The organism is Streptomyces sp. NPDC047043, from assembly GCF_040644055.1.
Classification (GTDB): Bacteria; Actinomycetota; Actinomycetes; order Streptomycetales; family Streptomycetaceae; genus Streptomyces.
Genome location: NZ_JBEYVO010000009.1, coordinates 1 through 55,455, shown reverse-complemented (window position 1 = coordinate 55,455; position 55,455 = coordinate 1). Strand labels below are relative to the sequence as shown.

The 55,455-nt window shown below is 70.5% G+C and carries 53 protein-coding genes, 3 pseudogenes and 2 riboswitches (1 of these 58 only partly in view); of the genes and pseudogenes, 27 read left to right on the top strand and 29 right to left on the bottom strand.

Annotated features, from left to right (window positions below; translation table 11 throughout):
• Positions 1-1,552: the 5' portion of a glycoside hydrolase family 15 protein gene (locus ABZ880_RS15630; RefSeq protein ID WP_361262008.1), read on the bottom strand. Its footprint begins 275 nt before the window's first position; the window shows 1,552 of its 1,827 coding nt (coding positions 1-1,552); its start codon is at positions 1,550-1,552; the stop codon falls past the left edge of the window.
• 239 nt (positions 1,553-1,791) lie between these two features.
• On the opposite strand from ABZ880_RS15630, the gene ABZ880_RS15625 reads away from it, so the two are divergent.
• Positions 1,792-2,745 (top strand): DUF389 domain-containing protein, encoded by a 954-nt coding sequence (locus ABZ880_RS15625; RefSeq protein WP_361262005.1) that lies wholly within the window; start codon positions 1,792-1,794, stop codon positions 2,743-2,745.
• Positions 2,746-3,066: 321 nt separating this feature from the next.
• Here the strand turns inward: ABZ880_RS15625 and ABZ880_RS15620 are convergent, their stop codons facing one another.
• The gene (locus tag ABZ880_RS15620; protein WP_361262002.1) at positions 3,067-3,585 is read right to left on the bottom strand and encodes a nitroreductase family deazaflavin-dependent oxidoreductase; all 519 of its coding nucleotides are present in this window, start codon (positions 3,583-3,585) and stop codon (positions 3,067-3,069) included.
• Positions 3,586-3,738: 153 nt separating this feature from the next.
• Here ABZ880_RS15620 and ABZ880_RS15615 point away from each other — a divergent pair, with 153 nt between their 5' ends.
• Positions 3,739-4,572, top strand: a complete 834-nt coding sequence (locus ABZ880_RS15615; protein WP_361262000.1) for a hypothetical protein — start codon at positions 3,739-3,741, stop codon at positions 4,570-4,572.
• Between the two features lie 80 nt (positions 4,573-4,652).
• Positions 4,653-5,189 carry a DinB family protein gene (locus tag ABZ880_RS15610; protein WP_361261997.1) on the top strand — a complete coding sequence of 179 codons (537 nt, stop codon included), beginning with the start codon at positions 4,653-4,655 and terminating at the stop codon, positions 5,187-5,189.
• A 72-nt stretch (positions 5,190-5,261) separates the two neighbouring features.
• On the opposite strand, the gene ABZ880_RS15605 is transcribed toward ABZ880_RS15610, so the two are convergent.
• The gene (locus tag ABZ880_RS15605; RefSeq protein ID WP_361261994.1) at positions 5,262-5,492 is read right to left on the bottom strand and encodes a hypothetical protein; all 231 of its coding nucleotides are present in this window, start codon (positions 5,490-5,492) and stop codon (positions 5,262-5,264) included.
• Between the two features lie 92 nt (positions 5,493-5,584).
• Between ABZ880_RS15605 and ABZ880_RS15600 the strand changes: the two genes are divergently transcribed.
• From ABZ880_RS15600 to ABZ880_RS15580, 5 genes are all read left to right on the top strand, one after another.
• Positions 5,585-6,706 (top strand): PP2C family protein-serine/threonine phosphatase, encoded by a 1,122-nt coding sequence (locus ABZ880_RS15600; protein ID WP_361261991.1) that lies wholly within the window; start codon positions 5,585-5,587, stop codon positions 6,704-6,706.
• A gap of 342 nt (positions 6,707-7,048) precedes the next feature.
• A complete protein-coding gene (locus ABZ880_RS15595) occupies positions 7,049-7,306 on the top strand; it encodes a hypothetical protein (RefSeq protein WP_361261988.1) in 258 nt (85 codons plus the stop codon).
• Between the two features lie 51 nt (positions 7,307-7,357).
• Complete coding sequence (locus tag ABZ880_RS15590; RefSeq protein WP_361261985.1) at positions 7,358-7,876, top strand: GNAT family N-acetyltransferase; 519 nt, start codon at positions 7,358-7,360, stop codon at positions 7,874-7,876.
• 48 nt (positions 7,877-7,924) lie between these two features.
• Positions 7,925-8,398: a hypothetical protein gene (locus ABZ880_RS15585; protein WP_361261983.1), complete on the top strand. Its 474-nt coding sequence runs from the start codon at positions 7,925-7,927 to the stop codon at positions 8,396-8,398.
• Positions 8,385-8,843 (top strand): pyridoxamine 5'-phosphate oxidase family protein, encoded by a 459-nt coding sequence (locus ABZ880_RS15580; RefSeq protein ID WP_361261980.1) that lies wholly within the window; start codon positions 8,385-8,387, stop codon positions 8,841-8,843. The genes ABZ880_RS15585 and ABZ880_RS15580 overlap by 14 nt, the downstream gene beginning before the upstream one ends.
• On the opposite strand, the gene ABZ880_RS15575 is transcribed toward ABZ880_RS15580, so the two are convergent.
• Positions 8,816-11,095, bottom strand: a complete 2,280-nt coding sequence (locus ABZ880_RS15575; protein ID WP_361261977.1) for a helix-turn-helix domain-containing protein — start codon at positions 11,093-11,095, stop codon at positions 8,816-8,818. The two genes, ABZ880_RS15580 and ABZ880_RS15575, sit on opposite strands and share 28 nt — an antisense overlap.
• A gap of 162 nt (positions 11,096-11,257) precedes the next feature.
• Here ABZ880_RS15575 and ABZ880_RS15570 point away from each other — a divergent pair, with 162 nt between their 5' ends.
• Positions 11,258-12,091 carry an alpha/beta hydrolase gene (locus ABZ880_RS15570; protein ID WP_361261974.1) on the top strand — a complete coding sequence of 278 codons (834 nt, stop codon included), beginning with the start codon at positions 11,258-11,260 and terminating at the stop codon, positions 12,089-12,091.
• Between the two features lie 36 nt (positions 12,092-12,127).
• Here the strand turns inward: ABZ880_RS15570 and ABZ880_RS15565 are convergent, their stop codons facing one another.
• Complete coding sequence (locus tag ABZ880_RS15565; protein ID WP_361261971.1) at positions 12,128-12,796, bottom strand: YoaK family protein; 669 nt, start codon at positions 12,794-12,796, stop codon at positions 12,128-12,130.
• A 111-nt stretch (positions 12,797-12,907) separates the two neighbouring features.
• On the opposite strand from ABZ880_RS15565, the gene ABZ880_RS15560 reads away from it, so the two are divergent.
• A complete protein-coding gene (locus ABZ880_RS15560; protein ID WP_361261968.1) occupies positions 12,908-14,155 on the top strand; it encodes an alpha/beta hydrolase in 1,248 nt (415 codons plus the stop codon).
• 7 nt (positions 14,156-14,162) lie between these two features.
• Here ABZ880_RS15560 and ABZ880_RS15555 read toward each other — a convergent pair whose 3' ends face one another.
• From ABZ880_RS15555 to ABZ880_RS15530, 6 genes are all read right to left on the bottom strand, one after another.
• Complete coding sequence (locus ABZ880_RS15555; protein WP_361261965.1) at positions 14,163-14,582, bottom strand: transglycosylase SLT domain-containing protein; 420 nt, start codon at positions 14,580-14,582, stop codon at positions 14,163-14,165.
• A 278-nt stretch (positions 14,583-14,860) separates the two neighbouring features.
• A complete protein-coding gene (locus tag ABZ880_RS15550) occupies positions 14,861-15,700 on the bottom strand; it encodes an ECF transporter S component (RefSeq protein WP_361261962.1) in 840 nt (279 codons plus the stop codon).
• Positions 15,697-17,589, bottom strand: a complete 1,893-nt coding sequence (locus tag ABZ880_RS15545) for an ATP-binding cassette domain-containing protein (RefSeq protein ID WP_361261959.1) — start codon at positions 17,587-17,589, stop codon at positions 15,697-15,699. The genes ABZ880_RS15550 and ABZ880_RS15545 overlap by 4 nt, the downstream gene beginning before the upstream one ends.
• The gene (locus tag ABZ880_RS15540; RefSeq protein ID WP_361261955.1) at positions 17,586-18,656 is read right to left on the bottom strand and encodes an energy-coupling factor transporter transmembrane component T; all 1,071 of its coding nucleotides are present in this window, start codon (positions 18,654-18,656) and stop codon (positions 17,586-17,588) included. Before ABZ880_RS15540 ends, ABZ880_RS15545 begins: the two co-directional genes overlap by 4 nt.
• Entirely contained in the window at positions 18,649-19,284 is a 636-nt protein-coding gene (locus ABZ880_RS15535) for an SCO2322 family protein (protein ID WP_361261952.1), read from the bottom strand. Before ABZ880_RS15535 ends, ABZ880_RS15540 begins: the two co-directional genes overlap by 8 nt.
• The gene (locus ABZ880_RS15530; RefSeq protein ID WP_361261949.1) at positions 19,281-20,498 is read right to left on the bottom strand and encodes a prenyltransferase/squalene oxidase repeat-containing protein; all 1,218 of its coding nucleotides are present in this window, start codon (positions 20,496-20,498) and stop codon (positions 19,281-19,283) included. Before ABZ880_RS15530 ends, ABZ880_RS15535 begins: the two co-directional genes overlap by 4 nt.
• Before the next feature lie 151 nt (positions 20,499-20,649).
• Positions 20,650-20,724: riboswitch (cobalamin riboswitch) on the bottom strand.
• Between the two features lie 92 nt (positions 20,725-20,816).
• On the opposite strand from ABZ880_RS15530, the gene ABZ880_RS15525 reads away from it, so the two are divergent.
• Positions 20,817-21,485, top strand: coding sequence for an aminoglycoside phosphotransferase family protein (locus ABZ880_RS15525; protein ID WP_361261946.1), 669 nt, complete (start codon positions 20,817-20,819; stop codon positions 21,483-21,485).
• A gap of 22 nt (positions 21,486-21,507) precedes the next feature.
• Here the strand turns inward: ABZ880_RS15525 and ABZ880_RS15520 are convergent, their stop codons facing one another.
• Positions 21,508-22,512 (bottom strand): PP2C family protein-serine/threonine phosphatase, encoded by a 1,005-nt coding sequence (locus ABZ880_RS15520; protein WP_361261943.1) that lies wholly within the window; start codon positions 22,510-22,512, stop codon positions 21,508-21,510.
• A gap of 184 nt (positions 22,513-22,696) precedes the next feature.
• On the opposite strand from ABZ880_RS15520, the gene ABZ880_RS15515 reads away from it, so the two are divergent.
• Positions 22,697-24,814, top strand: coding sequence for an NB-ARC domain-containing protein (locus tag ABZ880_RS15515; RefSeq protein ID WP_361261940.1), 2,118 nt, complete (start codon positions 22,697-22,699; stop codon positions 24,812-24,814).
• Positions 24,815-25,018: 204 nt separating this feature from the next.
• On the opposite strand, the gene ABZ880_RS15510 is transcribed toward ABZ880_RS15515, so the two are convergent.
• The 3 genes and pseudogenes from ABZ880_RS15510 to ABZ880_RS15500 all read right to left on the bottom strand — a co-directional run bounded on the left by ABZ880_RS15510 (position 25,019) and on the right by ABZ880_RS15500 (position 26,997).
• On the bottom strand, positions 25,019-25,354 hold the full coding sequence (locus ABZ880_RS15510; protein ID WP_361262704.1) for a RidA family protein: 336 nt from the start codon (positions 25,352-25,354) through the stop codon (positions 25,019-25,021).
• 81 nt (positions 25,355-25,435) lie between these two features.
• A pseudogene (locus tag ABZ880_RS15505) lies at positions 25,436-25,873 on the bottom strand (nuclear transport factor 2 family protein); the annotation flags it as partial.
• Positions 25,874-25,968: 95 nt separating this feature from the next.
• Positions 25,969-26,997, bottom strand: coding sequence for an MBL fold metallo-hydrolase (locus ABZ880_RS15500; RefSeq protein WP_361261937.1), 1,029 nt, complete (start codon positions 26,995-26,997; stop codon positions 25,969-25,971).
• A gap of 170 nt (positions 26,998-27,167) precedes the next feature.
• Here ABZ880_RS15500 and ABZ880_RS15495 point away from each other — a divergent pair, with 170 nt between their 5' ends.
• Both ABZ880_RS15495 and ABZ880_RS15490 read left to right on the top strand, forming a co-directional pair.
• The gene (locus tag ABZ880_RS15495) at positions 27,168-28,625 is read left to right on the top strand and encodes an aldehyde dehydrogenase (RefSeq protein WP_361261934.1); all 1,458 of its coding nucleotides are present in this window, start codon (positions 27,168-27,170) and stop codon (positions 28,623-28,625) included.
• 6 nt (positions 28,626-28,631) lie between these two features.
• Positions 28,632-28,865, top strand: coding sequence for a ferredoxin (locus ABZ880_RS15490; protein ID WP_361261931.1), 234 nt, complete (start codon positions 28,632-28,634; stop codon positions 28,863-28,865).
• Here the strand turns inward: ABZ880_RS15490 and ABZ880_RS15485 are convergent.
• A complete protein-coding gene (locus ABZ880_RS15485) occupies positions 28,819-32,490 on the bottom strand; it encodes a hypothetical protein (protein WP_361261928.1) in 3,672 nt (1,223 codons plus the stop codon). The two genes, ABZ880_RS15490 and ABZ880_RS15485, sit on opposite strands and share 47 nt — an antisense overlap.
• 168 nt (positions 32,491-32,658) lie before the next feature.
• Between ABZ880_RS15485 and ABZ880_RS15480 the strand changes: the two genes are divergently transcribed.
• Positions 32,659-32,835: a hypothetical protein gene (locus ABZ880_RS15480; RefSeq protein WP_361261926.1), complete on the top strand. Its 177-nt coding sequence runs from the start codon at positions 32,659-32,661 to the stop codon at positions 32,833-32,835.
• Positions 32,836-32,909: 74 nt separating this feature from the next.
• A riboswitch (TPP riboswitch) is annotated at positions 32,910-33,085 on the top strand.
• A gap of 12 nt (positions 33,086-33,097) precedes the next feature.
• Here the strand turns inward: ABZ880_RS15480 and ABZ880_RS15475 are convergent.
• Complete coding sequence (locus ABZ880_RS15475) at positions 33,098-33,724, bottom strand: TetR family transcriptional regulator (protein ID WP_361261923.1); 627 nt, start codon at positions 33,722-33,724, stop codon at positions 33,098-33,100.
• A gap of 219 nt (positions 33,725-33,943) precedes the next feature.
• Between ABZ880_RS15475 and ABZ880_RS15470 the strand changes: the two genes are divergently transcribed.
• From ABZ880_RS15470 to ABZ880_RS15460, 3 genes are read left to right on the top strand one after another with little or no spacing between them, the layout of a single operon-like run.
• A complete protein-coding gene (locus ABZ880_RS15470; protein ID WP_361261920.1) occupies positions 33,944-35,374 on the top strand; it encodes a glycosyltransferase family 4 protein in 1,431 nt (476 codons plus the stop codon).
• A complete protein-coding gene (locus ABZ880_RS15465) occupies positions 35,368-36,129 on the top strand; it encodes a class I SAM-dependent methyltransferase (protein ID WP_361261917.1) in 762 nt (253 codons plus the stop codon). The genes ABZ880_RS15470 and ABZ880_RS15465 overlap by 7 nt, the downstream gene beginning before the upstream one ends.
• A complete protein-coding gene (locus ABZ880_RS15460; RefSeq protein ID WP_361261914.1) occupies positions 36,126-37,196 on the top strand; it encodes a prenyltransferase/squalene oxidase repeat-containing protein in 1,071 nt (356 codons plus the stop codon). The genes ABZ880_RS15465 and ABZ880_RS15460 overlap by 4 nt, the downstream gene beginning before the upstream one ends.
• 4 nt (positions 37,197-37,200) lie before the next feature.
• On the opposite strand, the gene ABZ880_RS15455 is transcribed toward ABZ880_RS15460, so the two are convergent.
• The 4 genes from ABZ880_RS15455 to ABZ880_RS15440 all read right to left on the bottom strand — a co-directional run bounded on the left by ABZ880_RS15455 (position 37,201) and on the right by ABZ880_RS15440 (position 40,513).
• On the bottom strand, positions 37,201-37,494 hold the full coding sequence (locus ABZ880_RS15455) for a hypothetical protein (protein WP_361261911.1): 294 nt from the start codon (positions 37,492-37,494) through the stop codon (positions 37,201-37,203).
• A 36-nt stretch (positions 37,495-37,530) separates the two neighbouring features.
• Positions 37,531-38,541 (bottom strand): LLM class F420-dependent oxidoreductase, encoded by a 1,011-nt coding sequence (locus ABZ880_RS15450; protein ID WP_361261908.1) that lies wholly within the window; start codon positions 38,539-38,541, stop codon positions 37,531-37,533.
• Between the two features lie 107 nt (positions 38,542-38,648).
• Entirely contained in the window at positions 38,649-39,443 is a 795-nt protein-coding gene (locus ABZ880_RS15445; RefSeq protein WP_361261905.1) for a hypothetical protein, read from the bottom strand.
• Between the two features lie 83 nt (positions 39,444-39,526).
• Entirely contained in the window at positions 39,527-40,513 is a 987-nt protein-coding gene (locus ABZ880_RS15440) for an N-acetylmuramoyl-L-alanine amidase (RefSeq protein WP_361261902.1), read from the bottom strand.
• Positions 40,514-41,076: 563 nt separating this feature from the next.
• Here ABZ880_RS15440 and ABZ880_RS15435 point away from each other — a divergent pair.
• Positions 41,077-41,256, top strand: coding sequence for a hypothetical protein (locus ABZ880_RS15435; RefSeq protein ID WP_361261899.1), 180 nt, complete (start codon positions 41,077-41,079; stop codon positions 41,254-41,256).
• A gap of 6 nt (positions 41,257-41,262) precedes the next feature.
• Here ABZ880_RS15435 and ABZ880_RS15430 read toward each other — a convergent pair whose 3' ends face one another.
• Positions 41,263-42,273, bottom strand: a complete 1,011-nt coding sequence (locus ABZ880_RS15430) for an aldo/keto reductase (protein WP_361261896.1) — start codon at positions 42,271-42,273, stop codon at positions 41,263-41,265.
• A gap of 356 nt (positions 42,274-42,629) precedes the next feature.
• Between ABZ880_RS15430 and ABZ880_RS15425 the strand changes: the two genes are divergently transcribed.
• Together ABZ880_RS15425 and ABZ880_RS15420 are read left to right on the top strand one after the other, a co-directional pair.
• Entirely contained in the window at positions 42,630-43,118 is a 489-nt protein-coding gene (locus tag ABZ880_RS15425) for a hypothetical protein (protein ID WP_361261893.1), read from the top strand.
• Positions 43,115-43,468 carry a hypothetical protein gene (locus ABZ880_RS15420; RefSeq protein WP_361261891.1) on the top strand — a complete coding sequence of 118 codons (354 nt, stop codon included), beginning with the start codon at positions 43,115-43,117 and terminating at the stop codon, positions 43,466-43,468. The genes ABZ880_RS15425 and ABZ880_RS15420 overlap by 4 nt, the downstream gene beginning before the upstream one ends.
• 76 nt (positions 43,469-43,544) lie before the next feature.
• Here the strand turns inward: ABZ880_RS15420 and ABZ880_RS15415 are convergent, their stop codons facing one another.
• From ABZ880_RS15415 to ABZ880_RS15405, 3 genes are all read right to left on the bottom strand, one after another.
• The gene (locus ABZ880_RS15415; protein WP_361261888.1) at positions 43,545-43,763 is read right to left on the bottom strand and encodes an antitoxin; all 219 of its coding nucleotides are present in this window, start codon (positions 43,761-43,763) and stop codon (positions 43,545-43,547) included.
• Positions 43,764-43,865: 102 nt separating this feature from the next.
• The gene (locus tag ABZ880_RS15410; protein ID WP_361261885.1) at positions 43,866-44,516 is read right to left on the bottom strand and encodes a class I SAM-dependent methyltransferase; all 651 of its coding nucleotides are present in this window, start codon (positions 44,514-44,516) and stop codon (positions 43,866-43,868) included.
• 86 nt (positions 44,517-44,602) lie between these two features.
• Positions 44,603-45,586 carry an AraC family transcriptional regulator gene (locus ABZ880_RS15405; RefSeq protein WP_361261882.1) on the bottom strand — a complete coding sequence of 328 codons (984 nt, stop codon included), beginning with the start codon at positions 45,584-45,586 and terminating at the stop codon, positions 44,603-44,605.
• Between the two features lie 171 nt (positions 45,587-45,757).
• On the opposite strand from ABZ880_RS15405, the gene ABZ880_RS15400 reads away from it, so the two are divergent.
• Positions 45,758-46,132: a hypothetical protein gene (locus ABZ880_RS15400; RefSeq protein WP_361261879.1), complete on the top strand. Its 375-nt coding sequence runs from the start codon at positions 45,758-45,760 to the stop codon at positions 46,130-46,132.
• Between the two features lie 81 nt (positions 46,133-46,213).
• Here ABZ880_RS15400 and ABZ880_RS15395 read toward each other — a convergent pair whose 3' ends face one another.
• The 3 genes from ABZ880_RS15395 to ABZ880_RS15385 form a co-directional block, all read right to left on the bottom strand.
• A complete protein-coding gene (locus ABZ880_RS15395) occupies positions 46,214-47,374 on the bottom strand; it encodes a sialidase family protein (protein ID WP_361261876.1) in 1,161 nt (386 codons plus the stop codon).
• Positions 47,362-48,288, bottom strand: a complete 927-nt coding sequence (locus tag ABZ880_RS15390) for an RICIN domain-containing protein (RefSeq protein ID WP_361261873.1) — start codon at positions 48,286-48,288, stop codon at positions 47,362-47,364. Before ABZ880_RS15390 ends, ABZ880_RS15395 begins: the two co-directional genes overlap by 13 nt.
• A gap of 276 nt (positions 48,289-48,564) precedes the next feature.
• Complete coding sequence (locus tag ABZ880_RS15385) at positions 48,565-50,301, bottom strand: MFS transporter (protein WP_361261870.1); 1,737 nt, start codon at positions 50,299-50,301, stop codon at positions 48,565-48,567.
• 163 nt (positions 50,302-50,464) lie between these two features.
• On the opposite strand from ABZ880_RS15385, the gene ABZ880_RS15380 reads away from it, so the two are divergent.
• The 4 genes and pseudogenes from ABZ880_RS15380 to ABZ880_RS15365 all read left to right on the top strand — a co-directional run.
• Positions 50,465-51,655, top strand: coding sequence for a lipid-transfer protein (locus ABZ880_RS15380; RefSeq protein WP_361261868.1), 1,191 nt, complete (start codon positions 50,465-50,467; stop codon positions 51,653-51,655).
• A gap of 764 nt (positions 51,656-52,419) precedes the next feature.
• A pseudogene (locus ABZ880_RS15375) lies at positions 52,420-52,857 on the top strand (RICIN domain-containing protein); the annotation flags it as partial.
• A gap of 258 nt (positions 52,858-53,115) precedes the next feature.
• Positions 53,116-54,195: a hypothetical protein gene (locus tag ABZ880_RS15370; RefSeq protein ID WP_361262748.1), complete on the top strand. Its 1,080-nt coding sequence runs from the start codon at positions 53,116-53,118 to the stop codon at positions 54,193-54,195.
• Between the two features lie 242 nt (positions 54,196-54,437).
• A pseudogene (locus ABZ880_RS15365) lies at positions 54,438-54,673 on the top strand (transposase family protein); the annotation flags it as partial.
• Positions 54,674-54,771: 98 nt separating this feature from the next.
• On the opposite strand, the gene ABZ880_RS15360 reads toward ABZ880_RS15365, so the two are convergent.
• Positions 54,772-54,963: a hypothetical protein gene (locus tag ABZ880_RS15360; RefSeq protein WP_361261865.1), complete on the bottom strand. Its 192-nt coding sequence runs from the start codon at positions 54,961-54,963 to the stop codon at positions 54,772-54,774.
• A gap of 56 nt (positions 54,964-55,019) precedes the next feature.
• Here ABZ880_RS15360 and ABZ880_RS15355 point away from each other — a divergent pair, with 56 nt between their 5' ends.
• Positions 55,020-55,358, top strand: a complete 339-nt coding sequence (locus ABZ880_RS15355) for a DUF6233 domain-containing protein (RefSeq protein WP_361261862.1) — start codon at positions 55,020-55,022, stop codon at positions 55,356-55,358.
• Positions 55,359-55,455: the final 97 nt, after the last annotated feature.

Genomic DNA, 55,455 nt, shown 5'->3' with positions numbered 1-55,455 from the left:
CCGGGTCGTAGCGGTAGACGAGGCTGTCGGAGACGAGCTTGCGGTCCATGGCGGCGAGGGTGGAGAGCCAGGCCGGGTCCTTCGGGGCGATGAACGAGACCCTCGGCATGAGCAGGAGGGAGGCGTCCAGGACATCGCCGCCGTAGTGCTGGACGAAGGCGCTCTCCCGCTCGCTCCAGCCGCGTGCCATGACCTGTTCGAGGATGGCGTCCCTGGCGCTGCGCCACTTGTGCACGTCGGCGGGCCTGCGGAAGTGCTCGGCCAGGCTGAGGCCCTGGTCGAAGGCGACCCAGGACATCACCCGGCTGTAGGTGAAGTCCTGACGGCCGCCACGGGTCTCCCAGATGCCCTCGTCCGGCCGGTCCCAGTGGTCGGCGAGCCAGTCCAGCGTCCTGGCCATCGTCTTCCATGCCCGGTAGGTGGCCTGCGGCCCGATCTCGCGGCCCTGGGACAGTGCGTAGAGGGCCTCGCCGTAGATGTCCAGCTGGAGTTGGTCGGCGGCGCCGTTGCCGATGCGGACGGGGTAGGAGCCGCGGTAGCCCTCGAAGTGTTCGAGTGTCTGTTCCGGAAGGTCGGGGTTGCCGTCGATCCGGTACATCGTCTGGAGCGCCTCTTCCTCCTTGCCCTCGCGCTCGTGCAGCCTGTCCATGAGCCAGTGGACGAAGGCGGTGGCCTCCTCGACGAAGCCGAGGTCCAGCATGGCCCGCACGGACAGCGCGCCGTCGCGTACCCAGGTGAAGCGGTAGTCCCAGTTGCGCTCTCCACCGATCTGCTCGGGCAGGCCCGTGGTGGCCGCCGCGACGAGGGCGCCGGTCGGGGCGTAGGTGAGGAGCTTGAGGGTGATGACCGAACGGTGCACCAGCTCGGGCCAGCGGCCCCGGTAGCGGGACTGGCGCAACCAGGTCTGCCAGAAGAGGGCGGTGTCGTCGAGCTGTGCGGTGACCCCGTCGACGGTGAGGGGTGCGGGAGCCGCGCCGCCGGACGCGCAGACGGTGAACACGACGCCGCCCGACTCGCCGGCGCGCAACGCCACCCTGCCGCGTACGTCCTGGCCGTCCCGCTCGAGCGGGAAGGAGCTCTGCAGATGCGCGTCCATCCCCGGCGACCGGAACAGGCCGCTGTTCTCGCCCTCGCCGAGCTCCAGTTGGTGCTCGGCCCGGCCGTAGTCGAAGCGCGGCCGGCACTCGAGAGTGAAGTCGACGCTCCCGCGCACGGCGCGCACGACGCGGATCAGGGTGTGTCGGTCGGTGGCGGTGCCGGTCCGGTCCGGAGGCATGAAGTCGACCACCTCGCCCACCCCGTCCGGTGACATGAACCGGGTCACCAGAACGGCCGTGTCGGGGTAGTAGAGCTGCTTGCACGTCAGGTCGGGGTGCTCGGGGGCCAGCCGCATGAACCCGCCGCGGTCGTGGTCGAGGAGGGCGGCGAAAATGCTCGGCGAGTCGAACCGCGGAGCGGCGAACCAGTCCACGACACCCTGCGACGAGACGAGCGCGGCGCTCTGCAGGTCGCCCACCAGGCCGTGTTCGGCGATGGGAGGGTAGCGATCCATTGGTGCTCCGAAAAGTCGGAAAGAACCCCTGAGTCCACTATGGGCCACTCGGGTGGTCCTTGCGCGTCGGAAGCGACCGAAGTGACGCCGGTCGCCGGTCGCCGAGCAGCGCACCCGGCTTGCCGACGCCCACCCACCGGGCGTTACTTGCTGGAGTCAGCCGGTCACAGGCGGGGAGCTCCGGCGCTCGGGCACCGCAGCGCCGCGGTGGCGCAGTCGGCGAGCGAAGGAGGTGGTGCATGGAGATGATCCACGTCCGGCTGGTGAGCCCCGCTGATCTCACCCCCCGGGCGGTCGGGTTACTGACCGACGACCGCTACGTCTTCAACCTGGTCGTCCTTGCCGAACTGGCGCACAACCCCGACGGTGACGCGATCGAGTGCGACATCCTGGCCGGTGCGGCCAACGCCGTGCTGCGCGGCCTGCGCGAGCTGGAACTCGACCGCCGCGGATCCATCGTCATCGAACCGGTCGAGATGGCCTTCTCCGGTACCGCGGCCGAAGCCGAGCAGCAACAGCTCGGGGCGCTCGCGCACGCGCCGGTCTGGGAGGAGGTCGAGGCGCGGATTCGCGCCGACGGCACCTATCTGCCGAGTTTCTACGTCTACCTGGTCATCGCAGGCGTCATCGGGGCGGTGGGAATCATCACCAACTCCCAGATCCTGATCGTCGCGGCGATGGTCGTAGGACCGGAGTACGGCGCCATCACCAGCGTCGCGCTGGGCATCGACCGCGGCAACGCCACCAGGATCCGCCAGGGCCTGTTCGCCCTGACCGGGGGATTCCTGCTGGCCATCCTCGTGACCTTGCTGTTCTCGTGGGCGGTGCGGGCCCTCGACTTTCAACCCAGGGCATTCGAGCTGGGCTTCAGGCCCGTGTCCACGCTGATCGACGCCCCCAACGCCTTCTCCGTCGTCGTCGCGGTGCTGGCCGGCATCGTCGGGATCATGTCCCTGACCCAGGCCAGGACGAGTGCTCTGCTCGGCGTCTTCATCTCGGTCACCACCATCCCGGCCGCCGCCGACATCGGCGTCTCCTGCGCGTTCTCCAGCTGGAGCGAGGCGCGCGGATCGCTGATTCAGCTCCTGCTCAACATCGTGCTGCTGATCGTGGTGGGCGTGCTGATGATCAGATTCCAGCGGGCTGTCTGGCGGCGCATCGGCCGTCGCGACGGGCGCGCGGGCAGCGGGTGACGCCGCCATCCGCGCGTCGGCACGAGCGCCCCTGCGTCGACCGCCGCCCGCTCCTGTGGCCTCAGCGGGCGAACCTGCCCGGCGATCGCACCGACAGGAACGTGTCGTGCTTGACCGGGCCCATGAGGGGCCGCACGCTCCCGACGGGAGGGCCGGCACTGCAGGCCGCCACTGTGCCGGCGTCCGAGGACGGCCGGGCGGAGAAAGGAGGCCACGCGTGCAGGAGAGCCGCACCGGACGGCAACTGACCCTTCGTCACGGCATGCACCGAGCCGTTGTCGTCGAGCTGGGCGCGGCCCTTCGGTCGGGACTCCGGACGCATCAGCGGCAACATGCGTCGCCCTCGGCGATACGGCCGGCGCCCGATGCGGCCTTTGCCTTGAGCCAGCGGGGTCCATCCAGCGGGGTGAGCAGGACGATCGGGATCTCGCGGGCGGTCTTGTGCGCGTAGTCGTCGTAGAGCGGGAAGATGTTCACCATCTGGGCCCAGAGGGGCCCGCGTTCGGCCGAGGACGCGACGCGGGCGCGTGCGGTGAACCGGCGAGTGCCGACCTGCACCCCGACGCTGGGGTCCGCCTCGAGGTTCATGAACCACGCCGGGTTCTCCTCGGCACCGCCCTTGGAGGCGACGACGACGTACTCGCCACCCAAGGTGCCGTAGATCAGGCAGGTGCGGCGAGGCGTACCGGTACGGCGTCCGGTCGTGGCGAGCACGAGGGTGCGCACGCCATCGCGCTCATGACCTTCGGTGCCGCCGGAGGCCAGGTACGTGCGGGTGTGCTCGGCGACCCAGTCCCACTGCGAGTCGGTGGCGCGGTCGAGGTCCTCGGCGATGGCCATGGCGGCTGTCCTTCCGGAACGTGGGGCGGTGCGGCCACGTCGGCCGCCTCTGCCCCTGGGACGGAGCCGCCACGCCGGTCTCGACATCCGGGCCGCATCTTTCGTCGAGAGCCGCCGCTCCACCTCAGGCCTGGACTCGCCTAATGTGCCCGCGTGACCTCAACGGAGACGTCCTCGCCGATACTGCACGGCAGACGCGGTGCCTCCATCCGCCTGCGGGACGGCGTGGTGCTGCTGGCGGCGGACGGCGTGCAGCGCCGGATACCGGTGGCGGCAATAGAACGGATCGACGTCCACGGCCCCAAGGGCCGACGGCTGGCCGTCGTACTGACGGGCGAGGAACCGGTGGCCTACCACCTCAGATGTCGCAGCGCCCCCGCCGTGCACGAGTTCGCGCAGGCCGTCCAGCGTGCACTGCCCGTACGGGACACCGACGAGCCGCGGCCGGACGGGGCGGGGCTGGTGACCGAGGAGCCGCTGGAGCGGGCGGCACCGAACCGGGTCCGGCAGCTGTGGTGGGCCCTGGGGGGCGTCTACGTGCTGGTGCTCGTCCTGCTGGTGGTCACCGGCGCCGGAGTGGTCCCGGTGCTCCTGTGGGTGGCGGCTCCCGAGGCGATCGGCGGCGGGGGGTTCGGCGTGCACATCGGGTGGAAACTGGTCCGGGAAGCCTGGGGAATGCGTACCCGGGGCATCACGGTGGAGGGACGGCTGCAGCGGTCCCACTGGTACAACAGCGTTGAGCAGTACACGTACGCGTACGTCGACAACCAGGGCGAACAACGTGAGCTCACGACCTCGGGCGGTGGCGCCGAGCGGGCCGAGATCACGTACGACCCCGCGGACCCCGGGACCGCCCAGGTCGGCCGTGGTACGACGGGATGGCTGGTGTTCGGTCTGGTGCTCATCCTGCTGCTCGGCCCGCTTCTGTTGGCCGGTGTCTGGTGTGCGGTGGTGGGTGTGGCGGCCCTGGGCGGCATCGAGCGATGAGTTCCGATGCGCAGAGAGGTCTTCTCGGGCGGACGTGCTCGAACGCGACCAACCTTGATGACCGGTAAGGGGACTCCAGCGTGAGCGACATCGTGGTCCAGAAGATCGTCCGCCCTGAGCGCGCACTGTCGGGCCCGTGGCTGGAGGTGATCGCCTCGAATCTCGACTACCACCGAGCGACCTTCTTGTGGAAGTGCGAGGGCCTCTCGGATGCCCAACTGCGGCTGCGTCCCGTGCGGTCGTCGGCGTTGACCCTGCTGGGGCTCATGCGCCATCTGCAGGGTGTTGAACGTGCCTGGTTCCAGCGGACCTTGGCGGGCACGACGCCTCGCTTCTTCCCTTATCGGACCTACGTCACCGCCGACGGCGACGAGTGGTACGACGAGTCGGACGCCACGCCGGCCGCGGACGTCTACGCGGACTACCTGAAGGCGTGCGAGGAGTCGCGGCAGGTTTTCGCGGAGGTGACCGTCGACCTCGCGCGCCTCGTGCCGAACCCGGAATTCGGTGACACCGATGTGCGGTTCGTCCTTGAGCACGTGATCGAGGAGTACGCCCGCCACGTCGGCCATGCGGATCTCCTCCGCGAGGCCATCGATGGCACCACCGGCGAGTAGCGACGACGAGTGGTCGCCGGCGGGGACGCGGCCGTCCCCGCCGTTGCCCGGCTCCGGGGTGCTCGGGTACCGCTAGAGCACCCGGCCCACGAGGCTCGCAAGGAGCCCTTCGGCGTCGGGATCGGCTTCCGTGTCGATCGCCGTGGGGCTGCTGTTTCCGGAGTCGGTCACGGAGCTGGGTGCGCTCTTCTGGCCGGTCTGGCCGGTCTGGCGGGTCCCGGGGTCCGGGTCCGCCGAGGCTGGGAGGGCAACAGTCAGGACGAGAGTCGCGGCGGCAAGCGCGGCGGGAAGGATGATCTTCATGACCAGCCTAACGACGCCCCTGGCATGAGGGTGCGCGTCTGGCGTGCCGGTCGAGGCGGGCGCCGCGGCGCCATGCGGTATATCCAGTACGTATGGTTCCTAGACTCCCCAGAGATCATCCAGGGGTAGGGCAACCACGGCATGCGCTGCTGGTGGTACCGATCGCGCTGATCGTGATGGTCACGGTGGTCGACATCCTGGCACCGTCCAGCGTCCACCTCGGGCCGTTCCTGGTCGCCGCCCCCGCTGTCACGGCGTCGTTCGCCGGGCCTCGGGCGACCGTCTGCGTCGGTGCGCTCGCCGTCCTGGCCCAGGCCGTGGTCGGAGCGGTGCGGACCAGTCTCGTCGATCTCAACCACACCTTCCAGCTGATCGCCCTGATCCTGATGTCGGCGTTCGCGGCCTCGTTCGCCGCCCGGCGAGAACGTCGTGAGAGGGAGCTGACCCAGCTGCGCTCGGTGGCGACGGCCGCGCAGGAGGTGGTGCTCAAGCCACTTCCCCAGCGGATCGGTCCGCTGCGCATCGCCTCGGTCTACCTGGCCGCCGAATCCGAGGCGCAGATCGGCGGCGACCTGTATGCCGCCGCCCGCACGGAGCAAGGAACGCGGATCCTCATCGGCGATGTCAGAGGCAAGGGCCTGGAGGCGGTCGGGGACGCCGCCCTCCTGCTCGGCGCGTTCCGCGGCGCGGCACACCGGCAGGCCGACCTGCCCGCGCTGGTCACCTTCCTGGAGGGAACCGTCTCCTCGGACCTGGACGACCCCGCGGCCCCCGACGTGGCGACCGAGGATCGCGGCGAGGCGTTCATCACCGCCGCCGTGATGGACATCCCGGACGACGAGCCGGTCCTTCACCTGATCAACTGCGGGCACCCCCCGCCCCTCCTGCTGCGTCGCGGCCGGGTCCGTCCCCTCGAAACGCGCCACCCGGCACCGCCGCTGGGCCTCACCGAATTCGTGGAAACCGACCTCGCGGCGGAAGCATTCGCCTTTGAGCACGGCGACATCACCCTGCTCTACACGGACGGTGTCATCGAGGCCCGCGACCGGGACGGCACGTTCTACCCGCTTGCGGAACGAGTGGCCGGCAAGGCCGACAAAGGTCCCGACGCTCTCCTGGCCCACCTGCGCAAGGACCTGCTGCACCACGTGGGCGGCCGTCTCGGCGACGACGCTGCCATGGTGGCGATCGAGCGCAGGCCGTCGCCGTCGTGACGGCGTGGGTCGATGGATGACCCGATCCGTCACACAACGAGCCCGCCAGGGGATGCGGGACGAGGAGGCCGGCCGCCTGGTGTGTGCCTCCGTGGAGGACTGGACGGTGCCTTGGGTGCTCAAAGCGCGCCAGGTCTCCCACGGCGCCTCGTGGCAGGACTCCTTGTGGATCTTGCAGTCGATGGGCGGCAGACCGCTTCCCTTCGCACCGTTCAGGTGCCACATCGACGAGGATCCCGTCGACGGGCCGCAGGCGACCGTTGAAGTGCCCAGAAGCAACCCTTCCCGGGGATGCGGCGGTCTTACCGGGCGTCGTGCAAACCGACTGGAAGGGCGCGCTCAATGGTGCTGAATCCCGACTTCTGCCTGGACGTTCCGGAGGGTTTCGACGATTCGCACGCTGAGACCGGTGTGCATCCCATGGCCAGGAAGCTGTTTCCTGCCACAACTGCCGCCGAAGCCTTCAAGAAAGCCCATGAGTGGGTGCGGGAACAGGACATCCGCCTGACAGACGTGTCCTGGGATTTCTTCCACGACGAGGACGAACCCTACTGTCTGAGTATCTATTTCACGTTCGAGCTGGATCCCGAAGGCACCTGACCACGACGGTGCGGGTCCCTTACTGACTCATCGGATGAAGGGGGCGGCCCAGTGACGGTGCGTGAGATGCGTCCGGAGGACGAGCCGGCGGTGGCCGCCCTGTTCGCGGCCTGCGAGGACTACTTCGTCGCCGCGACCGGCAATCCGGCCCTTCCGGGGGATGTGCAGAGCCTGTACTACGCGCTTCCCGAGGGCGCGGACTTCGACCAGAAGCGGCTGTTGGTGATGTGCCGGGGCGCGGATGTCGTCGGGCTGGTCGATGTCGTCGATCGGCATCCCGATGTGGAGAGCTGTGCGGTGGGGGCGTTCCTCGTCGCTCCTGAGGCGCGGCGTGAGGGGATCGGTTCGGGTGTCGCCCGCCGGTTGATCGCGGAGGCCGCCGGGCGGGGGATGCGGCGCGTGACCGCCACCGTCCCGCGGGGCTGGGAGCCGGGTCTTGGCTTCCTGCGCAGCCTCGGCTTCGAGATCGGTGCGCCGGAGAGTGAGGCCGAAGGAACTGTGGGCAATCGGACGCGGCATCCCGAGGAGACCGGGCTGTGCACGGCGCGGCTGTGGCTCGTGGACCGATGAGTTCTGCCCGCAGCTGCCGTCTGCACTGATGACAAGGAGGTGCACGTCATGGGTGCAGCGGCACGGCAGGAAGCCCTGAAGCGGCTGGAGGTGCTGGTCGGGGAGTGGGTGGTGGAGGCCGAGTTCCCGGGGCTGGAGGTGCCTCCCGGGCGCAGTGTGTTCGAGTGGAGCCTGGACGGGCAGTTCCTGGTCCAGCGCTCCCAGGCCCCGAACCCGGTACCGGACAGTATGTCGATCATCGCGGTCGACCCGGAGACGGGTGCGTACACGCAGCACTACTTCGACTCGCGGGGCGTCGTACGGACGTATGCGATGACCTTCGACGGCGAGGTGTGGCAACTGCTGCGCGAGACGCCGGACTTCTCGCCGCTGGACTTCCGGCAGCGGTTCGTCGGGCTGATCGGCGACGACGGCGACACCATCCGCGGCGCCTGGGAGAAGCGGACGGACGCAAGCTGGGAGCGGGACTTCCCGCTCACGTATCGCAGGCTAATTGCGGGAGGCGTCGATGAAGCCCGGTGAGATCGTGCGCACCATCGTCGACGCCAACCAGTACATGGTGCTGGCCACCGCCGACAGTGCCGGGCGTCCCTGGAGCTCTCCCGTCTACTTCGCGCACGAGGGGTACCGCGAGTTCTTCTGGGTCTCCTCGCCGGATGCCCTGCACTCCCGCAACATCGCCGTGCGGCCCGAGGTGGGGATCGCGGTCTTCGACTCGTCGGCGGCCATCGGCACCGGTCAGGGCGCGTACATGTCCGCCGTCGCCGCGCGCGTGGCGGGGCCGGACCTCGAGCACGGGCTCGACGTCTTCTCCCGGCGGTCCGTGCAGCACGGCGGGCGGGTCTGGACCGTCGACGACGTCCAAGGGGACTCCGGCATCCGGCTGTACCGCGCCGTCGCCGGCGACCACTCGATCCTCGCCAAGGACGGCCGGCCCGATCACCGGGTGCCCGTCGACCTGGAGTGACGGCCGGCGTCGCCCGAGCGGGTCCGCTCGATCGCGGCCGCCGTCTCCGCGGCGGAGGTCGTGTCGCCGAGCGCGGTGTACAGGGCGTGGGCCCGAATGTAGTGGGTGTGGGCCTCTGCCAGGTCGCCGCAGTGTTCCAGGGCGGTGGCCAGGCCGGAGAGGGTGCGGGCCTGGAGGTGGTCGATGCCCTTGTGGGTGGCGGGGACGGTGACGGCTCGGAAGGCCTCGGCAGCTTCGGGCCAGCGGCGCAGGGCAAGCAGGTCCAGGGCCGTCTCGTGCTGGAGGATGGCCCGCATGTAGTTGTCGAGGTCGGGCACGTCACCGGTTCGGGCACCGAGCAGGGCGCGGTGGATGGCCAGGGCCTCCTCCGGGCGGCCGGCCTCGCGCAGTGCGCTGCCGCGGGCGCGCTGGGCGACCGCCTTTCCGGTGGTGTCGCCGGTGGCCTCGAAGAGCCGTATGGCGTTCTCGGCCGCCTGCTCCGCCTCCGCGGGGCGTTTCAGCTTCATGCGGGCCCCGGTGAGGTAGGCCCATGCCCAGGCCTGCTGCCCTACGTCGTTGGCCTCGGTCGCCAACGCCAGTGCGCGCGCTGCGAGTTGTTCGGCCTGCTCGTACTGGTAGCTGTACGAGTGCGCCCAGGCCAGACAGTTGAACTGGTGGGCCTCGGCGGCGATGTCCCCGAGCGCCGCCGCGCTCCGGGCGCCGTACGAGAACAGGCTCTGCCACTCGGGCCACTTGTCCCAGCGGTCGGAGAACCAGTACAGGGTGCGTGAGGCGTGGAGGATCTCCCGGTGCCGGCCCGCCTCGAACATGAGGGGCAACGCGCCGACCCAGTGGGGTCGTTCGGCCGTCAGCCACGCCTCCGCCTCGTCGGCCGACGCGGGCGCGAAGGCCGGGACCTCACCGGGCCACGGCTGAGGCGCACCCGGCGCCTCGAACCAGCGGCCCGCCGCGGATGCCGAGCGCAGCAGCCAGTCCGCCATGCGGAGGCCCACCGACTGTGTCTCCTCCTCGCCGAGTTGCTCACGGGCGAAGAGGCGCACCAGGTCGTGCAGGCCGTACCGGCCCGGCGCCGGCTCCTCCAGCAGGCCGCGGTCGACCAGGACGTCGAGGGAGTCCTCGGTGGTCCACGCGTCCTCGCCGGTCAGGACGGCCGCGAGGCCAGGGCCGGTGTCGGGCCCGGGCAGCAGCGCGAGCCTGCGCAACAGCAGCCGGTGCGGGACGGTGAGCTGGCCGTAGGAGAGGGCCAGGGCGCTGCGCACGGCGAGGTCGCCCGCCACCAGGCCGCTCAACCGGCGCTCCTCGTCGCCGAGTTGGTCGGCCAGGTGGGACGGGGTCCAGCCCGGGCGGCTGGAGAGGCGGTTGCCGACGATCCGCAGGGCCAGCGGCAGATGGCCGCACAGCTCGGTCAGCCGGGTGATCGCCTCGGTCTGGCCGCCGGTGCGCGGGGTGCCGAGAATCCGCTCCAGCAGCGTCGCCGACTCCCGGCCGCTGAGCCCGCCGAGCCTGATCCGCCGTACGCCTTCCAGCCCGGCCAGCGGCCGCCTGCTCGTGACCAGCACGAAGCTGCCCTCGGCGTCCGGCAGCAGCGGTCTGGTCCGCTCCTCGTCGGCCGCGTCGTCGAGGACGATCAGCGCCCGTCGGGCACTCAGGGTGGCCCGGTAGACGGCCTCCCGGGCGGCGGGGTCCACCGGGATCCGGTCGGGCGGGTGGCCGAGCGCCGTCAGCAGCAGGACCAGTGCCTCGGCGGCGGGCAGCGGCGCCTCGCTCATACCGTGCAGCCGCACACAGACACAGCCGTCCGGGAAGTGCCCGGCCAGCCGCCGCGCGGCCTCCGCGGCGAGCGTCGTCTTGCCCTGCCCGCCCGGCCCGAAGAGCACCGCGGCCCGGGTGCCGGCCGTGGTGGCGAGCGCCTCCAGATCCGCGAGTTCCGGCTCCCGGCCGGTGAAGTCCGCGACGGTGCGCAGGAGATACGGCGGTGCGGTCGGGCCGCCGCGTTCCCGGCCGGCGTCGGCCAGCCGCTGGAGGCGCTCGCGCTGCCCGCCGTCAAGGCCGAGGGCGGCGGCGAGCGCGTCGACGGTACGGCGCCGCGGTCCGCGGCTGCGGCCGCGCTCCATGTCGCCGAGCGCGCGGACGCTTACCCCGGACGCCTCGGACAGCTCCTCCAGGGTCAGCCGGGCGGTCCGGCGCAGGGATCGCAGCGTGGCACCGAACGCCGTACTGCCTTGGGAAACATCCGAATCATGTCTGGTCATCAAGGCAATTAGAACAAGTGGCCGCCCGTCGTGGAGCCGGAATATCGGACGCCGTTTGGCCTGCCGACCGTAATCCTGCCTGTGCTTCTGCCTGGTGGCGACCCGTCACCGGTGGTGTGCTGGTGGCCGTTGACGACATCCCGTCCATGAAGGGGAAACCGCATGCCGTACATCACCGTCGGTGAAGAGAACAGCGCGCCCATCGAGCTCTACTACGAGGACCACGGAACCGGACAGCCGGTCGTGCTCATCCACGGCTACCCGCTCGACGGTCACTCCTGGGAGCGGCAGGTGCCCGCCCTGCTGGAGGCCGGCCACCGGGTCATCACCTACGACCGCCGCGGTTTCGGCCGCTCCTCGCAGCCGACCACGGGCTACGACTACGACACCTTCGCCGCCGACCTGGACAAAGTGCTGACCGCGCTGGACCTGACCGACGCCGTCCTGGTCGGCTTCTCGATGGGCACCGGCGAGGTGGGCCGGTACCTGGGCACCCACGGTTCCGGCCGGGTGGCGAAGGCCGCCTTCCTCGCGTCGCTCGAGCCCTTCCTGCTCAAGACCGACGACAACCCGACCGGCGTCGACCAGCAGGTCTTCGACGGCATCCTGGAAGCCGTCACCAAGGACCGGTACGCCTACTTCACCGCCTTCTACCAGGACTTCTACAACCTGGACGAGACGCTCGGCAGCCGCATCAGCGAGGAGGCCGTGCGCAACAGCTGGAACGTGGCGGCCGGTGCCTCGGCGCATGCCTCGGTGGCCTGCGTGCCGACCTGGACCACCGACTTCCGCGCGGACGTGGCGAAGGTCGACGTGCCGACGCTGATCCTGCACGGCACCGGTGACCGCATCCTGCCGATCGACTCCACCGGGCGGCCCTTCCGTGCCCTGCTGCCGTCCGCCGAGTACGTGGAGATCGAGGGCGCCCCGCACGGTCTGCTGTGGACCCACGCCGAGGAGGTCAACGCCGCGCTGCTGGCCTTCCTGAGCAAGTAGTCACGGGGCGTCGGCAAGCAGTACAGGGCGTCGGGGTCACTCCCGCCCCGACGCCACCACTGCCAGCAACCCCGCCGCCCCCGCCGCGACCAGCAGCGGAATGCCCAGGCCGTGGTGGAGCACCAGCCACGCGCCCAGGAACGCCCCGGCGGCCATCGCGACGACCGCCGCCGAGCGGCGCGGTGAGCGGTGGCCGGAGCCGCCGCCGGCGCGGGAGTCGGCGGCCAGGCCGGTCAGGGTCATCGTCAGGACCGTGGTCGTGGTGAGGCCGGGGATGTCGAGCTTGCGGACCGTCGCGTTGCGCAGGCCCATCGCGACGGCGGTCAGGGCGATCACGGCGTAGCGGGTGGCGGTCGCGTGCGGGGCGGCGAAGGCGGCCACGGCGGATGCGCCCACCAGGACCGCCTCGATGGCCAGCGTGAGCCGGGTGAAGGTACGCAGCGAGCCCTCGCCCAGTCGTCGCCCGACGCGCCCTCCGGCCGCCGCGCCGAGCAGGAAGCAGCCCAGCGAGGTCGCCGTGTGCCGCACGGAGAAGCCGGGCGCCCCGGCGGCGGCGAAGCCCAGCACCACCACGTTGCCGGTCATGTTCGCGGTGAAGACATGCCCGAGGCCCAGATAACTCACGGCGTCGATCAGCCCGCTGATCACCGTGAGCCCCAACAGCACGACCACCAGGCGCAGTCCGCGTGTCTCGTGTTCGCGCATGAAGTCTCCGGGGCTCGGGGTCGCCGGACGGGCGAGGTGCACTCAAGTCCACCACGGACGCGGGGGACTCTCGGATGTCGACATGAACCGCGCGTCCGTAGCGTCGGGGACATGAGTGATGAGACGCGCAAATCCCATGAAACACGGACCAGTTGGCGGGCGCGGAGGGGACTCGCCGGGGCGGCGGCGCTGTTGCTGGCCGGGCTCGCCGCGGCCCCGGTGGCGGCTGCCGGTGAGCAGACGCGGCAGACGCGGCGCGGGGACCTCGTCTCCGTCACGCCGGTCGCCGACCGTGATGCCGGGCAGGTCAGGCGGTTCCTGGCCGGGCGGGACGTCTCCGCCGGCCCCGTGCGGTACGGCGTACGGGCGTACCGGCTGACGTACCGGACCGTGGACCCGTACGGGAAGCCGACGACGGCGAGTGGCCTGCTCACCCTCCCCAAGGGTGGATCCCGGCACCTGGACCTGGTCTCCGACACCCACGGCACCATGGTCACGCGCACCTACGCGCCCTCCGCGAGCGAGGACTTCGGCCGCATCCCGTCGTATCTGAACGCCTCCGCCGGGCGCGCCGTCGCCGCGCCCGACTACCTGGGGCTGGGCAGCGGTCCGGGCCTGCACCCGTACATGGACACCGCCTCGTCCGTGACGGCCTCCGTCGACATGCTGCGCGCCGCCCGCACGGCCGCGGACCGGCTGGGCCGCCCGCTCAGCGGCGACGTGTACGCGACCGGCTTCTCACAGGGCGGCCAGGTCGCCATGGCGCTCGGGCGGGCCCTGGAAGACGGCGCCGACCGGCACTTCCGGCTGAAGGCGCTGGCACCGGTCAGCGGGCCCTACGACCTCGAGGGCCAGGAGGTCCCGGCCCTGTACGACGGCCGGGTCAACGACGTGAGCGGCGTCCTGTACATCTCGTACTGGCTGGTCGCGCAGAACCGTCTGCACCCCCTCTACAAGGACCCGTCCGAGGTCTTCCGCGCCCCGTACGCGAGCCGCGTCGAGAGCCTCTTCGACGGCAGCCACGACGAGGAGGAGGTCGTCAAGGGGCTCGCCCCGGACGTGAAGAACCTGCTCACGCCTTCCTTCTACGAGCGTCTGCGCCACCCCTCGGGCCCGCTGCTGGACGCGATGCGCGCCGCCGACCACACCTGCGGCTGGAAGCCGGACGTGCCGGTGCGGCTGTACGCCGGTGACGACGACACCGACGTGCCCATCGGCAACACCCGCACATGCGCCCGCACCCTCGCAGGTCAGGGAGCGAGGGTGCGGGTGGTCGATCAAGGGGCCGTGGACCACTTCGGGTCGTTCGCGGTGTCGGCCCCGCAGGTGGTGCGGTTCTTCGACACGGTGCGGGACTAGTGCGCGATCAGTACCAGCCGTTGGCCTGCCAGAAGGCCCAGGCGGCGCTCGGGCTGCCGTAGCGGGAGTTCATGTAGTCCAGGCCCCACTTGATCTGGGTCTTGGCGTTGGTCTTCCAGTCCGAGCCGGCCGTGGCCATCTTGGAGCCGGGCAGGGCCTGGACCAGGCCGTAGGCGCCGGAGGAGGCGTTGGTGGCGGTGACGTTCCAGCCGCTCTCGTGCTCGACGATGTTGCTGAAGGCGTTGTACTGGGCCGCGCTCGGGATCATCTTGTGCGCGATCGCCTGGGCGCTGGCGGCCGAGTCGGCGGTCGCGGCGTGGGCGGGAGCCGCGGTCAGCACCATGCCGGTGGCGGCTGCGGCCACGGCGGCGGAGGCGAGGGCCTTCTTCGGGGACGCGATGCTGCGGGCGATGCGGGAGACGAACACGAGGAACCTTTCTTCGGGGACAGGGGGTCGCCGTACGCAGGTCCGGAATCCCGGTGCATGCGTCGGCGCCGAGGCCCTGGGGCTCGTCGGCGCCGTGCGACGTCGTCCAGAGAAGCAGGCTCGGAAGGGGTCCGCAATGACCCTATTTGCTAGTTGTGGTCGTATCTGGGGGAGGCGGGGTTCGTGTGACCTGGCTCTCAAAGTGCAGGTCAGGGGCCATTATGGCGTGGACATGGCGTCCGAAATGCACTACTAGGGTGAGTAGTGGGTGATGTGGGTCATGTGGGGTGCTTCACCGGCCGGCGGGGCTCGAATGTGACCGCGGTCTCGAACGCGGCCCGGCGGGTGGCTCTGCGTAGCGCCTTGAGCACCGCCGGGCCGAGCGTCAGCGTCAGGGCGACGGTGACGACGGCCCGGCCCAGGTCCCAGCCGAGCGAGGTGGCCACGCAGTACGCGAGGAAACGGGCCAGGTTGGCCGGGACGGCGGCGTGCGGGTCGAAGGCGATGCCGGACGCCAGTGCCCCCATGAAGGGCCAGCCGGCCAGGTTCATGATCGTGCCGTAGGCGAAGGCGGCGAGGAAGCCGTAGCCGGCGAGGAGGGCCAGTTCGGCCCGGCCGCGCAGGCGGTCCGGGCCGGGCAGCAGGCCCGCGCCCATCGTGAACCAGCCCATCGCCAGCATCTGGAACGGCATCCACGGGCCCACCCCGCCCGTGAGCAGCGCGGACGCGAACATCGTCAGCGAACCGAGGGTGAAGCCGAAGCCCGGGCCCAGGACGCGGCCGCTCAGCACCATCAGGAAGAACATCGGCTCGATACCGGCGGTACCGGCGCCGATGGGGCGCAGGGCGGCACCGGTGGCGGCGAGCACGCCGAGCATGGCGACCGCCTTCGGGCCGAGGCCCGACTCCGCGATGGTCGCCGCGACCACTGCCACGAGCAGCACGAGCAGGCCCGCGAAGAGCCAGGGGGCGTCCTGGGTGTGCGTGCCGATCTGCGAGGAGGGCGGGGCGAGGAAGGGCCAGCCGAAGCCGACCGCGCCCACCGTGCTGACCAGGGCGAGGGCGGCGGTGGAGCGGGGGCCGAGGCGGATGGGGCGCGCCTGCGGGGTGGGCGTCACGACAGCGCCTCCTTCACCTGGGCGACTGTGAGCCACTGCTGCGGGGCGAGGATCTTCGTCACCTGGGGGGCGAAGGACGGGGACGAGACGACCACGTCGGCGGTCGGGCCGTCCGCGATGACCTCGCCGTCGGCCAACAGGACGACTCGGTGGGCGAGTTCGGCGGCCAGTTCGACGTCGTGGGTGGCCAGGACGATTGCGTGCCCTGCGGTGGCGAGTGAGCGGAGGACGGTCACGAGCCGGGCCTTCGCCGCGTAGTCCAGTCCGCGGGTCGGTTCGTCCAGGAGCAGCAGGGGTGGACGGGCGGTGAGGACGACCGCCAGGGCGAGGGTGAGGCGTTGGCCCTCGGAGAGGTCGCGGGGGTGGGTGTCGTCGGGGATGCCGGGGAGGAGGTCCGAGAGCAGGGTTCGGCAGGTGCCGGGTTCTGCCTGGGCGTCGCGGTCGGCTGCGGTGCATTCGTCGGCGACGGTGTCCGTGTAGAGGAGGTCGCGGGGTTCTTGGGGGACCAGGCCTACGTGGCGGATGAGGTCGGGGGGTGGGGTGCGGTGAGGGGTTCGGCCGCCGACTCGGACTGTGCCGGTGGTGGGTTCGAGCAGGCCTACGAGGGTGTTGAGGAGGGTGGACTTTCCGGCACCGTTGCGGCCCATCAGGGCGATGGTTTCGCCGGGGGTGATGGTGAGGGTGACTTGGTGGAGGGCCTGGATCTGGGCTCGGCGGACGGAAAGGGCGTGAACTTGGGCGGGGGGTGCGGGAGTTGGGGTGCGGGTGTTGGAGGTGGCTGTGTGCTTGCGGAGGAAGGGCAGCCATCGGCGGGTGGGGGCTGAGGTAGGGGAGGCGTCGCCGGCCCGCGCTTGCGGGGCGCTGTCTCTCTTTGGGTCGGGAGCCGTCCCAGCGGCACGACAGCCTGCAGGCGGTGCGGAGGTGTTGTGTGCTGCGATGCGGCTGTCCGTCGACGATGCGGAGTTGTGAGCTGCCGTACGGCTGTCCGCAGCCGGTGCGGGGTTGTTGTGTACTGCGGCGCGGCTGTCCGCAGGGTGCGTGGCGTTGAGAGCGGCGGGGTGACTGCCGGCAGACGGCGCCAGTTGTTCGCGCAGGCCGGCCGACCGGCGCCTCGCGTCCCGCACCGTCAGCGGCAGCGGGGACCAGCCGGCCAGTCGCCCCAGTGCCACCACCGGCGGATACACCGGCGATATGGCCATCATGTCCGCCGGGGCGCCCAGGTGCAGCGGCGCTCCGGGAGCCGGCAGCACGGCTACCTGGTCCGCGTACTGGATGACCCGTTCCAGGCGGTGTTCGGCCATCAGGACCGTCGTGCCGAGGTCGTGGACCAGGCGTTGGAGGACGGCGAGGACCTCCTCCGCGGCCGCCGGGTCCAGGGCCGAGGTCGGTTCGTCGAGGATCAGGGCCTTGGGGTGGGGGGTGAGGACCGAGCCGATGGCCACGCGTTGTTGCTGGCCGCCGGAGAGGCTGGCGATGGGGCGGCCGCGGAGGTCGGCCAGGCCGAGGAGGTCGAGGGTTTCCTCGACCCGGCGGCGCATCACGTCCGGAGCAAGCCCCAACGACTCCATGCCGTAGGCGAGTTCGTCCTCCACCGTGTCCGTCACGAAGTGGGACAGCGGGTCCTGCCCCACCGTGCCTACGACGTCCGCGAGTTCGCGTGGTTTGTGGGTACGGGTGTCCCGGCCCGCCACCGTCACCCGGCCCCGCAACGTGCCGCCCGTGAAGTGCGGGACGAGGCCGCTGACGGCACCGAGGATCGTCGACTTGCCGACCCCCGACGGGCCGGCCAGGAGGACGAGTTCACCTTCCGGGACCTCGAAGTCCACGCCCCGCACGGTCGGTTCGGCCGCCCCGTCGTACGTCACGGAGACATCCTCGAAGCGGATCACGACGGCTCCTTGGGGGCGATGAGGGAGGGAAACAAGCCGAGGAGTACGGCCGCGGCCGGCCAGAGCGGAAGCGAGGGGGCCACCAGCGGTACGACACCGGGGTGCAGGCCCGCCGGGTCGTCCGCGGCGGCGAGCGTGAGCAGCGCGGCGACCGCGGCGCCGGATCCCGCGACCAGCCAGGCGCGCACGTCCCAGCGGTCGGGGCGGTAACGCGTGCGCGGGCTGCGGCGGCCGCCCAGCCGCAGCCCGGCCAGGGCCGCGGCGACCCCGGCGAGCAGAAGGGGCAGGCCGTAGGTGCCGCCCTCGGCGGTGAGCAGGCCGTACGTTCCCGCGCAGACGCCGAGCAGGCCGCCGAGGGTGAGGGCGGCGGTGGTGCGGCGAACTGCGGTGGGGACCTGGGCGGTTCGGCCGTAACCGCGGGAGTCCATCGCGGAGGCGAGGGCGACCGAACGCTCCAACGCGCCTTCCAGCACCGGGAGTCCGATGTGCAGCAGACCGCGGATGCCCTTGTCGGGGCGGCCGCGCAGGCGCCGGGCGGCGCGCAGGCGTTGGACGTCGGCGATGAGGTTGGGCGCGAAGGTGAGGGCCACGACCACAGCCACGCCCGTCTCGTAGAGGGCGCCGGGGAGGGACTTCAGGAGACGGGACGGGTTGGCGAGAGCGTTCGCGGCGCCGACGCACACCAGGAGCGTGGCCAGCTTCAGGCCGTCGTAGAAGGCGAAGACGAGTGACTCGGCGGTGACCCTGCCACCCAGGCGGATGCCCTGGGCCCAGTGGGGGAGCGGGAGTTCGGGGAGGGTGACGATCACATGCGTGCCGGGGATGGGCGAGCCGAGCGCCACCGCGAAGACGAGGCGGATGAGGAGGACGGTCAGGGCGAGCTTGAGGAAGGCGGAGTAGGAGTGCGACCAGGGGGTTCGGGGGCGGCAGGTGGCGACGACGTACGCGGATGTCGCGATGAGGAGGGTCAGCAGGAGGGGGTTGTTGGTGCGGGTGGCTGCGGTGCCCAGGCCCAGGGACCAGAGCCACCAGGCACCGGGGTGCAGCGACGTGGGCGGACTAGCCATGCCTGCGTCGCCGTGCCTGCCACACCGCTGCCGCGCCCAGCAGCGCAACCGCCCCCGCCCCTGCGAACAGCCCCACCGAGGGCCCGCCGTCCTGGTCGCCCTTCTTCTCCGCAGCGGTCGGCTTCTTTCCCGCCGAGACCTGCTCCCCGCACCCCTTCTCCGGATACCCGGCGATGGCGCACAGCAGGGCGTCGGTGTCGTACCGCAGTGGCTTCGCCACCGAGGCCAGTGCCTCCGCCGTCGTGCCGTCGGACGGCACCCGCGCGCAGGCCGTACGGCGGGCCGGGGGCTTCTCGCCCGACGGGGCGTCCGCCGCCGTACCGAAGTCGATGACCAGTGCTACCCGCTTCTTGCCCTCCTGCGCCGGCGTCCGCGCGCAGATCACCGCGAACGACGCCGGGCCGCGCGGCTTCGCCGAGTCCTGTGAGTCCTCGCTCACCGAGAAGCGGAAGCCCTGGACGTCGCCGTCGGAGGGGCGGGCGGTGGAAGGGCCCTGAGTGGCGTACGTCCAGCGGCCGTTGTCGTAGTCCCAGAAGGACCAGTAGCGGTAGCCGACGGCCTGCGCCTGGCCACCCCCGGCCAGCGCGAGGAACAGCACGGCCAGCAGAAGGACACCGCGGCGGATCACGGCTGCTTCTTCTTACGGCCGCTGATCAGGAACCCGACCCCGATGCCGCCGACGAGCCCCACGCCGATGATCCACCACACGCTGACGCCGGAGTCGTCCTTGGCGTCCTCCTTGTTCGAGTCGCCGGGGGTGGGGGAGGCGGTGGTCGGGACGGAAGCCGGCTTCGGGCCGGTCGCGTTGAGGAGCTTCACCAGGTCCTGACCGCCGAAGTCGTGGACGTCGAAGGTCTCCGCGTTCGCCGCGAGGATCAGCTGCGCGTACGCGGCCGGTCCGCCCTGCTGTGCCCAGGCCTTGGAGTTCGCCTCCAGCCAGCGCATGGCGTCGGCCGCCTTGTCGCCCTGGCCGGCGGTCGCGAGGGCGAGGACCGCGTCGGCTGTGTTGCCGTAGTCGGGCTGGGGCTTGGCGCCGGGGAGCGTCGACGTCAGGTGCTTGTCCTTGGCCAGGGCCTTGACGAGGTAGGCGGCGCCGTTCTGCGCCGCCAGTTCGGGGTCGATGGCCTTCTTGCAGGCCGGCGTGGTGCCGGTGGGCTTCGGGGCGTCCCCGGCCAGCCCCTTGCCCAGCGCGCCCACCACGGCCGCCGCGGTCGCGTCCGCGTTGGCGGCCAACTTGCCCTTCTTGTCCGGCTGGTAGGCGAAGGCGCCCGCGCCGTCCCCGTCGCAGGGCAGCGCGAGCGCGAGCAGGGCGTCGTACGGAGACTTGCCGCCCTTGGCGGTCTCGGCCGGCTTCTCACCTACGGCGGTCAGCGCGCCGATGACGACGGACGTCGAGTTCGCATCACTCGCCCCGCCCGGCGCGTAGCCCCAGCCGCCGTCCTTGTTCTGCACGGACTTCAGCCAGGTGACCGCCTTGCCGGTGGCGGAGTCGTGCCCGCCGAGCGCGGCGAGGGCTTGGACGGCGGCGGCCGTGCTGTTCGTGTCGACCGCGACCTCGGCGTCGCAGGCCTTCGCGGCATCGGCGCGGAACGCCGCGAACGCCCCGTTCGCGCACTGCTGGCCCACCAGCCAGTCCACCGCCTTCGCCGCCGGCTTCACACCCACGGTGTCCTGCGCGAGCAGCGCCAGCGACTGGCGCCAGACGCCGTCGTACTTGGGGTCCGTGCTGCCGTACAGACCCTCGGGTATCGACGGCGAGGGAGCGGCCGTGGCGGGGACGGCGGCACCCAGTACGACGGTGGCGGCGGCCAGTGCCGCGGCGCTGCGGCGGACGACGTTCATGATCGGCGGGTGCCTCTCTGTGCTGCTTCTCGGTTCGCGGCGGGAGCGCGGGCAGCGGCACGGGAGACCCCGGGCGGCTCGGCTCCGTATGCCTCGACGGTGCCGTGCGCCGACGGGCTGCCGACACACGTGAGCCGGTCACGACCGCGCGGGGCAATCCGGCTGACCACCCTCGGGCGGGCGGTTCACGGTTGCGGGTCAGCGCCGGAATTGCACCGGCTTCCCCCCGTACGGTGTGATGACGACCTGGCCACTCTACCGGTCGGTACGAACACGCTGAGAGCCCCCTGTGAGGCAGACGGCGCTAGGTTCGGATCCATGGGGATCACGGGGAAACTGCTCGGCACGGGCCGCGTCAACGACGTGTACGAGATCGACGAGGCGTGGGTGCTGCGCCGCGACCGGCACGGATGGGGCGACGCGGCGGCGGAGGGCGCCGTGATGGAGCACGTACGCGCCCACGGCTACCCCGTGCCCCGCGTACGGCTCGCCGACTCCACGCGCACCGACCTGGTGATGGAGCGGCTGTCCGGGCCGACGATGCTTCAGGCGTGTGTGGATGGTTCGCTGGGCGCCGACGAGGCGGGCGCGATCGTGGCCGACCTGCTGCGGCGCCTGCATGCCGTCCCCGCCCGCGAGTCCGCTGACCCGGGCTACCGGGTCCTGCACCTCGACCTGCATCCCGACAACGTGATGCTCACGCCCGCCGGCCCGCAGGTGATCGACTGGTCCAACGCGGAGGAGGGGCACCCGGGCCTCGACTGGGGCATCTCCGCCATGATCCTCGCCCAGGTCGCCGTCGACGACGAACCGATCGCCGACGGCGCCCGCGAAATGCTGAGCGCCCTGCTCGCCGACCCCTCCCGCCTCACCGAGGCCGGCCTGGCGGAGGCCCGGCGCCGACGGGCGGCCAACCCGACGATGAGCCGACGGGAGGTCGAACTCCTCGGGGAGGCCGAGGAGTTGATCCGTACGCTGCTGCGTTGACGGCGCGCCTTCCGGGTGGGCGTCAGGTCACCGCGGCCCTCGTCGGCACCGTCGCCTCCGTCGGCTGGCACAGCACCAGGGTGAGGTCGTCGCAGGGAGGTGTGCCCCCGTGGGCGATCGCGCGGTCGTACAGGTGGTTCAGCGCGTCCTCGGGCAGCGGCTCGCGCAGGGCCCGTGAGGCCTCCGTCAGCAGGGGGAAGGGTGAGCCGTCGGGGGCGCGGACCTCGCTCAGGCCGTCGGTGTAGATCAGGAGCCGGTCGCCCGGCTGGAGGCGGGCGCGGCACTGACGGGGCTCGGGACCGAGGCCCAACGGCGTGGTGGGGGTGAAGGGTTCGAGCAGCTCGACACGGTGACCGGCGCGCAGCGGCGCCGGATGGCCGCAGTTGACGAGGCGGACCTCGCCGGGTGCGAACTCGGCGAGCAGGACCGTCACGAAGTCCTCCGGGCCGAGCTCGGCGGCGAGCCGGGTGTCCAGGCCGGTGACGAGGTCGGGCAGCGAGGGCTCGGCGTAGGCCAGTTCACGGAAAGCGGTGATCGTCGCCGCGGTCAGCCGCAGCGCCTCCAGGCCGTGCCCGCGCACATCGCCGACCAGCACCCGCAGGCCGTACGGGGTGACCGCGACGTCGTACAGGTCGCCGCCGACCGTCGACTCGCGGGCGGCGCAGTGGTGGCGTGTGCGCACGTGTGTGCCGCACAGGTTGCGGGAGATGGGCTGTTGGATCACCCCCTGGGTGATCCGGGTCACCTCGCGCGCCCGGGTGAGTGCCGACTCCAGCTCGGCGCGTCGGAATGCCGCGTACACGGTGATCGCGCCGCCCAGCAGGAGAGCACCGCCACAGGCGGCGCAGCCGAGCAGGGACGGTCGCCCGAACGCGACGTCCGCCCCCAGTGCCAGTGCCGCCGCGCCGCCGCAGACGAGGGCGGTGTGCCGTGCGCCGAGCCGTGCGCAGGCCAGCAGCGGCGCGACGAACAGCAGCACGGTCAGGGTGGCCGGAGGACCGACCGCCCCGGTGTCCATGACGCCCATGGGGCACCTCTTGCTCCCGATCGCCCCGCACAGTGAGGGACGACTATCTCTCATCAAGCCGTCACGGAGAGTGAGTTGACCGCATCGCGTCGAATGTGTCCGGCGATGTCGCCTCCTGTGGCCCCTTTGTCCGGCTCGCGTGCTTCGGCCCCTGGGTGGGCGGAAGGGCGTCACACTGTGCGACGTGCCTTGGAACACGGTCGGGGGCGGCCTCGGCAACCTGCCTCCGGAGACCCGCGGTTTCGTCGGACGGGAGACGGAACTGGGCCTGCTGGCCGCCGAGTTGACATCCGAGAAGGGAAGCCGGCTGCTGAGCCTGGTGGGCGTCGGCGGGGTCGGCAAGACCCGGCTCGCCCTGCACACCGCCGCCCGGGTGCAGCGGGCGTATCCCGACGGCGTGTGGCTGGTGGAGCTGTCCGCCCTGCACACCGACGGTCTGGTGCCCCTCGCCGTCATGGAGGCGCTCCGGCTCGCCGACCAGACGGTGGACTCGGCCGTCGCGGCGATCGCCGCCTGGGCCCGGGACAAACGGCTGTTGCTGATCCTCGACTCCTGTGAGCACCTGCCGGCGGAGTGCGGCGCCCTGGCCGTGGCCCTGACGGACAAGGTGCCCGGACTGCGCGTCCTGGCCACCAGCCGGGTGCGGCTGGGAGCGCCGGGGGAGTGGACCATGACGGTCGAACCGCTGCCGGTGAGTGGTGCGGGCGGCGAGGAAGGCGCGGAACCCGCCGTCGCCGACACCCTGTTCGCGCAGCGGGCCGCCGGTGCGGATCCCGGCCTCGTCCTGGACGCGCCGGCCCGGCGACGGATCGCCGCCATCTGCCGCGGCCTCGACGGCATCCCGCTCGCCATCGAGCTGGCCGCCGCCCGGCTGTCCGACCTCGGCCTGGACGAGCTGCACACCCGCCTCGGCGCCGACCGGCCCTCCCGCCTGGACCTGTTGACCTCGCAGGACGGCGACGCCCCCGCGCGCCATCGCGCGCTGCGCACCACGATCGGCTGGAGCCACGAGCTGTGCGCCCCGCTGGAACGGCTGCTGTGGGCCCGGTTGTCCGTCTTCGCGGGCGGGTTCGACACCGAGGCCGCCACGTTCGTCTGCGCGGGCGGCCCGCTGCCCGCCGAGCGGGTGGGCGAGCTGATCGAGAAACTCGTGGCCTGGTCGATCGTCCGGCCCGACCGCACCGACCCCGCCCGCTACCGGATGCTCGACACCGTCCGTGAGTACGGCGGCGACTGGCTGCGCGAACTGGGCGAGGAGGAGGCCGTACGTCTGCGCCACCGCGATCACTACCGTCGGCTGGCCCGGCAGGGCTGGGCCGAGTGGAACACCGGTCGGCAGGTCGCCTGGGCCGTGCGCGTCCTGGCCGACCGGGCCAATCTGCATGCCGCGCTGGACTTCGCCCTGGCCGGTCCGGATCGCGCCGCTGGCGTGGAGATGGCGGGCCACGTCGGCCTCATGTGGCGCCACTGCGGTGTGCTGCGCGATGCCCGGCACTTCCTGGACCGGGCGCTCGCCGGCGACGTGCCGCCCGGCCCGGCCCGCACCCGGGCCCTGTGGGCGTGTGCGGCGGTGGCCGTCTTCCAGGGGGATCTGGAGGAGGCGGCGAACCTGGCGGTGCGGTGTGCCGACTCGGCGCGGGAGGAGGGGGACGCGGTGGCGCAGGTCGCCGCCGTGTACCTGCGGGGCACCTACCTGGTGCAGAGCGGGCGCATGGCCGAGGCGATCGAACTCGTCGACACGGTCCCGCGGCTGCCCGTCCAGCCGCACGGGTTCGGTGCCGCCCAGTTGCAGATAGGACTCGTGGCCGCCTTCGCGCACCTGATGTGCGGCGAGTTCGAGGCGGCCCGTGCCGCCGCCGTGGAGGTCCGCAGGGCCGGCGCCGAGTGCGGCGAGTGCTGGGCGGGATCCGTCACCGACTATCTGATCGCCCAGATCGACCTGACCCAGGGAGATGCGGCCACGGCCGTCCGCGGCGCTCGCACGGCGATCGCCAAGAGCGCGCTGATGCACGACATCGTGGTCTCCGCCGTCTCCCTCGACGTGCTGGCCGCGGCGGTCGTGGCGCGCGGCGACGGACTGCACGCGGCACGTCTTCTCGGCGTCGGCAGCCGCATCTGGGAACTGACGGGCGGCGACCAGCTGAACTCGCCGGACCTCATCGCAGCCCGCCGCACCCACGAACTCCGGGTCCGCGGCGAGATCGGCCACGAGAGCTACGAGACGGCCTTCGCGGAGGGACGCGCGATGTCGTACGAGGAGGGACTGCGGTACGCGGCGCGGTCCACCGGCCCCCAGGAGTGAGTGCCCGGCGTCTCAGCCCTCGACCGCCACCGCGTCCACCTCGACCAGCATCCCCTCGCGGACCGGCCGTTCTTCGGTTGCGTGGCGAGATCGGCGATGAGATCCACGAGACGGTTCTCGCGGAGCGGCGCGCGATGTCGTACGAGGAAGGACTGCGGTACGCGGCGCGGTCCACCGGCCCCCCAGAAGTGAGCGCCCGACGCCTCAGCCCACGACCGCCACCGCGTCCACCTCCACCAGGACCCCCTCCCGCACCAGCCGCGCCACCACCGTCGTACGAGCGGGCAGCGGTGTGCAGTCCGCGAAGAACTCCCGGTAGACGCGGTTGAATTCGGCGAAGTGGGCGGGGTCGGCCAGATAGCAGGTGCAGCGTGTGATCGACCGCCGGTCGCCGCCCGCCGCCGCGACCACCGCCTCGACATTGGCGAGCACCTGCCGCGCCTGCGCGGCCAAGTCCGCGGGCATCTCCCCGGTCGCCGGATCCAGCGGCCCCTGCCCGGAGGTGAACACCAACGGCCCGCTGCGCACCCCCTGGGACAGCGGTGGACGGCTGCCGTCGGCGAAGCGGACGAGCGGGGCGCGGTCGGTGCGGACGGGTTCGAGGGTGCCGCGGCCGACGTGCGGGGTGGGGCCGCCGAAGGGGAGGTGCAGGACCCGGGAGGCCAGCAGCCACCGCCCGTCGACGCGGCGGAACGTGTCCTCGTAGTGGCCGACCTGGACGGGCGGGCCGGCGGGCACCATGCCGCCCGACCAGCCTTCGATGCGGTACGTCGTGAAGTACGAGGTGGCCTCGGCGGTGTCCTCGGACGTCACGGTGACCCGGATGTTGGACATGATCCGCCGCGAGAGCTTGTCCACGGGGCGCGCGCCGAAGTACTTCCGCAGCGCCTCCCGCCCCTCGGAGCGCCGTCCGTCGCCCGGCGGCGGCCACTCCCACCGGCCGTCCTCGGTGAACAGCTCGGCGACGGAGGCAGGTTCGCCGAGATCGAGACGGTGGACGAAGTCGAGGATCAGGCGCTCGCAGGCGCGTTCGGCGAGGAGCTGCTGCAACGGGTCCATGGTCATTGGGTACCAGCGGGCACCCTGGGCCCACGAGCGAATTACGCCGCCACGCGCACGACCCCGGTTCACACCGCCACGCGCACGACCCCGGTTCACACCGCCACGTACGTCACCGGATCGCTCCCCGCCACCGCCTCCGCCCGCCCCAGTTTCACCAGCCGCCGCAGATGCGCCTCGGCCTCCGAGACGGCGATGTTCCTTGATCCGTAGGGGATTTGGTCCCAGGGCCGGTTCCACTCCATGCGCTCGGCGACCTGCCAGGGCGTGAGCGGCTCGACCAGCAGCGACCGCAGCCCGGTGAGCCGCTGCTCGTGGTGGTCGAGCAACTCCCGTACGCGGGCGGCCGCGTCGGTGAGCACGTGCTGGTGGGCGGGGAGCACTTCGGCGGGGGCGAGCCGGCCGACGCGCTCGAGGGAGTCGAGATAGTCGCCGAGAGGGTCGGTGATGGTGGCGTCGTCGGGATCCTCGTAGAGACCGATGTGCGGGGTGATCTCGGGCAGCAGGTGATCGCCGGAGAACAGCCGTCCGTGGCCCGGGAGTTGGGCCGGGTGCTGCTCCTCCAGGTGGAGGCAGACATGGCCGGGGGTGTGGCCCGGCGTCCAGATCGCGCGCAGTCGCCGCCCCGGCAGGTCGAGGAGCTCGCCGGGGATGATCTCGCGGTCGGGCAGGGCGGGGGAGAAGCCCGGCAGGGTGGTGCGCGGGGCGGCGTCCCTGAGCGGCGCCACGTGCTCCTCGGGCGCACCGGCGGCGACGAGTTTGGCGGTCATGTAGGCGAACCAGCGCCCGGGCCGGGTCTCCAGGGTGCGCCGCACGATCGCGGTGTCCGCGGCATGCATGGCGATCCAGGCCCCGGACGCCTCGCGCACCTTGCCGGACAGGCCGTGGTGGTCGGGGTGGTGGTGGGTGATCACCACCCCGTGGATCTCGGCGGGCGAGGTCCCGCACGCGGCCAGTCCCTCGGCGAGGGTGTCCCAGGAGGCGGGGTCGTCCCACCCGGTGTCGACCAGCACCGGCCCGCGGTCGGTGTCGACGACGTACACGAGCGTGTACCCGAGTGGATTGTCCGGAATGGGGACTCGGACGGACCGCACGCCGCCGCCGTGGTCGCTGACCTGTGCCATGGACTCCCCTGTCGCCGCGTTCCAGCCACTATAACTAGAACGGGTTTCGATGGGAGCCCAAGTCACCCTTCGAGGGTGCTGTGAGGTCTGTGGACTCCTCCCAGTGGAACTGGTATCAGTTCCCGTATCTGATGAACCGTCAGAGTCAGCTCCCGGGGAGGCAGTCGGCCATGACCGAGCTCGTGGAACACGGACAGCTGTTCATCGGCGGGGAGTTGACCGACCCCCTCGGCAAGGACGTCATCGAGGTGATCTCCCCGCACACCGAGGAGGTCATCGGGCGGGTGCCGCACGCCTCGCGGGAGGACGTCGACCGGGCCGTCGCCGTGGCGCGCCGGGCCTTCGACGAGGGGCCCTGGCCGCGGATGTCGATCGACGAGCGGATCGAGGTCGTCACCCGGATCAAGGACGCGATCGCCGTACGGCACGAGGAGATCGCCCGCGTGATCTCCTCCGAGAACGGGTCGCCGTACTCCTGGAGCGTCCTGGCGCAGGCGCTCGGCGCGATGATGGTGTGGGACGCGGCGATCACAGTCGCACGCAACTTCACCTACGAGGAGACACGCGACGGCGTCCTCGGCAAGATCCTCGTGCGCCGCGAACCGGTCGGCGTCGTGGCGGCCGTAGTCCCGTGGAACGTCCCGCAGTTCGTGGCCGCCGCCAAGCTCGCGCCCGCACTGCTCACCGGCTGCACGGTGATCCTCAAGCCGTCGCCGGAGTCGCCGCTGGACGCGTACATCCTCGCCGACATCACCCGCGAGGCCGGACTGCCGGAGGGCGTCCTGTCCATCCTCCCCGCCGACCGCGAGGTCAGCGAGTACCTGGTCGGACACCCGGGCATCGACAAGGTCTCCTTCACCGGCTCGGTCGCGGCCGGCAAGCGCGTGATGGAGGTGGCGTCGAAGAACCTGACCCGCGTCACCCTCGAACTGGGCGGCAAGTCGGCGGCGGTCGTCCTCCCGGACGCGGACGTCGCCACGTCCGTCGCCGGCATCGTCCCGGCGGCCTGGATGAACAACGGCCAGGCCTGCGTCGCCCAGACCCGCATCCTCGTACCGCGCTCCCGCTACGACGAGTTCGCCGACGCCTTCGCGCAGGCGGCGAGCGTGCTGGCGGTCGGCGACCCGCTGGACACGGCCACCCAGGTCGGCCCGCTGGTGGCACAACGGCAGCAGCGCAGGAACCTCGACTACATCCGCATCGGCCAGGAGGAGGGCGCCAAGATCCTCACCGGCGGCGGCCGCCCACCGGGCCTGGACCGCGGCTGGTACGTCGAACCGACCCTCTTCGGCGACGTCGACAACTCGATGCGGATCGCCCGCGAGGAGATCTTCGGCCCGGTCATCTGCCTTCTGCCGTACGGCGACGAGTCCGAGGCCCTGAAGATCGCGAACGACTCGGACTACGGGCTGAGCGGCAGCGTGTGGACGGCGGACGTGGCCCACGGCATCGAGGTCGCACGGCAGGTCCGTACGGGTACGTACTCGGTGAACACCTTCAGCCTGGACATGCTCGGCCCCTTCGGCGGCTATAAGAACTCGGGCCTGGGCCGGGAGTTCGGTCCCGAGGGCTACGGCGAATACCTCGAACACAAAATGATCCATCTCCCGGCCGGCTGGGAGGGCTGAGCGGCCATGGGCGACCGCTGGCACGTCGAGGTCGACCGCTCCGTCTGCATCGGCTCCGCCCAGTGCGTCCACCGGGCCACCGGCGCCTTCCGCCTCGACTCCGCCATGCAGTCCCACCCGGTCGAACCGGAAACCGACGCCAACGAACGCATCCTGGAGGCGGCCGAGAACTGCCCGGTGGAGGCGATCGTGATCACCCTGCTGGGGAGCGGGGAGCCGGTGTTTCCGCCGGAGGAGTAGGGCGGCCGCGCCAGGTTCGCTCCACCTCCTGGAACTCCGCCTCGAAGGCGCCTTCCGGCAGGCCGGCCCGCAGCCCGGGCAGGTCCGAGGGGCGCAGGAGACCGAAGGAATCGGCGGGCAGCGCGGCAAGGATCTCGGCGGTGTGGGCGGCCAGCCAGTCGCCCAGGTCGAGTTCGGCTGCGAGGCGGAGGAGGCCGAGCAGGACGGAGGGGCAGGTGGCAGCGACCTGAGGGAGGTCGAGCTCGGCGAGCAGGGAGTCGAAGGTATGGGCGGCGGACGGGCCGTGCAAGGAGCCCGCCCATTGCCAGTTGTGGGTGGAGCGACCCAGCCGGGTCAGGTCCGACAGCCTGCGAAGGGCACTGTCCGCACCAGTGGAGGCGTCGTCGTACTCGAAGAGGAACGGCTGGAGGGAGGTGACCGCGTCGATCAGCCTAGGGCTGCCGCGGTCCAGTGCGTCTCCGGCGCAGTGCAGCATCAGTTGCTTCGTCGCGGCGGTGGGACGAGGCAGGTCCTTCCTGAGCGCGTTGGCGAGCGTGGACAGGACGGATGCGAGGTCGTCGTCGGGCATCGAGGGCGCGTCATGGGTCAGTTGGCGCAAAACGGTCTCCAGGTAGGGGCCCTTCTCGTCGGGTAGGACCTCCTGCGTCAGGCCGAGGCATCGGACGTACAGGCGGTGCCGGTTCGAGGGGTCGTGCACATCCCTGGTGAGCAGGGCGGTGAGGGCCCCGGCCGCGGACCATGGGGCGGCATGGATCGGACTGACCGCGGTGGGCAGTTGCAGAAGCAGCGGATAGCTGGTGTGCAGGAGAACCTCGCTGTCGCGGTCTCCGGCGAACATGACCCGTCTGATCAGCTCCTCGGCGCCGGTGCCGATGAGCCGGTCGACGACGTGACCGGGCAGCGGATCCGGCCCCTCATGTGAGAACAGCCTTTGTGTCCACCCGAGTTGGTGGTGGCCGAGGGGTGTCCAGGTCGTACTGATGAGCAGATCCGGACCCACCAGGCCCGTCTCGCTCTGCTCGGGGTGCAGGAGGCGGGCGAGACAGAGCGTCGAGCACAGCTGGTCCCACGATTGCGAGGAGAGCTGTGCCTGCCATGTCATCGCGTGCCGCCGCCAGCTGCCGACGAGGTCGCCGGCGGATCCGACGAGCTGTGAGGCGTACACCTGTCCGGCCGCGAGCACCGTGATCAGCAGCAGGTTGGCCTCGTACACCGAGTCCCGGTACGAGTGTGTCTGGCGCACCGGGACGTAGCCCTCGTCCATCCGGCGCTCGGCCCACGCAACCTGCCGGAACAAGCCGGTGAGCCTTCCCGCCAGGTCGGCTCTTGACCGCGCTGGCCACGCTGCCAGTCTGTCCCGCAGGTTCTGCACGAACTGCGCGCGATCCGTCAGCGGGGTGAAGGACAGAAGGACGTACAACTCGCTGTCATCCAGGGGTGCTTGAGCGGCGCTCCGGTGCAGCGTCCCGTCGATCAGCCGCGCCGCCAAATGCTCGCCGAACGTGGCGTGCATGAACTCGTAGCTGCGCAGCCGCTCCTCCGTGACCACGGCCTGTGCTTCGTGAATGAAGAAGAAGCGCCCGAACAGCAGCCCGGTGCCGCTGGCCGCCTCGGCGCCGAGTGCCGTGAGGTCCCGGTCCGCCTCCTGCTCGCTGATGGCCTGGGCGCCGCGCTGGAACATGCCGAGCGCGATCACCGACAGCCGGTGGAGTTCGCGCTCGACGGCGATACCGGACTCGGCCGGAGGCAGCGGGCCGTCCTTCTCGACCTGGCGCCGCACGAACTCGCCGAGCAGCCGGTCGTACAACTGGGTGCGGCTGAAGCCGTCGTCGCTCAGCCCGTGCAGCGCGTTGCCGGTGGCGTCGTACAGCGCGAGCATCAGCAACAACAGGGGATGGGCCGCGAGGTCGAGATGGGGGAGCACGGTGTGCAGGGTCAGGGGCCGCAGGCCGTGCCGGTCGAAGTGGTCTGCGTTCGTCGTGTTCCACGTGGCCAGCCAGCGCTCGATCTCCGGCTCCTCGAACCGTTCCAGGCGCAGCACCCGGCTGTTGTACGGGATCTCGGCGCGGTCGGCGACCACCGTGCGGCTCGTGACGATCACGATCAGCGGGCGGCCGAGTCCCGCCTCCCGTGCCTGGAAGAGCTCGATCTCGCGCAGATATCCCCATTGGCGACCGGAGTCGAGGCGCTGGGCGCCAGCCTGCAGGAGCTCGTCGAATCCGTCGAGCAGGACCACCGGGACGACACCCGGGTCGGCCTCTGACCAGTCCGGCCAGGTCACAACCCGCCCCGTGGCCCGCTTCAGGGCGTGCTCCAGCTGCGTCTGGAGGTCCGCCTCGGCGGGCGTGTGCCGCAGTTGGACCCGCAGCGGGCGGAACTCGCTTGCGGGGAGGCGGGCGGTCAGCAGTTTCGTGAGCAGCGACTTGCCGGCGCCGGGGTCGCCGAGGACGACGAGCGGGGAGAGCAGGGCCGAAAGGCCGAGCGCATACCCGGCGAAGAAGTGCTCGATCGTGTCGTACGAAGGCTGGCAGTCCCACCACTTGTCCGACGCGACGCCATGATCGTGCTGGCCGCCCTGGCGCCGATCGGCCAGCCGGAAACGAGGGTTGACGTATCCCTGCGCCAGCGTCGGCATCCGGGGACCGGGCGATTCCAGTGAGGCGATGGGTTCGCGCAGCGGGGAACGGACGCTGGTGAAGGGTTCCTCCAAGCCCGCACACTCCGCCAGGAGCTCCTCCAGGCCGGCCAGCCCAGTGCCGTCCCGGCCGTCGGCGGTGTCGTGCGCGCGGGTGCCGGGCAGGGCCGTCGCCAGCGCGAACTCAGGGCATTTTCGGGCTAGTTGGCTGAGCATCTCGACGCAGTGGTCGAAGCGGGCCTGCTGCACATGGTCATCCGCGTCGAGTTGAAGGAGCCCTTGCGGCGGACGGCCGGGCTGGAGTGCCTCGCTCGTGAGGAACTCGACGTCGGCCAGGGCCAACGACAACGGTGGACGGGGCAGCACACACTGCGCCAGCGCCGCCGCGAGGACGACGTGCGCGGCCCGGAGCAGCGCGCCGCGCGCCACACCGCGTACTGCCCGCACCCGCTCGGGCAGGGTCGCCAGCAGAGCGTCCAATACGTAGGGCAGCCGCTGCTCTTCGTACAGCGGCGTCAGTAACTGCTCCGGTGAACGCATCAGTTCGGGGTGGCCGTCGGCTAGCAGGGACACCGCCTCGTCCGGCCCCATGTCCAGGAAGGCGGCCGGGTCGAGCGTGGGGGTCGACGCCGGAACCGGAGCGGCGGAAGAAGGCAGCGGAGCGCTCGGTCCGTGCGTCGGCGCCGTGGCTGCGCGCTCGACGGCCCGCTCCAACGCCTCATGGCGCCCTCGCCAATACCCCACGTCCAGCTGCACGTTCTCGGGCGACCGGATCCCCTTCGCGCCACGCTCCGCGCACAGGGCAACGATGTGCCGGATGTCCCTCCAGTCCGGGGCCTTCTTCCGGCGTCCGTTGAGCAGGTCGGAGACCGAACTCTCGCTCCGCCCGAGCGCTCTCGCGATGGTCGCCTGCTGCAGCTCGCACACGCGCACAAGCCGGTGCAGCTCGGCACAGAAGTCCGCGACAGGACCCGCCGTCGGTACGGCCAACTCCCCAACCCCTTCGGTGCGGTTCGGCGGATTCCTCCGAAGCGTACGACCTGACCTGCGTCTTCCGCGGGGAGTTCGGGGTGAGCCGGGTTCCGGCCGGCTACCGGCCCCGATGGCCGATCGTCATGGAGCAAGTCGCCCGCCGCCGCCATACCCGGAGGAATGACCATGAAGTTCCTGTCGCTCCCGCACCCCGTCCTGTGCGCGACTGTTCTCGTCTTCGTGGCGGTCTACGGGGGTGTGGTCCTGCCCGCCGTGTGGTCCCGGCGGCCGACCCGTCGGCATGCGGCCCTCCGGGTGCTCACCGAGCTGCTCGGTGTGCTCCGGAGCAGGAGGAAGCGGTAGGAGAAAGGCCCGAAAAAATCTTCATTTCAGGTTGTTTCATCCGTCTTCAGGTGTTCTATTCTGGTATTGGCCTACGGGACGAGTGAGGGAGTTCGACCGGAGTAGCCGACTTCGGCGTGACGCATCTGCATCCGCTGGGGCCGACGTCGACGGTCGGGCTGAGAGGCCGGAAGGCAGTGGTCAGGCCGGAAGGCGACCCCCAGAACCTGATCCGGACAATGCCGGCGAAGGGAACCCGTCTCGTAGGTCCTTTGCGTGCGTCCTAACCCTTTTTCTCGGGATCCGTCAGGTCGATCAGGCGGCACACCGTCTCGATGTCGATCTTGACCTGGGCGATGGAGGCACGCCCCGACAGCCAGGTGATCAGCGCCGAGTGCCAGGTGTGCTCGATGACGCGGACCGCGGAGAGCTGCTCGGGGGTCGGGTCCGCGAGGCCCATCGCGTCCAGGATGATCAGCGTGGTCTGCCGGGAGACCTGGTCGACCTCCGGCGAGACGCTGCGGTCGGCGAAGGTCAGGGCGCGGACCATCGCGTCGGCCAGGTGCGGCTCGCGCTGCAGCGCGCGGAAGGCCCGCATCAGGGTCTCGGCGACCCGCTCGGCCGCCGTGTCACCCTGCGGCGGCTTCTTGCGCAGCGTGCCGTGCATGTGCTCCAGCTGGTCCTGCATCGTGGCGACCAGCAGATGGATCTTGGACGGGAAGTAGCGGTAGAGGGTGCCCAGGGCCACCTGCGAGGACTCCGCGACCTCCCGCATCTGCACCGCGTCGAAGCCGCCCCGGCTGGCCAGTTGTGCGCTCGCGTGCAGGATGCGGCGGCGACGCGCCTCCTGCCGCTCCGTGAGGGGTGGGGAGGTGCGCCCGGTGGCTTCGAGCTTGGCTTCCGCAGGCATGGGTCCCGTTTCCGTGGTTCCGTGACAGTCGGTGAGAGCTCATGATCGGACCGAGCATGGCAGGGCGTCCGCCGTGGCGCGAATCACCTGATCCATTGCTCACTGTGCCCCTACCTGCCGGTAGATTCAGAGCCTCCTGGACGATCAAGTCTGAAACTTGTTCTAGATTAGCGTCCCGGCGTAATCTCGCGGGACAGAGCAGGCAGAAGGGGGCCCAGAGTGACCGCTGAGGCCAGTCAGGCGGGTCCCCAGGAGGACCTCGCCGCCGACGGCGAGCGACCGCTCCACATCGCGCTCCTCACCTATAAAGGGAACCCGTTCTGCGGCGGCCAGGGCGTCTACGTCCGCCACATCTCGCGCGAGCTGGCCCGCCTCGGCCACCGCGTCGAGGTCATCGGCTCCCAGCCGTATCCCGTCCTCGACGAGGACGAGGCGTACGACGGCCGGCTGAGCCTGACCGAGCTGCCGAGCCTGGACCTGTACCGCTCGCCCGACCCCTTCCGCACCCCCAAGCGCGACGAGTACCGCGACTGGATCGACGCGCTGGAAGTCGCGACCATGTGGACCGGCGGCTTCCCCGAGCCGCTGACGTTCTCACTGCGCGCCCGCCGCCATCTCCGCGCCCGCCGCGGCGAGTTCGACGTCGTGCACGACAACCAGACCCTCGGATACGGGTTGTTGGGGGATGTGGGCGCGCCTCTCGTCACCACCATTCACCATCCCATCACCGTGGACCGGCAGTTGGAGCTGGACGCCGCCGAGAACTGGCAGCAGCGGCTGTCCAAGCGGCGCTGGTACGCCTTCACCCGCATGCAGAAGCGCGTCGCGCGCCGCCTGCCCTCGGTCCTCACCGTCTCCGGCACCTCGCGCGCCGAGATCGTCGACCACCTCGGTGTGCGCGACGACCGTATCCATGTGGTCCACATCGGCGCCGACACCGATCTCTTCTCGCCGGATGCGTCCGTGCCCGTCGTGCCCGGCCGGATCGTGACGACGTCCAGCGCGGACGTGCCCCTCAAGGGCCTGGTCTTCCTGGTCGAGGCGCTCGCGAAGGTGCGCACCGAGCACCCCGACGCCCATCTCGTCGTGGTCGGCAAGCGGCCCGCGGAGGGCCCGGTCGCGCAGGCCATGGAGCGCTACGGCCTCGAGGGCGCCGTCGAGTTCGTGAAGGGCATCTCGGACGCCGAACTGGTCGACCTGGTGCGCTCGGCGGAGGTCGCCTGCGTGCCGTCCCTGTACGAGGGCTTCTCCCTGCCGGCCGCCGAGGCCATGGCCACCGGCACCCCGCTGGTCGCCACGACCGGCGGCGCGATCCCCGAGGTCGCCGGGCGCGACGGCGAGACGTGCCTGGCGGTGCCGCCGGGCGACCCGGGCGCGCTGGCCGCGGGGCTGAGCCGGCTGCTGGGCGATGCGGAGCTGCGGGCAAGGCTCGGCGCGGCGGGCCGCGAGCGGGTGCTGCGGCACTTCACCTGGGCACGGGCCGCCGAGGGCACGGCCGCCAGGTACCGGGAGGCCATCGCCCGCTCCGCCGCCGCTCAACCCCCGGCCACGGCAAGAGCGTCCGTACCACCGACCGCAGCCGCAGCGCCGATCACGGCTGCCGCCACCCTCGAACCCCACGCAGACTCCGAAAGCAGGGCCACGTGCTGACCGTCGACTTCTCCCGGTTCCCGCTCGCCCCGGGCGACCGCGTCCTGGACCTCGGATGCGGGGCCGGCCGGCACGCGTTCGAGTGCTACCGGCGCGGCGCCCAGGTCGTGGCGCTCGACCAGAACGGCGAGGAGATCCGCGAGGTCGCGAAGTGGTTCGCGGCGATGCAGGAGGCCGGCGAGGCACCCGAGGGCGCGACGGCGACCGCCATGGAGGGCGACGCCCTGGCACTGCCCTTCCCCGACGAGTCCTTCGACGTCGTCATCATCTCCGAGGTGATGGAGCACATCCCGGACGACAAGGGCGTACTCGCCGAGATGGTACGGGTGCTCAAGCCCGGCGGCCGCATCGCCATCACCGTCCCGCGCTACGGCCCCGAGAAGGTCTGCTGGGCGCTGTCCGACGCCTACCACGAGGTCGAGGGCGGCCACATCCGCATCTACAAGGCGGACGAACTGCTCGCCAAGATCCGCGAGGCCGGCCTCAAGCCGTACGGCACCCATCACGCGCACGCGCTGCACTCGCCGTACTGGTGGCTGAAGTGCGCCTTCGGCGTCGACAACGACAAGGCGCTGCCGGTGAAGGCGTACCACAAGCTGCTGGTCTGGGACATCATGAAGAAGCCGCTGGCCACCCGGGTCGCCGAGCAGGCGCTGAACCCGCTGATCGGCAAGAGCTTCGTGGCGTACGCGACCAAGCCGCACCTGCCGCGTCTTTCCGAGACCGAAGCCGAGACCGTGGCGGCCGCCAAGTGACCACTCCCCGGACAGAACACCTCGTCCTGCCCGGGGTCCTCACCGCCGGGCAGGCCGCCGCGACCGTCGCGGGCATCCTCGCCGTACAGCGGGAGGACGGTGCGATCCCGTGGTTTCGGGGGCACCACCTGGACCCCTGGGACCACACCGAGGCCGCGATGGCGCTGGACGCGGCGGGCGAGCACGAGGCCGCCGAGCGGGCCTACGAGTGGCTCGCCCGGCACCAGAACGAGGACGGCTCCTGGTACGCGGCCTACGCCGACGGGGACTTCACGGACGTCACCGACCGCGGGCGCGAGACGAACTTCGTCGCGTACATCGCGGTGGGCGTCTGGCACCACTACCTGTCCACCGGCGACGACACGTTCCTGGACCTCATGTGGCCGGCCGTCCACGCCGCGATCGAGTATGTGCTGCAACTCCAGCAGCCCGGCGGCCAGATCGGCTGGAAGGGCGAGGACGACGGAAGCTTCACCACCGACGCCCTGCTGACCGGCTCCTCCTCCATCCACCACGCCCTGCGCTGCGCGCTCGCCATCGCCGAACAGCGCGAAGAGCCGCAGCCGGACTGGGAGTTGGCGGTCGGAGCCCTGCGCCACGCGATCCGCCGGCACCCCGAGCGGTTCCTCGACAAGGACCGCTACTCGATGGACTGGTACTACCCGGTGCTGGGCGGCGCGTTGACGGGCACGGAGGCCAAGTCCCGTATCGAGGAGGGCTGGGAGCGCTTCGTCGTCCCGGACCTCGGCGTGCGCTGCGTCGTCCCCAACCCGTGGGTGACGGGCGGCGAGTCGGCCGAACTCGCCCTCACCCTGTGGGCGATGGGCGAGTCCGACCGTGCGCTGGACATACTGCAGTCGATCCAGCACCTGCGCGATGCGGAGACCGGCCTGTACTGGACGGGTTACGTCTTCGAGGACGAGGCCATCTGGCCCCAGGAGCTGACCACTTGGACCGCCGGATCGCTGCTGTTGGCGGTGGCCGCCCTCGGTGGCCACGAGGCGACGTGCGCGGTGTTCGGCGGCGAACACCTGCCCCGTGGCCTGGATCCCGACTGCTGCGGCTGAACCCTCAGTGCCGGTGGGCGCGGTTGGCGATCGCGTGCCCCACGAACAGGTAGACGACCGCGGCGAGACCGTAGCCCGCCACCACTCGTGCCCACGCCTTGTCGAACGTGAACAGGTCGTACGACCAGCCGGCCAGCCAGCGGGCCGCGTCGTGGATGAACTGCACGAAGTCGTTCGCGCGGTTCGCGTCCAGCAGGTACATCAGGATCCACAGGCCCAGGATGAGGGCCATGATGTCGGCTACGATCGCTATGACCGTACCGGCCTGGTTTGTACCGTTGCGATGGTAAGGGGACATACCGATCGGGTTGCCGCTGAACCGTGGATGAAACTTCTAGGAGTTCAGCTCGGCCAGGACCTGCAACGATGCCCGGTCGGGCGAGAGCGCCAGCAGGTCCGTCACCGGCCCCTTGCGCCACAACTCCAGCCGCTCGGCGATCCGTTCACGCGGCCCGACCAGTGAGATCTCGTCGGCGAAGGCGTCCGGCACGGCGAGCACGGCCTCCTCGCGGCGGCCCTCCAGGAACAGCTGCTGGATGCGCCGGGCCTCCTCCTCGTAGCCCATCCTCGCCATCAGGTCGGCGTGGAAGTTGCGAGAAGCGTGCCCCATGCCGCCGATGTAGAACCCGAGCATGGTCTTCACCGGGAGCAGGCCTTCGGCGACGTCGTCGCAGACCTGGACGCGCGCCATGGGAGCGACGACGAACCCCTCGGGAAGATCCTCAACTGCCGGTCCGTAGACGTCCGGACGGCTCGGCGACCAGTACAGCGGCAGCCAGCCGTCGGCGATACGGATCGTCTGCGCGACGTTCTTCGGCCCCTCGGCGCCGAGGAGGACGGGAAGGTGGGGACGCAGGGGGTGCGTGATGGACTTGAGGGGCTTGCCGAGGCCCGTGCCGTCCGCCCCGCCGTACGGATGCGAGTGGAACCGCCCCTCCAGCACGACCGGCCCCTCGCGCCGCAGCACCTGCCGTACGACGTCGACGTACTCCCGCGTCGCGGTCAGCGGCGACTTCGGGAACGGCCGCCCGTACCAGCCCTCCACCACCTGCGGCCCCGACAGCCCCAGGCCCAGCATCATGCGCCCGCCGGAGAGGTGGTCGAGCGTGAGCGCGTGCATGGCGGTGGTGGTCGGCGACCGGGCCGCCATCTGTGCAACCGCCGTACCCAGCTTGATCGTTGAGGTCTGCGCCGCGATCCAGGTCAGCGGCGTGAAGACGTCCGACCCCCACGATTCTGCGGTCCACACGGAGTCGTAGCCGAGCCGCTCGGCCTCCTGTGCCAGCGGCACGTGGTCGAGGGAGGGGCCGCGGCCCCAGTAGCCGAGGGCGAGACCGAGTCGCATGACGCCTCCAGTTTTCTGACGGGTAGTCAGTTACGAAGCTGCGAGCTGCGACTGTACGACAACGGCCCCCCGCCCGGAAGGGCGAGGGGCCGCTCGTGCAGTGGGTGTCAGCCGCGCTGGATCCCGGAGGTGTCCTGCAGCACGCCGCGGCGGCCGTCCTGCGTCTGGGCGACCAGGCCCGGACCGCGCTGCTCGACGGCCAGGTACCAGGTACCCGGGGCGAGTTCGGCGATCGGCGTGGGCGAACCGTCCTCCGCGAACAGCGGCCGCGGCACCGGTACGGCGAACCAGAACGGCGAGAAGTCCCCGGCGGGCGCCGGCGGCTGCGCCTGCGCCTGCGGCGGCTGGGCACCGTAGGGCTGCCCGGGCTGCGGCTGCCCGCCGTACTGCGGCTGCTGGGCACCGGGGTAGCCGTAGCCGCCCTGGGGCTGGCCGCCGTAGGGCTGCGGGGCGGCGGGCTTGGGGGCGGGGACCAGGGCGGCTTGGAGGGCCGGGACCAGCGGGGAGGCGACGGCAGCTCCGGCCAGGACCAGGGCGGCGATCAGGCCGAGGATGAGGCCTGCGCCCCTCTCGACGTCGTATCCACCCGTGTTGAACGACCCGGCCGGGTCGAAGATCGTCCAGAGGGCGGTCCACGCGGAGAAGACCGTCAGCGCGACGCCGAACGGGCCGAGCTCGAGGCCGACGACCTTGGGGGGCTGCGGCAGCGCGCGTGCGACGACGATCAGGACCGCGCCTGCGATGCCGCCGATGTACATGCTCATCAGCAGGCCGAGGTTGTCCCAGGCGTTGGGGATGCTGCTGCTGTCGCCGCCGTACGTGTCGAGGAACGACGCGATGAACAGCAACACCGCTGCCCCGATCACCACGCCGTCGCCTCGTGTGAGGGAGCGGATATTCACTTCAGATCCTTCATAGTTCGTCTCGTCGTCGGTAGACCCTATCGTCCACCCGACCAGGGTGTCCGCCGGGATGAGCCCGCCGATCACGAAGCGCGCAGGAAACTCACGATTCCATCAGAGATTCCTTGCGCGGCCTTCTGTCGCCAGGCGCCGCTGGTGAGCAGTGCCGCGTCCTTGCTATCGCGCATGTTGCCGCACTCGATGAACACCTTGGGAACCGTTGACAGATTGAGACCGCCCAGGTCCTTACGCGTGACGAGACCGGTGCCGTCGCCGATGTAGTTGGACGGCGGTTCACCCGTGACGCGCACGAAGTTGCCGGCGACGCGCTCGCCGAGTTCCGCGGACGGGGCGACGATCTCGCGGGTGTCCGCGGCGCCCGCGTGCACGGAGCCCGGGAGGATGACGTGGAAGCCGCGGTTGCCGGCCGCCGAGCCGTCCGCGTGGATGGAGATCGCGGCGTCGGCGCGGGCGTTGTTACCGATCTGCGCCCGCTTGTCGACGCACGGGCCCCAGGCCGGGGAGCCGTTGTCGTGCGTCAACTTCACCGTCGCGCCCTGCTTCTCGAGGAGCGCCTTCAGCCGGTGCGAGACGTCCAGCGTGAACTGGGCTTCCGTATAACCCGAGTTCGTGGACGTCCCCGTCGTGTCGCACTCCTTGACGTTCGTGCCGATGTCCACCTTGCGGTTGATCTCGGCGGTGTGCTGGAAGTTGCCGGGGTTGTGACCCGGATCGATGACGATGACCTTGCCCTTGAGGGGGCCGGAGGCCGCGGGCGCGGAGGAGGTGGGGGAGGCGAGCGTCGGCGTGGGGCTGGTCGGGTGCTTGTCGTCGCCGGTGGGCGAGGACGCGGATCCACCGGACGGGGCTGCGCCGGACGCGGGCGCCGACGACGTCGTCCGCACGGTCGCCCGGTCCGCACTGCCTCCGCCCCCCGAGCCGCCCACCGCCTCGTACACCAGCCACCCCAGCAACGCGCCCGGCACGAGCGCGGCGACCGCAACGGTCAGGGGGCGGAAACGGGGACGGCGGGGCTGGGGAGGATCGAAGTCCGGGCCTACGTACGACACGTTTGCCACCCTAGCGGCCGTTCATGGTGTCCACATGGTCCATGACGGCCGATGGAATGACGCTCCGGAGGCTGTGACGTCGCGGCCAGCGACCGTCTCGGACCCGCGGGCACGGCGTGCCTTGCTGCTCGGCGAGTGCGGCTTGACCTTGCCGAAGGTGGACACGTGGCTGCCGCATGCGCGGCTCCGCCAGATCTGCTGACCGTGGGCGTCCGCCTCAGATGTATCAAGGTCCAGCCTTCGGCGGCCTCACAGCGACGGCAGCCGGGTGAAGCCCTCCTGCAGCACGTACGACGACTTCCCGAAGCCCGAGTTCCCGGCCGAGGTGACGGTGACCGTGGGCAACTGGCTCGCGGGAAGCTGGTGTTCCCGGTCCCCAACGGGGAGCGGTCCGAGTCTGTGCTGTACGCACCTGCGGGCCTGGGCGAGCCGAAGGAGTGGGCAGTCCCGAAGGCGTAGCTGGGAAGGGCACGGGATGTTCTGCGTGGCCTCCAGGTCAGGCGGGCCTCGTGCTCACGAAGGCATCGCTTGAGACTCCACTTGACCAAATTCAGGAGCAGTCGGTGGACGTCAGCTACTTCGGTGCCCACAGGCACGTTCCGCTGCGCGTGGCCCTGCTGCTGGCCGCGGTGGCGGGCAGCGCGCGGATCATGCAGTTGCGCGTGACCGCCCGCAAGCACCGCCGGACCGACCACAGGGCTGTGAAAGCCGAGGCCAAGGACTCGTCGAAGGTCCTGCGGTAGCCCGGACTACCGGGAGCCCGCCACAGGGTGCGGCTTGTAGAAGGACTCCTCCAGGTAGGCGGCCTCGTGCGGCTGGTAGGGCTCCTCCAAGTAGGCGGCCTCGTCTTCGTCGAGTTCGACGTCCACCGCGGCGACCGCGTCGGCCAGCTGGGCTGGCTTGGTGACCCCGACGATGGGCGAGGTCACCGCCGGGTTGCGCATGACCCAGGCCAGGGCGACCTGGGCCGCGGACAGACCCCGCTTGCCAGCGATCTCGTGGACGCGCTCGGCCACTGCCTGGTCCTCGTCGCGGTAGAGGATCTTGCCGCCCGCGTCGGTCTCGGCACGCGCCGTGGCGGTGTCCCGGGCCCGCGTCAGCCTGCCCCGCGCCAGCGGGCTCCACGGAATCACGCCGATGCCCTGGTCGGCGCAGAGCGGGAGCATCTCCCGCTCTGCTTCCCGATGGATGAGGTTGTAGTGGTCCTGCATCGACACGAACCGGGTCCAGCCGTTCAGGTCAGCCAGGTACAGGGCCTTGGCGAACTGCCAGGCGTACATGGAAGAGGCTCCGATGTAGCGGACCTTCCCGGACTTGACCGCGTCGTGCAGCGCCTCGAGGGTTTCCTCGATCGGGGTGTCGTAGTCCCAGCGGTGGATCTGGTACAGGTCGATGTAGTCGGTCCCCAGTCGCTGCAGGGAGGCGTCGAGTTCGGCGAAGATCGCCTTGCGGGACAGCCCGGCGCCGTTCGGGCCGGGGCGCATCCGCATCCAGACCTTGGTGGCGAGAACGACCTCCTCGCGCCGGGTGAAGTCCTTGACCGCCTGGCCGACGATCTCCTCGCTGCTTCCGGCGCTGTACCCATTGGCCGTGTCGAGGAAGTTGACACCGCTCTCAAGGGCCTGCTTGATGATGTCCCGGCTGGCGTCCGCGCCCAGCGACCAGGGCTCGCCGCCCCGGTCCGGCTCGCCGAAGCTCATACAGCCGAGGGTGATGGCGGAGACTTCCAGTCCGGTCGTTCCGAGTTTGATGTATCGCATGGTTTCGAACCTAGGAATTGATGTGCGCTCTAACGCAATACGTCTCGGTCCGGACTTCGGAGGCGTGGGGCATGTGCGCCCTGTCAGGTTTCGACCGTTTCGGCCAGATGTGCCCGAGAACCCAGTGGTAGCGAGTAACTAACTGTCAATTCTCGGCCGAGCGCGTGGGGCACTGCTCGGCCCGCCGACGGCAAACCGCCCTCGCGGGTCCGTCGCCACGACCGATCATCGCTCCATCACTAAGAGATTCCGCTGGTCCGGGCGGCGGTATCGCGGTGCTCGCGACGGCGCCCCTACCCGCGGCATCGCTTAGAAAAATATGGACAACCCTGGACTTCTGAACTACCTTTGAAGTCATGACCACCATGCCCGCAGAAGCGAACCTCTCTGAGCTGCTCCAGAAGCCCAAAGACACGATCGCGCGCATGCAGGGCACCGCCCACCGGGGTATCCGCCTGCACCGCCGCGACGACGAAGACCTCTACCTCACTACTGCTGCCCGCGCTGAGGAAGCCGTGCAGGTCGTCGACTCCACGACCCGCATCTTCGTCGCCATGATGAAGAGCGACCCCCAAGCGGTGAAGATGCTCACCCATGTTTTCCCTGAAGCCTTCCCCTGGGTGCGCTATCTGCCCGATGTGGCGGTCCGCGAGTTCCTCGTTGAGTTCGTCGAGACAGCACGTGCTGCGGTCGACCTCGACAACGTCGGTCTGCTCGCCCCCGTCATTGCTGCATGGAAGTCGACCGCCCTCATCCACGCCGACGAGAAGCTGCACGGCGAGCTGACGAAGCCTGTCGGTGAAGATCTCGGGTCCGTCGAGCCGCCGGAGGTCTCCAGCGAGTGAGCCCGAAGAAGGGGGAGCCGGTAGCCCCACCGCCTGGCAGAGACGACTACGACGTCCGCTATGGAGAGACAGCGGCTGTCGAGGGCTGGCGAGAAGTCGGCAACAGGGCCCCAGGCAACGCGTTCAAGGCCTGGGAGCTGATGCGGACAAACCCGTGTCCCAAGGAGCAGACCGAGCGGCACCATCAGCTGAAGTTTGACCTCGCCTACCGCGAGTACAAAGGGGAGAGGCTCCCGCAGTGGCAGATCGAAGTCACCGGCGGGGGCCGCCTCTGGTACCTCGTCGACGAGGACAGGCGTCGCGTCTGGCTCGTGTACGCCGGCCTCGGGCACCCAAAAGCCACGGACTAACAGTGGGGCGAAGCCCGCGGGGCCAACGGTGAGCGGTGCAGATAGTCCTCGCCATTCAGTATGAGCGCCGGGCTGGTCAGCAAATCCACCAACTCCACCCTTCGACCGGCCGGACAGCGGCCAGGACGTCGTCATGTGTGACCTGGTCACTGGCGTAGCGCTCGGCGCGGGCGGCCATCTCGGCCAGGCTGGGCTTCGAAGCCTCACGCACGATGAGACCGAGGAGGTAACCCTGCATCGACTGGCCGGCCTCGGCGGCGCAGATCTTGATGGCGCGAGCTACGTCGTCGGGCACGTCCCGTACCGCGAATGCAGTCCCGAATGCATTTTGTCGTCAATGCTGTCATTTTGCAGTCATTCGGACTCTTGCGGGTCCGCGGCCAGGGCGGTCGGGCCCTCAGATCCCCGCTCCGGTTCGCCGCAGCACGCGCAGTGAGTCGGTCACCGAGACCTCCGTGAACGCGCCGGACTGGAGAGCCCTGAGGTAGACGCGGTACGGGGCCTGGCCAGTGAATTCGTCCTTCGGGTCCGGGAAGACGTCGTGGATGAGGAGGAGGCCGCCTTCGGCCACATGGGGGGCCCAGCCCTCGTAGTCGGCGGTGGCGTGCTCGTCGGTGTGGCCGCCGTCGATGAAGACCAGGCCGAGGGGGGTGCCCCAGAACTTCGCGATCTGCGGGGAGCGGCCGACCAGGGCCACCACGTGCTCCTCCAGGCCTGCCTTGTGCAGAGTGCGACGGAACGTCGGCAGCGTGTCCATCAGGCCGAGTTCCGGGTCGACCGTCTCCGGGTCGTGGTAGTCCCAGCCCGGCTGCTGCTCCTCGCTGCCGCGGTGGTGGTCGACCGTCAGCGCGGTGACGCCGGCCTCGCGGGCCGCGTCGGCGAGCAGGATCGTGGAGCGGCCGCAGTACGTGCCGACCTCCAGCAGCGGCAGCCCGAGCGCACCCGCCTCCACGGCCGCCGCATACAGCGCGAGGCCCTCCTCCACGGGCATGAAACCCTTCGCGGCCTCGAACGCGGCGAGGATCTCGGGCTTGGGTGCCGCGGGCATGGGGCCTGCCTCTCGGGAAGGGGGCGTGGGTACGTCTGAGGGGACCATGCTGCCGTACTCGCCGGTAGGTGGGCGACCGAGGGTGGCTACTCCCGCTCCGTTGCCGTCCGCAGCCGGTACTCCCTCGGTGAGAGCCCGTACTCGGCGCGGAACGCGCGGGTGAAGTCCGAGGCGCGGGGCAGGCCCCGGCGCGCGGCGATCGCGTGGATCGGCGTGGTGCGCTGGGCGGGGTCCGCGAGGTCGCGGCGGGCGGCCTCCAGGCGCTGGCTGCGGATCCAGGCCGCGACCGTCTCGCCCTGCGTCTGCTGCTGGAAGATGCGGTGCAGGTAGGAGACGGAGATGTAGTGCGCGGCGGCGATCGTGCGGGGTGTCAGCTCAGGGTCGTGCAGGTTGCGGTGGATGAAGGCGCGGATCTGTTCCGCCGTGGTCCGTTGACGGGCCTCCGGCTCCAGCGCCGCCTCCGCCTCCAGCAGTTGTGCGAACAGGGCCGTCACCAGGTCGAGTACGACCGTGCCCAGGCGCGGTGCGTCGGAGGGGCGGAGGGTGTCGGCCTGGCGTTCCAGGCCGGTGAGGAAGTCGGCCAGCAGGGCGCCGATGCCGTCCTGCGCGGGAAGGCCGCGGCCCAGCAGCTCCCGGACCCGGTGCGGGGGCAGCGGCAGCAGCGCCTTGGGGAAGTCCACGCCCACGCCCTTGACGACCGCGCTCGCGTGCGGCTGCCACAGGTCGAATGGCTGGGAGCTGTCGGCCAGGTGCAGGTCGCCGGGGCCGAAGATGTCCCTGCGGTCCGCGTGGTCGAGCGTCAGCCCGCCGTCGAGCAGCAGTGTCAGGTGGTAGGCCTCGGGGTCGGACTGGCGCACCTGTCTGGGGCCGCGCAGGTAGCGGGTCGGCAGGCAGGCGATCGCCCCGACGGTCACCGGGCCCAGTTCCAGCAGCCGGTGTTCGGCCCAGAAGTCGGCGGCGTGGGCGCTGCTGATGTCGGTGGGGGAGCGGGTACGGCCGAGCAGTTCCCGCCAGAAGTCGAATCTGTCCTCCGCGGGTACGTCCTCGCTCCGGAACACCGTCCCGATCATCGCGCCCCTCCTGGCCAATGCGCCCCACCCCGGCGTTCGGGGCGACATCTTCGCATGCGTACGAGAACGGCCCTCTCGCGTCGGCAAGCCCGTTCTCCGCTGCCGCCGCAGCTAGATTCTGCGAATGTCCAGCACATGACCACCACGCCTCGCGCTCGCCCAGGGGGGATCTTGCGCACCACCGCCACGACAGCGGTCATACTCGCCGCCGTCACGCTCACCGCCTGCACCTCCGACACCGACCCGGTCACTGCGGACGTGCAGGCCGTCTGCCGCGAACTCGGATTCAACCCCGGCGACAGCGGCGACTACGCCGCCTTGCCCGACGGCGTTCTGGCCGATGTCTCCGCACTCACGGACAAGGCATCCGGCGCCGCGCAGAAGGACGGCCGGTGGTGGACGCTCACGGGAGACCTCAACACCCTGACGTCATACGCTCAGGACGGCGACCAGACAGGGACGTGGTCGCGACCGGATCAGCAGAAGATGCTCGATGCGTTCAACGATGCGCATCGCGAGTGCGCGGACGCGTACGACGCCGGATAGACCGGCAGCGGAATGGAGGGGCGACGCGTATGCGGCACCCCTCCTGGCTGAGGTCTCAGGCGGGCGTACGGCGGTGACGGATCATGGAGCGTCAGAGATGTCCAGCTTGTTCACCTTGATGCGAGTGGTGTCGAACTCCCACACGACGTAGAACTTGCCCGGCGCGTACTCGTCGGCCATTGCGTACGTGTCCCAGCCCCTCCCTGTTCCAGCCGTGTCGACCTCGTCGTTCGAGGAGCCGTTGGCGAAGAGCTTGGCGGCGCTCCACGCCGCACCGGGGCGCCTGGTCTTGTAGTTGAGGACGTCGCGGTAGTCGGCGGCCGAGGAGTCGGCGACGGGGGAGTTGTAGATGTACAGGTACTTCCCGTTGCTGTCCTTGGTGAAGTAGCCCTTGGACGTGTTCTGGCTCGGCAGGGCGGCGTCCGGGTCGAAGGGCGTCCAGGACGCGCCGTCGGTGGAACTCTCGGCCGTCACGGCGTTTGCGTTCTCGCTGCGGGCGACCATGACCAGCTTGTTCGTGCCGTCCTGGGAGACGGCGATCTGGGGTTCGCCGGCCTTGATGCCGTCGGCGTTCCCGCCCGGTACGGTGCCTTCCTTCGTCCAGGTCTTCAGGTCGGAGGAGGTCAGCACCCCGTTCTCCCGCCCCGTCGCCCAGTACGGGATGGCGTGTTTGCCGTTGGCCAGCTTGAGCGGGCGTCCGGCGAAGACGAGGTTGCCGATGTTCGGGAAGGTGGCGGGGTAGTCCTGCCAGGTGTGGCCCTCGTCGGTGCTGCGCTTGACGACGGTGGTGCTGATCGGCAGGCCGTCCTTGTTCCAGCTGTCCCCGTCGTTCTCGCTCGTGTCCACGATCGGGGTGCGCCCCATGTAGGCGAACAGCTCGCTGCCGGCCTGGTAGAGGATGACGTAGTGCCAGGCGTAGTCGCTGGTCTCCTGGGCCAGCGTCTGCGGGCGGCTCCAGTTGGCGCCGCCGTCGGTCGTGTAGGCGTAGCGGATGTAGCCCATGTCGTGGTTGCCGGGCCTGAGGCCCTCCCGCCAGGCCACGACCGCGTTGTTCGCGCTGGTGCTGATGATGTCGGGGGTGCGGGGGCCGTCGCCGCCGGTCACCGTGTTCGTGTAGACGGTCGACTCGCCCGAGACGCCCTCGGCGGAGGCCGGGCCCGGCAGGAGCAGGCCGGACAGGACGGTGAGGACGAGCGCGGTCAGGAGTACGGGCCATGCCCGTCCGCGCGTCACCACAGCCATTGCTGACTCACGCTCGTCGAGCAGGTCCACTGAATGGCCTCCGTTCCCGGGGTCTGACTGGTGCTGGGGATGGCGAGGCACAGCCCGCTGTTCTTGTTCTGCAGCCGGTCGAGGCTGGTCCGGACCCAGACCTGCTCGTCACCGCCGCCGCACGGCCACTGGATGACCTCGGCGCCGTTCGTGGTGGTCGCGCCCGCGAGGGCGAGGCACTTGCCGTTCACCTTGTTGACCACCCGGTAGCCGCCGGTCACGGCTTTGAGCGCCCAGTAGTTGCTGTCGCTGTTGCTGCACGACCACTGGACCATCGCGATGCCGTTGGTGTAGCTGGAGCCGGGGTTGGCCAGGCACTGGCCGGTGCCCTGGTTGTAGAGACGGGCGTAGGTGGCGGTGTCCTCGGACCAGACCCAGCGCTGGTCCAGGTTCTCCGTGCAGGTCCACTGGACGGCCTCGGTGCCGTTGGCGGTGCTGGAGCCGGGGACGGCCAGGCACTTGTCGCTGTTGAGGTTCCGCAGCCGGTTCCAGCTGTCGTGGACCCAGACCTGCTCGTTGCCGGTGGAGTCGCAGGGCCACTGGATGGCCTGAGTGCCGTCGGCGGTGCTGGAGTTGGGCATGGCGAGGCACTTCAGGCTGAAGCGGTTGCGGATGAGGTAGCGGTCGCCGTTGCCGCCCGCCACCTTGGTGAACGTCCAGTCCTGGTCGGAGTTCTCGCTGCAGGTCCACTGGACCAGGCCGGTACCGTTCGCCGTGCTGGAGTTGGGTACGGCCAGGCATCGGCCCGAGTTGAGGTTGCGGAGGTTTCGCCAGTCGTCGTCCGCCTTCGCCGGGCTGGGAAAGGCCAGTACGTACGCCAGCGTGGCGGCGATCGCACACATCACCGTGGCGACGACGGCGAGGACGCGCGTCGGTCTTTTCATGCGCATGACATTGAACTACCTCTCTCTTCATGGGGCCGCATGTTCATGGGTCCACAGAGGAGGCAGGGTGCGCGGCGACGCGGGCAGGACCGGACCATGCCGGTCATCCCCCCCGTGCCCGGTTCCCCACCGGCCCCCCGTGTGCCTTCAGGCACCGGAGTACCCAGCCGAAGCCGACGGGGTGACGCGATCAGGAACAGGTGGTCACGGAGAGGCGGCGCGGCAGCGAACCTTTGCTGTCCCCGAGGGGGCAAAGGGTCGCTGCCGCGCGGGAGTTCAGCGGGCGGAGACCGTCTCCGCGGGCAGGGCGAGATCCAGGTCCACCGCCCGGTCGTCACCCGCGTGGGTCGCGGACGAGGCCAGCGGCCCGTGCCCGGCCGCCCGTGCGGCCAGCACGTACGCCCCCTCGGCCGGCACCGCAAGCGCATAGCCGCCGTCCTCGTCGGACAGCGTCGCGCCCGCCTGGCGGCCGCGGCGGTCGATCAGGGTGACCTTGGCGCGGGCGACCGGGGTGCCCTCGGCGTCCAGGACGCGGCCGCGGAAGCCGCGCAGGATCTGTTCGGCGCGCTCGATGCCCGCGTCCTCCTCGCTGCTGGCGCGCAGCTGCGGGGCGCGGTTCGCCTTCGGCAGGAACAGGGCCATCAGCAGGCCGAGGGCGACCGCGCCGGTGGCGATGAGGAAGGAGACCCGGAAGCCGTGCATGGTCGGGATCTCGACGCCGCCGACGTTGTTCGCGGTGTTCGCCAGCACCATGCCGATGACGGCGCTCGAGACGGACGTACCGATGGAACGCATCAGCGTGTTCAGGCCGTTGGCCGCACCCGTCTCCGAGGCCGGGACCGCGCCGACGATCAGCGCGGGCAGGGAGGAGTAGGCGAGGCCGATGCCGGCGCCGAGGACGACGGCGATGACCAGGCTCTGCCAGGGCGCGCTCATCAGGCCGAGGCCGGCGCCGTAGCCGATGGCGATGATCAGCATGCCGAGGATCAGGGTGACCTTCGGGCCGTACTTGGCGGAGAGGCGGGCGTAGACCGGGGCCGTGAACATCATCGTCAGGCCGAGCGGGGCGACCAGCAGGCCCGCGACGACCATCGACTGGCCGAGGCCGTAGCCCGTCGCCTTCGGGAGCTGGAGCAGCTGGGGAAGGACGAGCGAGACGACGTAGAAGGAGACACCGACCATGATCGAGGCCAGGTTGGTGAAGAGGACCGCCGGGCGGGCCGTCGTCCGCAGGTCCACCAGGGGAGCCTGCACGCGCAGCTCCATCACGCCCCACAGGACGAGTACGACGGCGGACGCGCCGAACAGGCCGAGCGTGGTGCCGGAGGTCCAGCCCCAGTCGCTGCCCTTGGTGATCGGGAGGAGGAAGAGGACCAGGCCGGCGGAGAGGCCGAGTGCGCCCAGGACGTCGAAGGAGCCCTCGGCGCGCATCGGGGACTCCGGTACGACGAGGAGGGTGAGGACGATCGAGAGGACGCCGAGGCCGGCGGCGCCGTAGAAGAGGGCGTGCCAGTCGGCGTGCTGGGCGACCAGGGCCGCGAGCGGCAGGGCGAGGCCGCCGCCGACGCCGATCGAGGAGCTCATCAGGGCCATCGCCGAGCCGAGCTTCTCGCGGGGCAGCATGTCGCGCATCAGGCCGATGCCGAGCGGGATGGCGCCCATGGCGAAGCCCTGGAGCGTACGGCCGGCGATCATCGGGAGCAGGGTGCTGGTGAAGGCGCTGACCAGGGCACCGACCACCATCAGGGCGATGCTGAGGATCAGCATCCGCCGCTTTCCGTAGAGGTCGCCGAGGCGGCCCATGATCGGCGTGGCCACGGCTCCCGAGAGCAGCGTCGAGGTCAGGACCCAGGTGGCGTTGCTGGGGGCGGTGTCCAGCAGCTGCGGCAGGTCCTTGATGACCGGGACGAGCAGGGTCTGCATCACCGCGACAACGATGCCCGCGAAGGCGAGCACCGGGACCACGGCCCTGCTCGCTCTCCGCGTGGGCTGGTCGGTCGTCGTGTGCGTCATTGAGTGAGGCCTCCCAGAAGAGATAAGTGCTGGGTAAACCTCGTATGCACAGGCAACTATTCCGTTGCTTCGGGACCCTAATCAATTCTTGACCGACCCATGGGTTTCTGATCGTGCGTCAGGGGCTGGTGAGTTTATAGAACGTGTTCTACCCTCGCGCGCCATGAAGGCCTACATCGCCGGAGTGGGCATGACCCGCTTCGAGAAGCCCGAGACCCGTGACTGGCAGTACTGGGACATGGTGCGCGAGGCGGGGAGCGCGGCGCTCGCGGACGCCGGGGTCACGTATGACGAGGTGGAGCAGGTCCCCATCGGCTACTGCTTCCAGCCCTCCACCGCCGGCCAGCGCGCCGCCTACGAGCTCGGCCTGACCGGCGTCCCCGTCTACAACGTGAACAACAACTGCGCGACCGGATCGACGGCCTTGATGCTCGCCCGGCAGCTGGTGGAGGGCGGCGCCGCCGACTGCGTACTGGCGCTGGGCTTCGAGAAGATGAAGAAGGGCGCGCTGGGCGGGGGAGCGGACGGCGGGGACTTCTCGACCTCCCCGGTCGCCCGGCACTACGGGATCATGGCCGCCCGGCACGGCTTCGAGATGACGCCGCCCACCGCGCAGATCTTCGGCGACGCGGCCCGTGAGCACATGGAGCGGTACGGCACGACCGAGGCGCAGCTCGCCGCCGTGGCCGCCAAGAACCACCGGCACTCGGCGCACAACCCGAACGCGCAGTTCCGGGACGTGTACGAGGTCGACGACATCCTCGCCGCGCGTACGGTCCACCGGCCGCTCACCAAGCTGCAGTGCTCACCGACCTCGGACGGGGCCGCGGCCGCGGTGGTGATCTCCGAGCGGTTCGCGCAGGAGCGGGGGCTGACCGGTCTCGTCGAGATCGTCGCGCAGGCGATGACGACCGACACGGAGGAGTCCTTCGCGTCCGGGTCCTGCATCGACGTCGTCGGGCAGCCGATGTCCCGGGAGGCGGCCCGGCAGGTGTACGAGGGTGCAGGACTCGGGATCGAGGACGTGGACGTCGTAGAGCTCCATGACTGCTTCTCCGTCAACGAGCTGCTGACGTACGAGGCCCTCGGAATGTGCGGGGAGGGGGAGTCCGGGAAGCTCGTGGAGTCGGGGGCGACGACGTACGGCGGGCGGTGGGTGGTGAACCCGTCCGGTGGGCTGATCTCCAAGGGGCATCCGCTGGGGGCGACCGGGATCGCCCAAGTGGCCGAGCTGGTGTGGCAGTTGAGGGGCGAGGCGGGCAAGCGGCAGGTGGCGGGGGCGCGGGTCGGGCTGGCGCACAACATCGGGTTGGGCGGGGCGGCGGTGGTGACGATGGTGCGGGCGGGGGGCTGAGCATGGGTTAAGCAGGGCTAAGCATGGGCTGAGCACTGTCTTGTCGATCACCCTGCAGTGGCTCGGGTGGAAGCCGTCGAGCTTGTGCTTCCGCCGGCGCACCGCCTACGGGCTCGTCACTGCCCAGCCCCCGCGCGCGTTGGACAGAGCCCACTGGACCGCCTTGATCCAGAACCGGGACGCCAGGAGTTCAACCTGGGTATGGCCATGCTCGGCGTCCGCGCCGAGGGCGACATCCGCGCCGTCGCCAACGCCGTCTCCGCCTGCGAAGGCGTCATCTGGTCGTCCTCACTGCCGGCGCCTTCGCCCTCTTCCTCTTCGTCGAAGTGGTCTGTCACGCCTCCCTGGCGTGACTCACGTCGAGAGCTTCACCTACTTCGGCATCCACACCCACAGGTTCGTCCGGGATGTGCCGTAGGGGCACTGCGGTATTGCTCTACACATCTGCGGATGGCGCACCGGCGGACCCCCTTGACCGGCGACGGCAGTGTCGGGCAGATCCGAGCCGATGCTGACGGCAACCTATGCGTCGTCTGCGACGACCAGTGCACGAACACCCACAACGGCCAGGCCGCCGACGCATGTTGCGGTGATCCCGTGCTCCTGCGACGGCCGAGCCACCCAAGGGCTGGTCCTGACACCGATCCGTATATGAGCACCCGCGGCCCCCCGCCGAACGAACCGCGCCTCGCGCCGGTCCTGCGGCAGGCGCGTGGCGAGAGGGAAGACACACGTTGAAACTGTTGAAACGACGATGGGCTCTTGTGGCCGGGGTGCTGGCGCTGATCTCGGCGGCGGCGGTCTCCGTACCGCTGCTCACTCAGACCGCAACCGCGACGGCGGCGCCGTTCTCCACGACGCTGGTCAGCAAGTCGAGCGCTTTGTGCGCCGACGCGCCGGGCGGTGCGACAACCCGGCTCAAGCTGGTCACCTCCGTGTGTACCGGCGGTGCCGAGCAGACCTTCAGGTTCACGCCGGTCTCCGGCAAGGCCAACACCTTCACGATCGGCACCCGGAATTCGAAAAAGTGCGTTGACGTGAAGGGCCGGTCGAAGTCCGACAACACCCCGATCACCCAGTACATCTGCAACGGTAAGACCAACCAGCAGTTCCGCATGCGCGCGGTCTCGGGCTCGGGATACAACCTGGTGGCAGTGCACTCGGGCAAGTGTGTTGCGGTCAGCGGCGACGCAAGCGCAACTGGTAAGACGCTGGTGCAGTCGCCCTGTACTGCGAAGCGTACGTGGCTGGTGCCCAAGTCCACCGGCGGTACGAGCCCCAGCCCGACCAGCCGCGCCTCGGCCGGCGCCAGCCCGACCGCCGCCCAGAGCAGCGCTGCACCCAGCCCGACCAAGACCTCCGCCTCACCGACGACGTCGCCGGTCGCCGCGGGCGGCTGCTCACGGTCCGTCGGCTCATCGCCGGTGGTGAGGACCACCCAGGTCAACCTCGGGGTATCCGTGACCGGATACGGAGGTCAGTCCGACACCGAGCCGCTGCCCATGGCGATCGCGGCCACCCCGTCCGGCCGTTCCTGGCTGGCCTGGCTCGGCACCGACGGCAAGGTGTACCTGGGCAACCTCGACTGCAGCGATCACCTGGTCGGCACGCCCAGCAGCTTCGCCGGCATCGATCTGCAGGACGTCGCGGCCGACGCCAACGGCGGCGTGCTGCTGCTGACCCGCAAGGGCGACTGCCACACGGGCCCGCTGTGCGGCGGCAGCTCCAGCCCGTGCAACACCATGTGGATGATCCGCTTCGACAACTCCGGGCACCAGGTCTGGGAGCAGCAGGTCACGAACCTGAGCAGCAGCAGGGGCGGGTACGACGACGGTGCCCGCTTCGTCTGGTGGTACCAGCACCACGGCCGGCTCGCCTATGACGGCACCAACTACGCGGCGTACTTCTCCGACGCCATCACCGTGCAGAACGGCCGCTGCGTCGACATCCACGAAGGCGACCGGATGCAGGCGGTCGACCCGAACGGGGCCCTGCTGTCCGGGCACGACAGTTTCGAACTCGGCTGCAGCCACAGCTGGGACAACCACATCGTCTGGGATCCAAGGGTGGGCCATTTCAAGATGGTCTGTGCCACCGACAACAACTGCCGGATAGCGCAGCCGGCCAACTACCAGACGGTGGCTTCGGGTACCTGCGATGGCACCCTGTTCGGCGGCGACATCGTCTTGTCGAGTAACGCCGGGTACTGGGTCGGGTGGAGCCAGGGCGGCCACGCGCGTCTGGACCACTTCAGCACCGGTGCCTCCGACAAGACCGTCAACACCTCGGTCGCCACCAGCCATCCGCACCTGGTCAGTTACGGTGGCCGGATGTTGCTGGCCTGGGCGTCCGGCTCGAAGATGGCCGCGCAGGTATACAACTCTGGTACGGGTTCCATCGTGGGCAGCCAATTCGGGATCGACGTGCCCGACCACGCCTACATGTCCTTCAAGGCGTACTCGGACGGCAGCGCCGCCTATGCGGCCGCCGGCAGCACCAGTACCTCGATCGTCGTCGCCCGCGTCATGCCGATGAGCTGATCGCAAAGGCGAAGGCGGGCCTCAGGAAAGCGCCCACCGTCGTCGATAGGTTCGGCCTCAATCCTTCCGATTGAGGCCGAGCTGGTGGGTAGCCGTTCCCCAGGCCGCTACGGCGGCGAAGAACGCGAACAGTGGGCTCTGTCCAACCTCGCGCGGGGGCTGGGCAGTTGGCGTGACAGACGGGTGAAGCCCCTGGTAGATGGGTTTTCGACCAAGAGAACCGCATCCACCAGGGGCTTCGCATGCTGGTCTGCCTGTCCGGCTGTGCCCTTTGCTTCCTCGCCGCCCGGCCGAGGGAGTGTTGGCGCGCTCTGGGTACCCGCTGTCGGCGCCTGAGCGCGGGCCGACAGGCGTTGCTCGTCCTCGCCCATGTTGGCAACGGCCAGGCCTACGCCCAGCTCGTGGCCGGTTTCGGGGCGGTACTACGACCGTCTACCGGTACGTCACCGAGGCCGTAGAGCTCCTGGCCGCCCTCGCATGCTCGCCGAAGCAGTAGGGCCGCGTCGAGGAAGGCGTGTCTGATCTCGTCGGCATCCCAGTACAGCCACGCGATGCGGATCCCGGGCCGACGCGTATTCACGATGGTGAGCAGCGCAGCCTTCCGTCCGCCAGGTCGAGGACCTCCAGGAGCTCCGTCTTCTCCCGCCGGCCATTCCACTGCACCTTGAGCCACGGACCCGTGCAGCTCGTCATGGTCTCGGTCCAGTGCGGCACCTCGTCCGGTACGGGGATCGGGGCCTCTTCCGCATCACGCCACTGCGATGGCACGGGACGACACCTCCCCTTGACGTGCGGGCGGAAGCCTACTGTCTAGAATCGAACGCGTGAACGATCTGGTCCCATCGAGACTCGTGCTGCTCCGTTTCCTGGAGCGGGTGCAGGAACGGGACCTGGCGCGCACCCGCCGGTGGATCGTCGGCGAGGAGCGCCGGGAAGCCGGGCGGCAGCGGGGCATCCAGGCCCGCCCGCCGACGCCGGAGTGGCTGCTCGATATGGGGCTCAACCGGCGGGGCCCGGCCTTGTACGTGCACGTCGGGGACTGCTGGAACGCGGGCAGGCGCGGCCGGGCCATCGGCCGCGACCAGGCCCGGCGCGCGCTCGCGGAAGGTGTCAAGGCGTGCCCGCAGTGCCAGCCCGATGCGGCTCCGGGGATGCTGGACTAGGTCGTGTCTTCGAATGATCTTGAGTGGTGGATCATGGTTGGGTGATACGTCGCCATGAACTGTCCGATGCCGAGTGGGAGTTCGTCCGGCCGCTGCT

Bases quoted from the DNA above. Each gene is read 5' to 3' on its own strand.
- ABZ880_RS15530 (WP_361261949.1), bottom strand. From the start codon at position 20,498: ATGAACGTCGTCCGCCGCAGCGCCGCGGCACTGGCCGCCGCCACCGTC.
- ABZ880_RS15455 (WP_361261911.1), bottom strand. From the start codon at position 37,494: ATGTCCCCTTACCATCGCAACGGTACAAACCAGGCCGGTACGGTCATA.
- ABZ880_RS15500 (WP_361261937.1), bottom strand. From the start codon at position 26,997: ATGGCACAGGTCAGCGACCACGGCGGCGGCGTGCGGTCCGTCCGAGTC.
- ABZ880_RS15520 (WP_361261943.1), bottom strand. From the start codon at position 22,512: ATGGGCGTCATGGACACCGGGGCGGTCGGTCCTCCGGCCACCCTGACC.
- ABZ880_RS15560 (WP_361261968.1), top strand. From the start codon at position 12,908: ATGAGTGATGAGACGCGCAAATCCCATGAAACACGGACCAGTTGGCGG.
- ABZ880_RS15475 (WP_361261923.1), bottom strand. From the start codon at position 33,724: ATGCCTGCGGAAGCCAAGCTCGAAGCCACCGGGCGCACCTCCCCACCC.
- ABZ880_RS15410 (WP_361261885.1), bottom strand. From the start codon at position 44,516: ATGCCCGCGGCACCCAAGCCCGAGATCCTCGCCGCGTTCGAGGCCGCG.
- ABZ880_RS15380 (WP_361261868.1), top strand. From the start codon at position 50,465: ATGAAGGCCTACATCGCCGGAGTGGGCATGACCCGCTTCGAGAAGCCC.
- ABZ880_RS15570 (WP_361261974.1), top strand. From the start codon at position 11,258: ATGCCGTACATCACCGTCGGTGAAGAGAACAGCGCGCCCATCGAGCTC.
- ABZ880_RS15525 (WP_361261946.1), top strand. From the start codon at position 20,817: ATGGGGATCACGGGGAAACTGCTCGGCACGGGCCGCGTCAACGACGTG.
- ABZ880_RS15625 (WP_361262005.1), top strand. From the start codon at position 1,792: ATGGAGATGATCCACGTCCGGCTGGTGAGCCCCGCTGATCTCACCCCC.
- ABZ880_RS15395 (WP_361261876.1), bottom strand. From the start codon at position 47,374: ATGGCTGTGGTGACGCGCGGACGGGCATGGCCCGTACTCCTGACCGCG.
- ABZ880_RS15565 (WP_361261971.1), bottom strand. From the start codon at position 12,796: ATGCGCGAACACGAGACACGCGGACTGCGCCTGGTGGTCGTGCTGTTG.
- ABZ880_RS15385 (WP_361261870.1), bottom strand. From the start codon at position 50,301: ATGACGCACACGACGACCGACCAGCCCACGCGGAGAGCGAGCAGGGCC.
- ABZ880_RS15495 (WP_361261934.1), top strand. From the start codon at position 27,168: ATGACCGAGCTCGTGGAACACGGACAGCTGTTCATCGGCGGGGAGTTG.
- ABZ880_RS15600 (WP_361261991.1), top strand. From the start codon at position 5,585: ATGGTTCCTAGACTCCCCAGAGATCATCCAGGGGTAGGGCAACCACGG.
- ABZ880_RS15480 (WP_361261926.1), top strand. From the start codon at position 32,659: ATGAAGTTCCTGTCGCTCCCGCACCCCGTCCTGTGCGCGACTGTTCTC.
- ABZ880_RS15575 (WP_361261977.1), bottom strand. From the start codon at position 11,095: ATGACCAGACATGATTCGGATGTTTCCCAAGGCAGTACGGCGTTCGGT.
- ABZ880_RS15605 (WP_361261994.1), bottom strand. From the start codon at position 5,492: ATGAAGATCATCCTTCCCGCCGCGCTTGCCGCCGCGACTCTCGTCCTG.
- ABZ880_RS15430 (WP_361261896.1), bottom strand. From the start codon at position 42,273: ATGCGATACATCAAACTCGGAACGACCGGACTGGAAGTCTCCGCCATC.
- ABZ880_RS15405 (WP_361261882.1), bottom strand. From the start codon at position 45,586: ATGATCGGGACGGTGTTCCGGAGCGAGGACGTACCCGCGGAGGACAGA.
- ABZ880_RS15580 (WP_361261980.1), top strand. From the start codon at position 8,385: ATGAAGCCCGGTGAGATCGTGCGCACCATCGTCGACGCCAACCAGTAC.
- ABZ880_RS15595 (WP_361261988.1), top strand. From the start codon at position 7,049: ATGGTGCTGAATCCCGACTTCTGCCTGGACGTTCCGGAGGGTTTCGAC.
- ABZ880_RS15490 (WP_361261931.1), top strand. From the start codon at position 28,632: ATGGGCGACCGCTGGCACGTCGAGGTCGACCGCTCCGTCTGCATCGGC.
- ABZ880_RS15450 (WP_361261908.1), bottom strand. From the start codon at position 38,541: ATGCGACTCGGTCTCGCCCTCGGCTACTGGGGCCGCGGCCCCTCCCTC.
- ABZ880_RS15540 (WP_361261955.1), bottom strand. From the start codon at position 18,656: ATGGCTAGTCCGCCCACGTCGCTGCACCCCGGTGCCTGGTGGCTCTGG.
- ABZ880_RS15620 (WP_361262002.1), bottom strand. From the start codon at position 3,585: ATGGCCATCGCCGAGGACCTCGACCGCGCCACCGACTCGCAGTGGGAC.
- ABZ880_RS15585 (WP_361261983.1), top strand. From the start codon at position 7,925: ATGGGTGCAGCGGCACGGCAGGAAGCCCTGAAGCGGCTGGAGGTGCTG.
- ABZ880_RS15425 (WP_361261893.1), top strand. From the start codon at position 42,630: ATGACCACCATGCCCGCAGAAGCGAACCTCTCTGAGCTGCTCCAGAAG.
- ABZ880_RS15390 (WP_361261873.1), bottom strand. From the start codon at position 48,288: ATGAAAAGACCGACGCGCGTCCTCGCCGTCGTCGCCACGGTGATGTGT.